Raw genomic sequence first — 57,671 nt, 5'->3', positions numbered from 1 at the left:
GCGCTCCACAAGTTGCGATTCCCATACATTGAATATATCTTATTCTACTTGTATTTTGTGTCCCACAAGAGGAATTGGTATTGATATGATATCTAACCACTCCTGAATAAGTACCCGACACCCAGTTGAGAGGGGTGGTACCTGATGCCAGAACCGTAGTTCCTAAAGCATTGGTTACTGTAATATAATCTGAGGAATTCGAACTAAAAAAAGTATACTGTGTATTCGCAGCTACATTTACGTTTGAATATTCACCAGCATAAGCATCGCTAACAATTTGTTGCGGACTACCGGTACAGGTTGGGGTAAAAGTAGCATTTGGATATAAACCATGCGTTGCACCATTACATGTTAAAGCAGCAAGTGTAGTAAAACTTCCACCATACACCCAGGCACTTTTGGCTCCATTACAATTAGATCTTATCCAATAATAATAGGTTGTCGCTGGTGAAATTCCATTCAATGCTCCCACACCTGCCGATGTAGTTGTTGCCGAAGCTGTTGTAGTACTTGTTGGTGCAGTATTAGTTGTAATAATATAAATATCGTAATTTGTTGGCGCAGTTGCTGGTGCCGTCCAGTTCAACCTGCAAGAATTTGACGTAATATTAGAAACCGACAATTGTGAAGGTAATCCACAATTTGCAGTGGTTGCACATTGAATATATTTCGTTCTGTTGGTGTTTTGTGATCCACAGTTAGCATTACTATGTAAATAATAACGTATCCCACCCGTATTTGTACCTGAAGACCAACTTAATGGTGTTTGACCACTTGCTAAAACTGAAGTCCCTGCGCTATTGGTAATCGTTATAAAATCGGTCCCCACAGAAGATGAGAACACATATTGTTGGTTGGCCGTAATATTTACATTAGAATATTGGCTTGCTAAGGCACTAGAAGTAATTGGCTCCGCACTCCCAGTACATGAAGGCGTAAAAGCGGCATCGGGATACAAACCATAAATAGCTCCATTACAAATTAATGATTGGTTCATTGTGAAAGAGCCGCCCGAAGCCCAGCTGCTTTTTTCTGTACCACAATTAGATCGAATCCAATAATAATAGGTAACCCCCGCTGTTAAACCAGTAATGTCTTTAGTGGTCGTAGTATTGGTATGGGTAGCGGTGCTATTTGCTGTCGGAGCAGTATTTGTAGTGACCATATAAATTTCATAACCACTACCTGGTACACTAGTTGGAGCAGCCCAAGACATTCTTATAGAATTGGAAGTAATGTTGGCTACTGACAAACCAGACGGAGGCATACAGGTAACAGAGGTTGTAATACAATTGACATATTTATTACGCGAACTTCCTGTAGAAACACCGTAACCACATTGTGCATTGTCATGAGAATAAAAACGAACCACTCCGGAAGTAGAACCCGAATTCCAATTTACAGGTGTTGTGCCACTTGCCAGAACAACGGTTCCTAAAGCGTTGGTAATGGTAATAAAATCAGTACCATAATTGGTTTTAAACTGATACTGAGTGTTTGGAACAACAGCTATATTGGAAAAACTACCATTTTTTACATCCGTAGCAAAAAAATCATCGCTTCCTGTACAGTTGGGTGTAACGGTAGCTGAAGGATAAATCCCATAATAGGCACTATTGCAAAGCAATGATGAAATCGTTGTAAAAGTTCCGCCATAAATCCAGCCCCCATATTGATAATCACATCTAGAACGAAGCCAATAATGATAGACCGTATCTGGGTTTAGATTGGTAACCAACATTGAGTTTGTGCTTGAAGAACTTGTTTGTACCGTTGCGCCAGGCGTGGCAGATGAAGTACTCACATACGCTTGGTAGCCAAAAGCAGGTGCAACGGAAGGCGTAGTATAATTAAGTGTGCATGATATAGGTGTAATATTCGAAACACCTGTTGGTGTCACATCCATACAGGCTTGAGCCGTAACCCAAGTTACCTTCCTTGTTCGTACAAACTGATTGGTCGTTTGACATTGTGCATTCTGATGAATATAATACCGAACAGACTGATTATAAGCTGAAACAAAACTTACAGGTGTTATCCCAGAAGCAAGTACTTGTGTGCCAGTATCATTTGTAATGGTCAAATAATCAGTGGATACAGACGAGGTAAAAGTATAATACCTTGATGGTTCAACATGCACATAGGCATATTCGCCGGTTCTAGCGTCAGTGTTGATCGTGCCTGTGCCGGCTGCACCTGTCGCTTGATAAATCCCACCAGGATACTGGGTCCCTGTGGTGCACTGGGCTGAAATCTTTGATGCTATGAGAAATAGCATCAAAAGTAAGGATAGGGTAATTTTCTTCCTCATTTTGATAAAAGTTTGTAATGATTATTAGTTTTATATTTTTATAGGGCGCAAATATAAAGTATATTTTTTTTAAAAATGTAAGATTTAGTAGAAAGATTTTCTACCTCAGTAGGTTAGAAGAATTATGAGGAAATACCTCTATTTCCAATCTGAATACTAAATCATAAATAAACTGTTCCAAAAAAAATCTACTGTTTGGAGAGCAGTTCAAAGTGAGGAGTTTTATTTTAAAGTAGGCTTTGTGTTTAAAAAGTCTTCTCAATAGATTTTAAATACATCACTATCAAAAATTTGTTATTTTTTTGGGCGGGTGGATGGTAATCCAAACCATATGAATTTTCAATTATACCCTTTCGAGGTTCGAATCAACTATTTTTCAAACCCTTCATTCCCTTTATGATGCCTTATAATGATATTTTGATCTATTAGAATAAATCAAATATAGAAATACAGTGTCTTTTTATCAGAATTTGATTTAGGAAAACCGTTTTTAAGTATTAAGACGTAAATTTTGAATAATTAGAATGAGATTTCTTTAAGAAAAAGCAGAAAAACCGGATGCTAATTTCCGCCGGAAATAGGACAAAATAAAAAAGTACACTTTAAAAAAGTGTACTTTCTTTGGGTGAATGAGGGGTCTCGAACCCCCGACCTTCGGAACCACAATCCGACGCTCTAACCAACTGAGCTACAATCACCGTTTTCTGAGTGCAAATATAGGACAATTTCTTCAACTACCAAACAATTCCGTCAAAATTTTTCAAAGAAATTAGCTTTTCAGACGTAAATCCCTCAGCATAAGTCACTCCCGACAATCTCCCCAAATCCTGTGCACGATAAGTTAAGCTTTCATAAAAGTCTTTTGTGGTAATTGGGGTCTCCGGTTCTTTAGAAGATGGATCATAAAATTGAGTTTTGTAAGCCATACAAGCCTCCAGTTTTTTATCAAGATGTTCCGAAATGTCAATTACAAATTCCGGTTTGATATCTTTCCACTGAATATAATGAAAAACATGCTTCGGTCTCCACACTTCCTGAATTTTTCCTTCTTCCACCGTTTCAATTTTTCTCAGTCCGGACAAAAAGCACGCATCCGACACTAATTTCGCTCCTTTTGCATGGTCTGGATGTCTATCATCAATAGCATTAGCTAAGACGATTTCTGGCCTGTATTTGCGAATCATTTTTACGATTCTCATTTGGTATTCTTCAGAATTGACAAGAAAGCCATCTTTCATTCCAAGGTTCTCTCTTGCGGAAAGCCCTAAAATCTTGGCAGCGTCACCTGCTTCTGCTTTTCTTGTCTCATCTGTACCTCTTGTCCCGAGCTCTCCTCTCGTGAGATCTACCACAACACATTTTTTTCCTTCAGAAACCATTTTAGCAATAGTTCCTCCACATCCCAGTTCTACATCATCAGGATGTGCTCCAAAAGCAAGTATATCTGTTTTCATATATTCAAATATAAGGTTTAAAATAAAAACTTCCCAAACATTACGAATGGGAAGTTTTAATATCTATAATTTAAAATTTAAATTATTTGTTGATCTCTGCATTTAATTTTACAGCATCCTGATAAGTAGGATCTAACTGTAAAGATTTTGCTACATAATCTTTTGCTTTTGCCGCATCTGAGTCTTTACTCATATAAGCTACTGCAAAATAAGCGTATGCAAGAGTTTGTTTGTTAGCCTCCTGATCAGCAGGTTTCACTGTACTGATGAATTTCTCATAAGCAATTTTTGCTGCATCATTGTTTCCTGCCTGTTGGTAAGAATATCCCTGGCTGTAATAAGCCGGAGCCCAGTCAGGAAGAAGAATTGACATTTTTTGCCATGTAAGAATTGCACCATTCCAGTTTTTAGCATCCTGATAAGCCGTTGCAAGCTTGAATAAAGCATCAGAATCCTGAGCATTTGCAGCTACTTGTTTTTTCAATGCTTCAATAGTAGGGTTAGTAGGTCCTTTGTCTGCTTCTGACTGAGAAACACCTCCTCCCCCTGCAATGTTTGCAAGTTCAAGATCCCACTTCATTGTTTCATCTTTTGCAGCTTTTGCAATAGCAACCTTCTGCTGAGATTCTGCCATTAAAGCAGCTTTTTTAGCGGCATCTTTTTCATCTTTTGCTAATCCGGCAGCAATAAGCCCCTGTAAACCTTGGTCAGCAGGCTGTATTCTTGTTTTCTCTGCCTGAGCAACAAAAGTATCCATGTTTTGTTTTGCATCTGCGTAATTCTTATCGGCATAAGACTGATAAGCTCTTAGTTTGAACTTGATAGGGTCTTCAATTTTATCAAAGATTTTATCAAGTACTACTTTAGAGTTCGCATAATCTTCGTTTGTGAAGTATAGTTTTGAAATCTCTAACTGAGTATATGGATCTTCATCAGCATATTTTGTATAGTTGATAAGATCTTGTGTCGCTTTTGCATTTTGCTGATATCTGATATCATAACCGGCTAATGCTTTATAAGCAGGAGCGTAAGTAGGGTCTACAGCAATAGCTTTATCAACACTTTCCTTAGCTTTCTGCCATACCTGAGCGGCCATCCATAAAGTTGCCATTCTTGTATAAACGGACGCTTTATTTTTAGCTAAAGGTAAAGCTTTATCATAAGCAGACATTGCCTCACCCGGAGCTCTTTTTAATCTGTAAGCATCTCCTAATGTATAATAGTAATGTGCAGGAACTCCTTTTTTCTCCGCTTTTTCAATAGCTTTATTCAAAAACTGAATAGCAAGATCAGGAGAGTTGTTCTTTTCAAATAAAGTCAAAGCTTCTGCTGCTCTAAACAATACTTCAGCATCTTTTTCTCTAGAATCACTTACTACTTTCTGAATTTCTGCAACAGCGCTTTTGTCACCCTTCCCTAATTTAACGGTAGCAAGACCGATCTTATTAAGATAACTTTTGCTGTCTGCAGCCAAACCTTTGTTAAAGCTTTCCGTTGCTTTCGCATAATCAGGTTCTCCTTGTTTTAAGAAAGTATTTCCTAAATAGAAGTAGTTTTCAGCAGTAGGCTCCTTAGCGATCATATCAGTGAAATTTGTTTTTGCCTGAGCAAACTTATCACTGTCTATACTGTTGATACCATCCTGCAATGTTTGTGCAGAGGCAAAACCGGTAAAAAATACCACGGCTGCTCCAAAAGCAATCTTCTTTACATTCATATTCATTATATCTTTCATTTTATATTTTCTAATAATTGAGTTATATTATACACAATTTTCAGACCAAAACACTATTTTCTGTAGGGGTAAATTGTGAATTTTAATGTTTTTTAACGCATTTGAACCTCTCTTTTATATACATTATAAGGTTGTAGCCCTTCTTTTTGTACAATTTTTTGTCCCAAATGAGTGCATGAAAATCTTATAAAGCCATTGGCAATATTAAAGTTACCTTCATTAATAAGGAAATAAAGTACTCTTGTAAATGGATACTCCATTGTACGAAGTCCTTCAAAATCGGCATTATATAACTTTCCTTTATATTTTACCGGGAGTACTTTAACCATTTCTCTAAGTTTTTCAGAAGTCTTATCATAAGGACGGCTAAATGTATTAAGCCCTATTACCCCAATTTTATCAGGATATTTTCCTAATTCTTCAATAATCTTCTGGTTCCCCGGAATAATGGAAAATTTGAGACTTTTAGGCTCTTTATTCAGCTTTTCTGCAACAAAGTTCAAATTACTGGAGTTTGTTCCGTCAAAAATAAATTCTTTATTGTCTGAAAGAAGTCCATCGCTAATCTCCTCCATAGAAATGCTTTCTTTTGGAGAGTCTTTAGGAACCACAAAAACCACTGCATCAGCAGCAAATTTGGAAGGAAGAAATTTTAAATCGGTTCTGTCTTCGTATGTTTTTATTTCCTCAGGTTTCAGGTTTCTGGACATTACCACCACCTTGGCATTACCGCTTAACAGTTCAAGAAGGCCTAAGTCTTCTTTTTTTGTTTCTACTTTAATACGGGTTTCCGGGTAATTGATCATATAGCCATCGGCTAATGCTTCAGTAACGCTTTGAAAAGATTCGTCTGTAAAAATGGTAAGATCACCTTTATGATAAGATGGGGATTTCTCCTCTTTTTTGCAGCCTGCAAGCATCATTCCTAGTACAAAAACGACTGCAATCTTAAAACTATTCTTCATGTCTCGATTTTTTAATTTTGGAGATAGCCCTGTAAATCCTAAATACACCATATAGGATCAGTACTCCACCTAATGCATAAGCAATAGCAGGTTCCAAAATAGTAAAAAAGAATTTGTAGACAATGACTACAATTCCTAAAACGATATAAAACAATCCCGTAAGGAGGGATAACCAATTGAACATCATGTAACAAAAATACAAAAAAAATAAAAAGAGAAGCATATGCTTCTCTTTTTATTTATATTCTGAATAAATAAGTTTAATTATTCAAAGTTCATAGTAAATGGTACGCTATAGTAAGATCTAACGCTCTCCCCGTTTCTTTTCGCAGGAGTCCATTTTTTAAGTTTCTTAACTACACGAGCTGCTTCATTGTTAAAGTCGCTATTTGGAGATTTCTCTTCAATAACAACATTGGAAACAGTTCCGTCTTTTTCTACAACGAACTTAAGCTTAGCTTTAAGTGTACCTTCACCTCCTTCCATTAGAGAAGTATCGAAGTTATCTCCTAAGAACTTTCTCAATGAGCCCATACCTCCAGGATATTCTGCAGACTGGTCTACATCTTTGTAGATCTCGTTAGGATTATTGGCTTTCACTTCCACAGTACTAGCTTTAGTACCTGTAGATGGCGGCGGTGGCGGTGGTGTATAAGCCGGAGCTTTTACCCCCTCCTGATTATTCAAACCAGTTGTTGTTTCCAACTGCTTAGAAATCGGTGGTGGTGGAGTTTCAATTTTCGGAGCTTTTACAGGCTCAGGAACTACGTTCTGAATTACCTCAATTTTCTCCTCTTCTTTTGGAGGTGGAGGTGGTGGAGGTGGTTCTGCTTCTTTAGGCTGCTCTATAATCGGTTCTTCTTCCAGAATGTCTACTAGATCTGCCTTCACTTCTTGCTTAGGCGGAGCAGTAAGATTCTTGATCGTAAGATAGATGAACGGAGATAAAGCTGCCAAAAGGAATAAAGCTGTTCCGATGATAAAAGACTTTGTTAAAAGTCTCGGATACTGATGTCTAATATCATAGGCACCATATTCCTTGTTTCTATTTTCAAATACGATTTCGTCTAAAGTAAGATTCTGACCGTATACATTTTCATCTGCCATAGATTAGATATAACAATTTTATGGTTAAATTACTTTGTAGCAGCAGCTGGTGCAGCAGCACCTCCTACTTTTTTCTCATAAACAGCTTTCTCCCAAGGCTTCACATCGGTAACACCGTACTGCTCACTTTTGGTAATTGCCATTTCGTCAAGAATATCAACAAAGTTCTTATATACAGCATCGTCAGTTGGCTTAATGATCACGGTAAATTTCGTTTGATCTGCAGCTCTAGATTTTGCCTGCTGGATTACTTTTCTAATTCCTTCTCTATCAAGAGTAGTTTCCATTAAAGTTTGGTCATTCAAGGAAGTTGCATCCTGCTGGTGCCAAAAAACTCTATTGTCTTTTCCTAATAAGATAGAAATTGAGTTAGAAAGTTTAATTTCTGTTGGTGGAGGTTTAGGAGCATCTGGTTTTGGTTTAGCCGGAAGACCTAAGTCCATCACATTCGGTTTACTGAATGTAGTTGTGAACATAAAGAAGGTAATCAATAGAAAACCCAAGTCCACCATCGGAGTCATATCGACCCTGGTATTCTGCTTCTTGGAACGGACCTTGCCTCCCTTGCCGCCTTTTTCTTGTACTTGTACTTCTGCCATTTCTATCGATATTATTCGTTAGGTTTACCTTCTTGTGATGTAATCAACCAAAATTTAAGAAAATCAATATCTCTTAAACCCTCAAACAGGCCTTTAACTTTAGGGTACTGAGTTGTAACGTCACCTTTAATAGCTAACTTGTAGTCAGGATTAACGCTTAAACTTTCTTTTACCCAGTCAATTAACTGCTTATTTGTACTGTCCATAGGAATTCCTGTAGGACTCTTATAATTTTTCTGCTCATCTGCAGGCATATCCAAATAACCTTTAAGCTGGTTCATTGGAACTCCAATTGCCTGAACTTTCTGGAAAGCAGCTTTTTGGTTGTTGTCAAAAGTAATACCATACTTTTGTCCCATTTTATCCAAAAGAGCAACTCTTTCTGATGCATTTTCTACTGGTTGGAAATAAAATTTTCCATCCGGAGTAGCGTTGATAGTCATTAAACTAGCATCAGGAAGTAATTTTTCCGAAATTGAAGATGGCGGTTTGATCTGCTCCACGTCAGGTTTCTTAAACTGAGTGGTCAAGATAAAGAACGTAAGAAGTAGGAACGCAACGTCACACATTGCGGTCATGTCCGTTACTACTCCATGTCTTTTAGGTTTGACTCTCGCCATTATTATAAAATATTTTTAATTAAACTTCTTTTAATTGCTAATGCAAATACCTTGCTAATTCTTAGTTGAATTCAGCGAAAGACTGCTGGATACTCATAGAGATCTCGTCGATCTTGTAAGTTAATCCGTCAATCTTAGAAGTAAAGAAGTTATAAAGAATAATAGCGATAGCTGAAGTACCAATACCTAATGCAGTGTTAATCAAAGCTTCAGAGATACCTGTAGATAGAGCTGCAGCATCTGGAGTACCACCTCCTGAACCTAATGCAAAGAACGCCTTAATCATCCCGATTACCGTTCCAAGTAGTGCGATCAATGTTGCAACAGTACCTAGAGTAGAAAGGATCATCATGTTTTTCTCAAGCATTGGCATCTCAAGAGTTGTAGCTTCTTCGATAGCTTTGTTAAGCGCTACCATTTTCTGCTCTTTATTTAATGTATTATCGTGAGAAAGTGCTTTGTAAGTAGTAAGACCTTCTTTTACTACGTTACCTACAGAACCTTGTTGTCTGTCACATTCTTCGATAGCTTCGTCAATTTTGTTTTGGTTTAGTAAGCTTCTTACTTGTACAACGAAGTTGTCTAAGTTTCCTTTTCCGGCAGCTTTACCAAGAACGAAATATCTTTCAAAAGAGAAAACAATTACAGTAATCATGAAAGTAATCAAGATTGGTACAATAACCCCTCCTTTGTAGATAATACCTAAAAACGATTCTGGATGAATGTCTTTTCCTTCAATGTCTGAAAAAGCTACAGACCCACTTCCTAGTTTATCTGCATCTTTAAAGTTTCCTGGGCTACCAAGAACGAATAAATAAATACATATCCCTATAGCAAATAGAATAGGAATAATAACAGCTGGATTTAAACCTCCTGCCTTTCTAGCAACTACTTGCTCATCATTTTTTGAAACATTCATTTCCATATTTAACTAAATTATATTGTTTTAAAATTTTACAGGGTGTAAATTAAAGGCAAAATTAATTAAAATGCAAGAGTCTTAATTAAACATTTTGCTTTTTTTTGATAAAGAAATTTTAATACGATTCCGATATAATAATTATTTTAAAATATTTTATTTATTTTTCCCAAATTTAACATTTGAGTTAAAAAATCAAAAAAATAAGACACCCATTTTTTTTAATTTCCCAATGTTAATTTTCTTTTAAATTACGATATTCACAATACGGTGAGGAACTACAATGATTTTTTTAGGGGTTTTACCCTCCAAAATCTGCTGCATTTTTTCACTTGAAATCACCAAATCCTCTACTTCCTTGGCTGAGAATTGAGCTGAAAGCGAAATTTTGAACTTCATTTTGCCATTTACGCTTACCGGATACTCAATTTCGTCTTCAATCAGATAATCTTCATTCAACACCGGAAATTTCTCAAACTCAATTGAGGTATCGTTCCCCAGCATACTCCAAAGCTCTTCACAAATATGAGGTGCATACGGAGAGATGATAACGGCTAGTGGTTCTAAAATATTGCGTTTGTTACATTTTAATTTCTGAAGCTCGTTCACAGCAATCATAAATGATGATACTGAGGTATTGAAAGAGAAATTTTCAATATCATAAACCACCTTCTTTATTAAGGTATGTAAAACTTTATATTCTGCTTTTGTAGGTTCTTCATCAGAAACTTCAAATACTTCTCCGTTGAAATACAGGTTCCAGAATTTTTTAAGGAAACCGTATACTCCACTTAATCCCTGAGTATTCCAAGGCTTGGATTGCTCCAATGGTCCCAGAAACATTTCATATAGTCTTAAACCGTCTGCTCCGTATTCTTCACAGATAACATCAGGATTGACTACATTATATTTGGACTTGGACATTTTCTCTACTTCACGGTCTGTGATGTATTTATCATCTTCTAAAATAAATTCTGCGTCAGCATAATCCGGTCTCCATGCTTTGAATGCTTCAGTATCCAATTCATCTGAGGTTCCTTTTAATAAGGATACATCTACATGAATCTGCTGAGTCTTGTATTCGCTTGCTAAGTTTTTAGACACATATTTATTGGTACCTTCAACTCTGTATACAAATGCACTCATTCCTAAAATCATCCCTTGGTTGATCAACTTCTGGAAAGGCTCGTCATGATTAATATAGCCACGGTCTTTCATAAACATATTCCAGAAACGGGAATATAACAGGTGGCCGGTTGCATGCTCGCTTCCCCCGATATAAAGATCTACCTGTCCCCAATAATCTGAAATGTTCTTTGCACAGAATTCTCCATTATTATGAGGGTCCATATATCTAAGGAAATACCATGAGCTTCCAGCCCATCCTGGCATTGTAGATAGTTCTAACGGGAAGACTGTTTGATCATCAATTAAATCTGTAGAAACCACTTTCTGATTAACCTCATCCCACGCAAATACTTTTGCATTTCCTAATGGTGGATCTCCGTCTTCTGTTGGTAAATATTTTTCAACTTCAGGAAGTTCTAATGGTAAAGCAGAAACTGGCAATGTGTAAGGCATCCCATCCTTATAATATATAGGAACGGGCTCTCCCCAATAACGCTGTCTTGAGAAAATAGCATCACGCTGTCTGTAATTTGTTGTTCCGTGACCGATTCCTTTAGTTTCAATTTCCGAAATCATTTTTGATTTCGCATCATTATAATTCAGTCCGTTTAGGAAATCTGAGTTTACACAAACTGAATCTTTAGAATCAAAAGCTTTTTCCTGAACGTCTTCTTCTGTTTCAACTACTTTTTTAATTTCTAAATTAAATTTCTTCGCAAATCTGTGATCACGTTCATCATGTGCAGGAACAGCCATTACAGCTCCTGTACCATACCCCATCAATACATAATCTGAAATATAGATCGGCATTTTTGCTCCACTGAAAGGATTAACTGCATAACTTCCGGTGAAAGCTCCGCTCACGTTTTTCACGTCAGACATTCTGTCTCTTTCTGTTTTCTTGGAAGTTTCTTCTATATAGGTATCTACTTCTGCTTTCTGAGCGTCTGTAGTAATGGTTTCCACTAAAGGATTTTCAGGAGCCAATACCATAAAGGTTGCTCCAAAGATGGTATCAGGTCTTGTAGTGAAGACTTCTACGATTTCGTCATGGCCATCTACCTGAAACTCAACCTGAGCTCCCTGAGATTTTCCGATCCAGTATTCCTGAGAATCTTTCAACGGCTGTGGCCAGTCTAATGCAGCAAGTCCCTGTAGCAGTCTTTCAGAGTATGCAGAGATTCTCATACTCCACTGCATCATTTTCTTCTGAAATACAGGAAACCCTCCTCTTTCGGATTTTCCGTCTTTTATTTCGTCGTTTGCCAATACAGTTCCCAACGCAGGACACCAGTTCACGGTGGTCTCTGCTCTGTAAGAAAGACGATAGTTTAACAGGATATCTTCTTTATCAAGATCTGAAGCACTTTTCCATTCTTCTGCAGTAAAGGTAAGTTCGTCATTCTGATTGGCATTTAAACCTTCTGTTCCTTTTTCTTCAAAATGCTGAATCAGGGTATCTATAGCTTCTGCCTTATCTGTATCTTTATTATACCAGGAATGGTACAGCTGGATAAAGATCCACTGTGTCCATTTATAGTAAGAGGCATCTGAAGTTCTCAATTCTCTGCTCCAGTCGAATGAGAATCCGATCTTTTTTAATTGCTCCTCGTATCTGTTGATATTCTGTTCTGTAGTGATTGCCGGATGCTGTCCTGTCTGGATCGCATACTGCTCAGCAGGAAGTCCGAAACTGTCATAACCAACCGGGTGAAGCACATTAAACCCCTGATGTCTTTTGTATCTCGCATAGATATCTGATGCAATATACCCGAGTGGGTGACCTACATGCAGCCCGGCTCCTGATGGATATGGAAACATATCGAGTACATAAAACTTGGGTTTATCTGTGTTATCGGAGGTTTTATAGGTTTGATTTTCCTCCCAGTACTTCTGCCACTTTTTTTCTATCTGCTGATGATCGTAAAACACTTTTGTATAGGTTATATGTTAGACTTTAAATATTCAATAATTCTTTTCTTTTTAACAAGATTCACAAAAATAATGATTTTAAAGCAAATAAAAATTTAATTTACAATGAATTGTAAATCTCTGCACAACAAAAAAATCTCATCCGGAGATGAGATCTGTTTTTTATCGTGAAGTATCCTGCTATTACTGAGTAATTCTCTGGAAAGTATAAGTTCTTGTCTGAAATATAGTAGGATCCTGAGTTTCTTCTCTTACAGCAAGGTTAAGAGTGGTATCATCTAACGTTACAACCTTTGCATTTACTGGCTCTACCACACCCTGAATTTTCATCTGAACGGTTTTTGCGTCCTTGTCATAAGTATAGTTGAATTTTATATCTGATAAAATAGCACACTGTCCAGGTGTAGCAGTATCTCCCCAGTTTGTTCTTGTCCCTTTGGATTCTACGCTGAACCACCATCTGGATTGCTTTTGGCAGTCTGTATACGTAATTGTATTAGAAACCGGATCTTCGCCAACCTCCACAGTAGTAACCACTTCTTTTAATGGTCGCCACGACCCAACTAACGGAGATTCTCTGACAGTATCACTCTCAACAGTACATCCTGTAGCTGCAAACAATGACAATCCTGCAAATAGTAATGCTAATTTCTTCATAGATCATTTTTTTCAAGCGCTAAAATTATAATTTTTTTGATTTATATTACTATTTTTTGTGAAAAATTATTTTATCAATCATTATTTATACATATTTTGAAACGTCAGGGCTTAATATTCCTCTTATTTAACAAATATTGAGCGCCCGGAATTATCTCTATTCTATTAAAAAAGCTATTTTTGTAAGAAAAATACAAATGCAGGATATAACGAAAAACAATTTTGATTTCATACGTGTTCTCCTTGCTTTCATTGTGTTTGTAGGACACCTGGGAGCTCTAAGTCAATCTGACCAGCTTCATATATTAACATACAGTCCGGTAGAGGTTGCTGTTTTTGCGTTTTTCATTGTAAGTGGTTTTTTAATTGCGAGAAGCTATGAAAGGTCTTCCAGTTTAAAGAGCTATGCTAAAAAAAGATTCAACAGGATTCTTCCTGCTTATTTATTGGTTGTATTTCTCTGCACTATACTGCTGAGCCTGGTCAGCACCCTCTCATTTTCAGAATATTTTGGCAACACTGAGGTTTATAAATATTGGTTCTGGAATTCAATTTTCATGAATTTCAAAGCTCCCTGGCTTCCTGGCGTATTTGGTAATCAGGCTGTAAACGGAGCTTTGTGGACACTAAAAATAGAAATGTGTTTTTACTTTGCTGTTCCTCTGATCTTTTTACTGTTTGGAAAAAACAATAAATACAGAAACATCAGTCTGATTGTACTGTACTTCCTTTCGCTGGTTTTCCTTAATTATTTTGAAATGACCGGCAGGGCTGCTATTTCAAGACAGTTACCCGGATCATTATGTTATTTCATTGGCGGAATGTTGCTTTACTTTAATTTTGATAAATTCATCAAGTACAAAAATCAGCTTTTCATTATCGCCATGATTACGGTATGGATAGATCTTTTTTTCAAAATAAAACTATTCTCCCCTATCATGATAAGCATCATCGTTTTATATATTGCTTATTCTTTTAAGTTTCTGAATAATTTTGGAAAATATGGAGATTTTACCTACGGAATTTATATATTCCATTTCCCTATCATCAGGGTATTTCAGACTTTAGGGCTGTTTGAAGATTACAATCCTTATGTGATGAGTCTGGTTTGTATGTTCGTAGTAATTGGGGTTGGAATTTCCTCATGGCATCTTTATGAAAAAAGATTTTTATAAATTTACAGATATTTATTACACAAATGAAAGATCTGGTCTCCATCATCACACCCTGCTATAATTCTGCAGAATTTATAGAGGAAACAATACAATCTGTTCTTAACCAAACCTACGAAAACTGGGAATGGCTGATCACTGACGACCTTTCTAAAGACAACACTGTAGAAATCATTAGAAAATATAGTGATCCGAGAATAAAATTACAGGTTCTGGAGAAAAACGGAGGCGCTGGAAATGCTAGAAACAACAGTCTTGAAAGAGCACAGGGAAGGTATATCGCTTTTCTTGACTCTGATGACTTTTGGTATCCCGAATATATTGAAACCATGACCGGTTATATGCAGGAGAATAATGCAGAGCTTGTTTACTGTAATTATTCAAGATGTAATGAGCAGCTTCAACCGATATTGAAAGACTTTTTGGCTGACAAGGTAGTTACCTTTTCCAATCTGTTAAAAACCTGCCGCCTGGCACCCGTATCTACAATGTATGATACTAAAAGAGCAGGTAAATTTCTATTTCCTGTAAAAAGCAAACGTGAAGATCATGTCATGTGGTTAAATCTTTTAAAAGTAATTCCTGAAGGAATACCTTTAAATAAGACCTTGGCAAAGTACAGAATGCGGGAAAACAGTGTTTCAAGAAACAAAAAAAATATCATCAAGGACCAGTATCTTGTGTATAAGGATTTCATGGGATTTTCAACAGTTACGTCACTGTATTACACAGCCAACTGGGCGTTAAACGGATTTCTGAAATATTCAAAAATTTTCAATTAATGGAGTATTCAAAAGAATTTAAAGCAGCCTTAAGCGCTTTTTCAAGTAATGATAAAGATAAGCTTATTTTCAGACTGCTTAGAAAAGACAAGTTATTGTCCAAAAAGCTGTATTTCGAACTTATCGATCCTGAAACAACCGATGATAAAAGAAATGCAATGGAAGAGCAGGTAGAGGAAAAAATTCTTTTAGCCTCAAAGTATATTGGAAATACCCAATATTTCCTTAGTACCATTAGGGGTATAAGTGCCGAAATTACAGAACATGTAAAAATAACTACGGATAAATTCGGGGAAGTATCACTGACACTTATTCTGATCAACAGGATTTTGGAGTACAACGATGACCTCAGCAGACAACGTTTTGATAATGTATACAAACTTTATATTTATATCATTAATAAAGTATTCAAATCTTTGATTTTAATTAAAAAACTGGATGAAGATTACTGGATAGAAATTGATGAATACCTACGGGACACTCAAAACAAAATCTTTGAAAATCATTATCTTCAAAAACTTTGCATCAATAACGGGCTTGACTTTAATTGGCTTGAATGTGAGAAAATTCCTGAAAATATCGATCAGGTTGTGAAAGAAATCAAAAGCCAGGGATTCCTAAGATAAAATTTTCTGCAAAATCATGGCTGTGGAGTCAGGCTTCTCATCAACGAATCGGTAAGCGTTTTGGGACATCTCTGTAAGTTCCTCCTGATTATCTTTATTCGCCAGAAACAGAATAAATTCTACAGCCTCAGATTCTTCACCGAAAGACTGTCCTCCTGCTGCTGCAATCAGATCATCCGCCTCCGGGTTTTTCTTGTACTGATTTCCAAAAATAACGGGAACACCAAAAGTTACAGCTTCAAGAATATTATGCAGTCCTGCGTCATGAAAACCTCCTCCTACTACTGCAATATCTGCATAAGAATAGAGTTTTGACAACAAGCCTATGCTATCTATGATTAAAAGTCTGGAATCAAAGTTTGTGTGCTGATCTTGTTCTATCTCACTATAAAGTAAAGCCTCAGGAAATATATTTTTTAAGTGCGCTATCCTTTTCAGGTCATGAGGAGCTATGATCAGTTTCAGAGTATTATTCTTTTGTGAAAGTCTTTCTGCTATTTTCTCTTCAGCCTGCCAGGAGCTTCCAAAAACAATGGCTTTATTTTCCCCAATAAAATCAGCAATATTAGCCACATAATTATCACGTTTCCGAAGCTGTTTTACTCTGTCAAACCTTGTATCTCCCGTTACAGAAGACTGCATAAGCCCTACACTTTTAGCTAAGGCAAGAGAAATTGGGGTCTGATGAAAGAACCAGTCGACATTTCTTTGAAGCTGTTTTACAAACCATTTCCCATATGATGTAAAAAAAGACTGCCTTTCGTAGAATAGTGCAGAAATTACATAGATCTTAGTATTTCTGTTTTTCAGTTCGTTCAGTAGATTATACCAATAATCATACTTAACCGTAAAAAATAGTTTAACATCAAAAGATGAGACAAAGTCTTCTACTGTATTTTTTTTATCAAAAGGAAGATAACAGATAACATCGGCTATATGCTTCTTTATAACAACATTTTCATAACCGGACGGCGAAAAGAAAGTCACAAGAATTTTATGATCAGGAAGATTTTCTTTAAGTTTTTCTAAAACAGGCAGTCCCTGCTCATATTCACCTAAGCTTGCCGCATGCATCCAGATCACTTTATCTGTTTTTGAAAATGCAGATCTTACTTTATGTAAAGATTCCTTTCTTCCTTCAACTCCTCTTTTAGTTTTATCATTGAACAAAGAAAAAACTTTCATCCCGAAAGTAAGAAGGCTGATAAATATGTTGTAAAGTAGTTTCAATTTTAATTTGATTTAATCGTCAGATTTCTTTATTATCCCTTCCTGGATAGATTTTACAAGTCCTACTCCTATCACAGCGAACATTAATGCCAAAATAAAGAAGATAGCACTGCTAAGTTCAGTTTGTTTGCCCTCTGCAATACGAACGCTCTCTACGATGATATCCAAAAACAAGAGCATCACAGGAAGCTGCAGTGAAAACATATATAACTCCAGTTTTTCTTTGTTGCGGAAACTTCTGGGTACATTCACTAAAGGAGAGTTTGGGTTTCTTGATATCCCGAAAAAGAGTAAGGAAATAAAAGCAGCTATACATGGAAGAATCCAAATCATTGCTTTTTCGGATTCACCGTCTACTTTTCCATAGAAATCAAAATGGCTGGGTATTATATGTGGTAGTTCTGCATATTTAATTCCTGTAAACCCCCAAATTACTATAAGCAAAAGAGTATTTACAATTAATAGTATGCCAGACAATTTCATGTTTTAAATAACGCTTTTAAGGACTCTCAGTTTGTGAGTATGTTTATTCAATTCTTTATTGAAAATTCCCGTAGAGTCCAGAGTGTCTATTCTCACTTTTCCTGACGCATGGATGATCTTCTGATTTTCAAGCATAATTCCTACGTGAATAATCTTCCCTTCTTCATTTTCAAAGAAAGCAAGATCTCCAGGCTGCGTTTCTTCTATAAAGGTAAGTGCTTCTCCCACCTCAGCCTGCTGGGAGGCATCTCTGGGAATCTTTATATCATGAACTTTATAGACCAATTGGGTAAAACCTGAACAGTCTACGGCAAAGAAACTTTTCCCTCCCCATAGGTAAGGTACATTAAGGAATTCTCTTGCCGTAAGCGCTATACTTTCCCGTACATCGTGGCTTCTTCTTGAGGCAACCACAGAAAATTCTACTTCGGAACCTATAGACAGTAACGTTTTCCCATCATTCATCAATACAGAAGAAAAATCTTCAGTTACGACCGTAACTTTTCTGTTAGCAAGTTCCTGATCGGTAACCGTTCTGATCTGTTTGGTATCTATCCACCCTTCATAGCCGTCATAGTGCATTTTTATTTTGGTCCAGTTTTTATTAACCTCCAAAATATCTGCACTTTCTCCAAACAATATTTCTGTAACAATTTCTGCCCTGTCAGAACCTTCTGCACGGACTGGCGCTACTGTAACAATACAAATTCCTTTATTCATTTTATTCTTTTAGAAATTAGGACATTTAGAGATTTAGAAATTATGCTGCCTTCTTCAATCTCTATATCTCTTAATTATTTTCTTCTCAGAAAATTCACCCCGTCACGCAAAGGTAAAATAAGATTTTCAAAATCTTCGTCTTTTGCGGCTAAATCGTTTAATTCTTTAATAGACTGTGTAGATTTCATTTTTGGTTCTTCTTCCAGTACTTTTCCATACCAAAGAACGTTGTCAAACATAACAACAGATCCTGATCTGGTGTGAGGTTTTATAAGTCGGAAATATTCTGCATAATTTTCTTTGTCAGCATCTACAAAAATAAGGTCGTAAACCTCATCTGTTTCCTTTAAAAATGTTTTAGCATCCTGAAGTTTGAAATCAATCTGATCAGCATACTCACTCGTATCAAAATATTTTTTTGGAAGATAAGCGAGATCTTCATTCACGTCCAATGTTGTAATTTTCCCTTCTTTACTTAATCCTGAAGCCAGACAGAGCGTGGCATATCCTGTAAAAGTTCCTATTTCAAGGACATTCTTTGGCTGCAGCATTTGAGAAATTATAGTGAGAAGCCTACCCTGCTGATACCCTGATATCATATGAGGCTGTGTTGTTTTCTGATAAGTCTCTCTTCTCAGTTTTTTCAGAATTTCCGATTCCGAAGAAGCGTGTGCTTCCAAATATCTGTCCATTTCAGGATTCTTTTCTTCAAAAAAACTCATAAAATTTTATTTAAACAAATTTAAGAATTTTAAAACTTTTTTTAAAACCCTTATTTCCGTTGAGTATAAGATAAAAAAAAAGAGAGAAATTAATCCCTCTTTGTCTTTATATCTTCTGTCTTCGATGTTGATGCAGAGAAAATATTTAATAGGCTATACAATACTGTCCTGGTGAACCACATACCCATCCCGGACAGCAATCACTGGTTCTCTGGCAAATTATCTGTGGATTACACCACACTTCTGCACCTTTTACATTTTTCATTTCTCCTCTTGAAAGTTTTTTAGAATTTTTCATAATTATTTTGGTTTAGTATTAATTTCCTACTCTTTAAGATTTTCGGACACCTCTTTAATTTATCTCTCTAAAAAGAGATTTAAATATACAATTATTTTTTTAACCCAAATAATAGAATTACCATAAGTTATTCATAATTTACTACTTACACATTGATAAAATGAACCAAACAAGCACCATTACGTTAATTTAATATCTCTGTACAACTATTAAAATCCTGAATATCCGAATGAATTTGATGATTTCTGAGTGTCATTTTTCGACCTAAAAAAAACCGTATAGTGATCAATCCTAGGGAAAAGCCCATATAAAATACCGGAAAAATACGGATACTATTTTCTAGAGATTAGTTATATGTTTGCAAAGAGAATAACGGGTAAAAACACTAAGAGAAAGTAAAATGATTACAGGAGAGACACAAACTAACCATGAGAATCAAAAAACCGTACTACCTAACAGTAAAACGGATTCTTCTGTAAAAAAATCTAAGGCTGAAATATCCAATTCATTTCTACAAAGAATTATTTCGCTCTTGAAAAAAGAAGAATTAATTTGATTAAAAAATAAGTCCCGGCCTCCTTCGGGATTTATTTTATTTTAATACCCATCAAGGGTAAACAATTTTTCTAAAAAATATTCTGGCGGGCAGTAAAGCTCAAATCCACACAAATTCTTCATTACTTATCTTGTTTCTGAAATAGGTAAAGCAATTTGATATATTCTTACATAATGGGGACATTGAATTGACCTTACTTTAGCCCTTAAAAAAATACAGCACGAAATATGCACATAAAACCTCCTGTCTTCACTGCCGGAAACAAAAAAACTGCCTCATCTCTGAGACAGTTTTTGTTATTTATATAATTCAGTGATTATTTTTTTGGAGCGATATCCATCAGTTTCATAAACTCATCCAGTTTAGGCATAATGATGATTTCTGTTCTTCTGTTTTCTGCTCTTCCTGAAACGCTCATATTAGTCGCTTTAGGGTTATATTCAGAACGTCCACCTGCTGTAATTCTTGCAGGGTCCACTCCAAACTGAGTCTGAAGAACTTTAGCTACCGAAGTTCCTCTTAATGCTGAAAGATCCCAGTTATCTCTTGGCAGATTAGGAGAACTTAATGGAGCATTATCTGTATTACCTTCGATCAATACTGAATACTTATCATAATCATTGATTACTTTAGCCACTTTACCAAGTACTTCCTGAGCAGCTGGCAAGATGTTGTAATCACCTGTTTTGTATAACATTTTATCAGAAAGAGAGATCATTACTACTCCTTTCAATACTTTTACCTGTACATCCTGATCTGACATATTGTCCAAAGATCTTTTCAGCTTATTGGATAATGCAAGGTTCAGACTGTCATTTTTAGCGTTGTTTGAAATCAACTGCTTAATATATGAGTTGGATGCATTGATCTCACCTACCAATTTATCAATATTAGAAGAGCTCTTACCTGTATTGGACAGACACGCATCAAGTGATGACTTCAAAGCATCATGCTGGCTTTTCAATAGATTGTTCTCACCTGTCAATGCAGAGTTTTGAGATTTTAAATCCTGAATTTCTCTTTGTCTTTCACCAATATTTTCAATACACTGCTTATAGTTTGTGCTTAAAGCATCGTACTGCTTCTTGCTGATACAAGACGTCATTCCCAGTGCCATTGCAGAAACTGCTAAAATTTTTAAAATCTTCATAAGTAAACTTTTTTAAAGAACTCAAAGTTAGGGAAATTCAATTGAATTATATCGGTTATCTTTGCATAAAAGAAATTCTCAACAAATATGTTGAAAAAATCAACCTTCATCTACCAATTAGAAAATCTCGTCTATCAGCCTGGCACTCACACTTATCTTTTGGCAGTGAGCGGAGGGGCAGACTCTATGGTCTTAGCCAGTTTATTCAGCGATTTAAGAGACTTTTCACAGGATTTGGAACCGGAATTCCAGATCGCTCACATTAACTACAAACTGCGAGGCAATGATTCAGATCTGGATCAGAAAGTCGTACAGGATTTTTGTGAGAAAAATCATATAAAATTCCACCTGTATGAAGTTTCGGAAAAAGATCAAAAACCTGAAAATTCTATTCAGCTTTGGGCAAGAGAGCTGCGTTATCGCTTCTTTAGAGAGATTCAGGAAAAAGAAAAACTTAAGTTTCTTGTTACTGCTCATCATCTGAATGATCAGTTGGAAACCTTTATCATTAATCTTTCTAAAGCAGCAGGCATCAATGGGCTAAGTGGCATTCCTTCCAATGATAATAACACCTTGCGTCCGCTTTTATCATTTTCAAAAAAAGAAATTTACCGGTTTGCTGAGGAAAACAATATTGAATTCCGGGAAGATCTTTCGAATAAAAAAAGCGACTATTTAAGAAATAAAATCAGAAATGAAATTGTTCCCACATTGATGGAAACCAATGACCATTTTCTCGAGAACTTCAAAAAGAGTTCTTTTTACCTGAATCAGGCTAAGGATTTTGTTCAACAACAGATTGAGAAAATAGAAAATACGCTTACACTATTTAACCCGGAGTATAAAATCTTATCAAAGGAAAAGCTGGATCAGGAAAGCGATTTTGTAAAGTTTGAAATTTTAAAAAAATACGGTTTCACCCAGGAAGAAGAGATCCCTAAAATTTTTAAAGCTGAGAATAACAGTTCTTTTTTTTCAAAAGAATACCAACTGACCGTTAATCGTGATGAGTTAATATTCATTGATAGAAGTAAAAAGCAGGCTATCGGCACCAAAGAGATCGTGATTGACCATTTTGATTTCAAACAAAACCGGATGAGTATCAATTTCGTAGATACTATTGGAAACATTGATGGAATCAATAAGGCTTTTGAATGGGAGTTTGATGCTGAAAAACTTCATTTCCCACTTAGTTTGAGAAAGCAAGAAGACGGTGATGAATTTTATCCGATGGGGTTTTCGGGGAAAAAGAAAGTTTCTAAGTTTTTTAGGGACGAAAAATTATCTATTTTAGCGAGGCAAAAAACTTGGATACTGACTGACAGTAACAATTCCGTACTTGGAATCATTCCTTTCAGACAAGACAGAAGATATGCAACAAATGAAAAGACCAAATGGAGTCTTAAAATTTTTAATAAAATGAACAATGAAATTTAGAAATTGGTTTTTATTAATTCTACTATTTTTAGCAACAGGAATTAATGCACAGATAAAAAATCCTGTAAAGTTTAAATTTACTGTCAACGATCTTGGTAACAACCAATACGAAGCGGTTTTGAATGCTACCATGGAAAGCGGCTGGCATATTTACTCTAAGGACTTACCGGAAGATACGGGAATTCCAACCGAATATAAGGTTTCAGGAAAAAATATTGAACTGATCGGAAAGTTTACGGAAACGGGTAAAAAGCATGAAGAGTTTTCCGAAGCTTTTGGAGGAACCATTGTTTTCTACTCCAATACAGCTGGGTTTAAGCAAAAATTCAAATTAAAAGATCCAACAAAACCTGCTGATGTTATTTCTGAAATTACCTATCAGACTTGCGACGACAGAGTTTGCCTTGCCCCAAATACTTTAGAGTTCAATCAAAAGGTGACTCCAAAAGGAGCAACAGAAGAAGAAGTTGCCCCTGAAAAAATGGCAAAAGATTCAGCAAAATCTGTAGAAATGGTTAGCGAAACGCCTTCTAAGAAAGAAATGACCATTGCCGAAACGTCAATGCTGGATCCTAAGCAGTTAAAAATTAAAACATTAGATTTCAAAAATCCATTAACAGACTGTGGAATTGCAACACCTAAAATGGATGAAAACTACTGGACGTATCTGTTTTTAGGATTTATTGGCGGCTTAATTGCTTTACTGACACCTTGTGTTTTTCCAATGATCCCTTTAACGGTTTCATTTTTCACAAAGGGTAACAAAAACAAAGCAAAAGGAAAGCGAGATGCTATTATATATGGATTTTTCATCCTTCTTATTTTCATCTTACTAAGTATTCCTTTCCATATTATTGACGGAATTGCAGGAAATATCTTCAACGAAATTTCTACAAGTGTATGGCTTAATATTGCATTCTTTATTATATTCATCTTCTTTGCAGGAAGCTTCTTTGGGTATTATGATATTACCTTACCAAGCTCTATTGCCAATAAGTCTTCAAGAGCTGAAGAAGCCGGTGGTATCATTGGTATATTCTTCATGGCACTTACTCTGGTAATTGTATCTTTCTCATGTACGGGTCCTATTTTAGGAAGTTTATTAGGAAGTGCAGTAACAGGATCATCCAATGTTCCTATGTTATTAACATTTGCACTGGCTGGGTTTGGATTGGCATGGGCTATTGTTTTCGGATTATTAGCTTTATTCCCTCAGGCATTACAAAGTCTTCCGAAATCCGGAGGCTGGATGAATACCGTGAAAGTAGTTTTAGGGTTCGTAGAATTGGCTTTAGCATTAAAATTCTTATCTAAGGCAGATCTTGTATCTAAGACATTCTTGTTAAAACGAGAGCTTTTCATTGCGATCTGGATTATTATCGCACTGGGATTAGCTTTATATCTATTAGGATTTATCAGATTCCCGCATGATGATAAGAAGCCTAAAATTTCTATGTCAAGAAAAATATTAGGGGTATTGGGAATCGGTTTTGTGGTGTATCTTATACAGGGTTTGATTCCATCTGAACGTCCGAAGCTTCAGCTTTTAAGTGGTATTTTACCTCCACTTAATGTAAGTTATTTTCACGATGAAAAAGACGGAATTTTGGGAATGCATCCTGAACATGATTTTTTCAAAGCCATAGAAATTGCGAAAAAGGAGAACAAACCTATCTTAATTGACTTTACAGGATACGGATGTGAAAACTGTAGAAAAATGGAAGAGTTCGTATGGAGTGAGCCGGATATTTTACCTATTCTCCAGAATGATGTTGTACTGGCATCTCTTTATGTAGATGATAAAGAAGAGCTTCCTGAGGATCAAAAAACTAAAATTGACCTTGGAGAAGGGCAGGTAAAAAAAGTAAAAACAATAGGTGACAGATGGAGCTTATTCCAGCAGGTTAACTTTAACAATAATTCGCAGCCTCATTATGTTTTAATAACTCCTGACGGTAAGGTAATCAACAACCCTGTTTCAGGCTATATGCCAAAAGAGGATTTTAAGAAATTCCTGGAATGCGGAGTTAATTACTTCAAGAATAATAAATAGATTGTAATCAATATAATTTCAGCCTTATCAGTAAATTGATAAGGCTTTTTTAATACATTGATTTTAACAGGATTTAAGTAAAATACAATAATTAAATTTGAAATTTATTATCAATTTCCATGTTTAGGTATAAACTTTGTATCAATTCATCAAAACACCGATCGGCTTTTTAAAGTTTTCATCAAATACCGTTTAACATTTTAAAGTATTAATTATGGCTGAAGTAATCGCACAAGAAAAACAGAGCGGCAAGCAAAAGAAAAAAATGATCAGAGTAGATATGACTCCTATGGTAGATTTAGGATTTCTGCTTATCACTTTCTTCATGTTCACGACCAATTTTACAAAACCTAATGTAATGGACCTTGGACTACCGGCAAAAGACCCTAATCCCAATCCCATAAAAACACCAGTGATTGGGGATAAAAATCAAGTTACCTTCATTCTTGGTAAAGACAACAGGGTGTTTTATCATCAAAGCAACCAGAAAGACCTGAACGCAGGCAACCTAAAAGAAACTGATTTTAGTGGAATAAAAATTTCAAAAATCATTTCTGAAGCTTATAAAAACGCTCCGAGTCCTGAAAACTTCACGGTGATCGTGAAGCCGACAGATGAAGCCAACTACAAAAACTTTGTAGATATGCTGGATAATCTCGCTATTGCTAAAAAAGAGCGCTATGGTGTTACTGACATCAAGCCCTGGGAAACAAAAATTTATAAAGAGTTAGTTCAATAAAGAGAAGGCTGTTTCAGTAATGAGACAGCCTTTTTGATGCAGTTTAAGATATTCATCGGGAATAATTCAACAGATAATTCTGATGCTGCTGATAGTCTTGAAGCTTTTGATAATCATAAAAAAGATTATCATTTCAAATAGATTACGGGTGGCCAAATATTCCTCTTTTTTGTTTAAATTTGAATAGGCAATCGATCAGGAATTAATTTCTTGATTATTGCTGCTTTATTTTAACCTTCTATAATTTGAAATCATGCTGAACTTTGAGAGAAAAGGAAATGGAAAAGAAACTCTGGTACTACTTCACGGTTTTATGGAAAACCTGTCTATCTGGAATGATATGGAGCCCCATCTTTCTAAAGATTTTTCATTGTTAAAAATTGATCTTCCAGGTCATGGGCAGTCCGAAACCCTAGGCGAAGTTCACACAATGGAACTTATGGCAGATGAAGTAAAAAAAGTTTTGGATAACCAGAATGTAAAGAATATACATCTTCTGGGACATTCCATGGGCGGCTATACTTCATTGGCATTTGCTGAAAAGTATCCTGATTCTTTAAAAAGTTTGACGTTATTTTTCTCTACTTATTTTGCAGATGATGAAGAGAAAAAACAACAGCGCGTTAAAAGCTACAGAATCATCAGGGATGCTTTTGCCCATTATGCCAGAGTGGGAGTACCTAATCTATTCAATCCTAATGAAAGAGATATTCTGGAAGGAAAAATTGAAACAGCGCTGGAAACAGCACTTTCCACTAATAATCTTGGGGCTCTGGCCTGTGTAAAAGGGATGGTGGAGAGAACGGACAAGAAGCATATTATTCAAAATCTGGAAGCCAAAATCTTAGTATTGGCAGGAAAACATGATAATGCTGTAAAAACAGATATCATGATCAAAAACCTTCCGGACAGAACCAATATAAAATCTTATATACTGGACTGCGGGCATAACGGACATTGGGAGAAACCAGTGATCTGTGCAGAAATAATCAACACCGAACTTCTTCATAATCTTCCGAAAAATCTTATTTTATAACATTCAAATATGAAAGAAGCTTAAGTCTGTAATTAAAAAAAAATCCTGTATCTTAGTAGAGGATAATTTTTATAATGGCGTTATTTTCGTTCAAAAAAAAGAAACCACCGATTATTGGACTTACACTTTCAGGCGGAGGAATGCGTGGAATTGCCCATATTGCCGTTCTGAAGGCTTTGGAAGAATACGATCTGAAACCCCACATTATTTCAGGGACAAGCGCAGGCTCCATCATTGGTGCTTTTTATTCTTTTGGAAAAACACCCGATGAGATGATGGAAATTGTAAGACAGACTTCTTTTTTCTCCAGATCTTCATTAAAACTATCAAAAAACGGGATTTTCAGCTCTAATTTCATTTTAAAACTTCTTACCGACTATTTCCCTGAAGATAATTTCAATATTCTGGAAATCCCGGTATATGTTGCTGCCACAGAAATGACACATGGCATTGTTGATTTCTTTTCTGAAGGACCGCTTTTTGGTCCATTACTGGCTTCATCAAGTGTTCCGTTCATTCTTCCTCCGGTAAGAATTGGGGACAAAATTTACGTAGATGGCGGTGTTTTAGACAACCTTCCAATCGAACCTATTATTGACAAGTGTGATTTCCTTATTGCCTCCCATGTTAATTCGCTCAGCTATGATGAATTGAACAAAATGAGCCTAATGAAAGAATTCGACAGAATCCTCCACCTGGCCATTGCCAAATCTGTATATTCTAAGGTGAAACACTGTGATATCTTCCTGGACCCTCCTAAAATGACTAAGTACAGTCTTTTTAGCAAGAAATATATGGATGAAATGTTTCAGCAGATGTATGAATACACTTGTCAGGAGCTTGAGGAAAAGGGATATAAAAAACTTGAATAAGTTTCTCTTATAGGTTTTCTTCTGCCAATCTGGTTTTGAAAGTTTCAATAGTACCAGGCAGCGAGTCATTAGATTTTCCACCTGCAGCATTAATATGCCCTCCTCCGTTGAAATATTTTCTGGAGAATTGGTTCACGTCTACGTCATCTTTACTTCTGAAAGAAATTTTCACAAAATCTTCGTAAAGGTCTTCCATGAAAAAGGCTGACATTTTTACTCCGGCAATACTTAAACCATAGTTTACAAAACCTTCGGTATCTCCTTTCTGGAAGCCAAACTCTTTAAGCTCATTTCTTGTAAGGCTCAAAACAGCTACTGTACCTTCATTTACCACTTCTATTCTTCCCAGCACCAAAGCCAGCAAATGAAGACGGGAAACCGTGTTGGTATCCCAGGTATTGGAAGTAATCATAGCAGGATCCGCTCCTTTTTCTATTAAGTTTGCAATGATTCTGTGCGTTGTAGCACTGGTTGAACGAAAACGAAAACCTCCGGTATCTGTCATAATCCCTGTATAAAGACATTCTGCCATATCCTGGTTCACCAACTTCTCATCTTCCATCACTTCTATAAAATGATAAATCATCTGTGAAGTTGCGGGAATCACTGTATCTGAGTACACAAAATCAAATGGTTCAGGCTGTTGGTGGTGGTCGATAAGAATTTTCTTGCCTTCGGCTTTTACCAACCAGTCTCCCAGTAATCCTATTCTTGACGGAGAATTAAAATCCAGACAGAAGATAACATCTGCTCCGGCAATCATATCAGAAGCCAGTTTTCTTTTATATTCTGCGATAATCACTTTTTTGGCTTCCGGCATCCATTTCAGAAATTTCGGAAAATCATTAGGTACAATAACCTCGGCATGGATTCCTTTTGCCTTTAAATAATGTTTCAATCCCAGGCTGGAACCAATAGCATCACCATCCGGATTGTAGTGCGTCAGGATAACTATTTTGTTTTCAGGTGTTAGTAATGTATTAATATCTAAAAGTTCTGCTGGTGTAAACATCTGGTGTTTATTTTCGTTAAAATTAAAGTTTTCAAAGATAGAGCTTTTATATAAATCATTTAAATATTATTTTTGCACCGGGAATTGGGTTTCTTATCGGGGTTTATAAAACTTTGATTGAAAAACATCTCATTTAATTTCAAAAAAAAATAATTAAAGTTTGTAACTTATAAAAATTTATATATCTTTGCAACCTGAAAATTAATAGATTAATTACGATTTAAACATATAGTAATGAGTAAAAGAACATTCCAGCCATCAGAAAGAAAAAAGAGAAACAAACACGGTTTCAGAGAAAGAATGTCTACGCCAAATGGAAGAAGAGTTTTGGCTGCGAGAAGAGCTAAAGGCAGAAAGAGTTTAACTGTAAGTGCTGCACGCGCTAAGAGATAATCTTTTTATTATCATATACAAATCATGCTTGAGAAGTTGCTTTTCAGGCATTTTTTGTTGTTAAAATTTACTAAAATTTAGTCGATATTAACTTCTTTTTTCTATTTTTAAAAGTTGAAAATTTTTTATCAGAAACAGCCTTTAAAATTTAATTATGCCACATACTAATATCTCCGGAGACAACATCATAAGTTTACAACACGCAAAGATTGCCCAAAAAAACTTCACTGTTCTTTCTGATGTAAATCTTAACATTAAAAAAGGCAGATTCTGCTATCTTATCGGAAAAACAGGTTCCGGAAAAAGCTCACTTTTAAAGACGCTTTACGGACATATTCCTTTAGCATCAGGACACGGAGCTGTAGTAGGATTTGATCTGGCAAAGTTAAAACCTTCTGATATTCCTAATCTAAGAAGAAAACTGGGTATTGTATTTCAGGATTTCCAATTGCTTTCTGACAGAACCGTTGAGAAAAACTTAAAATTCGTCCTTGAAGCAACCGGATGGAATGATAAAGTAAAAATGGAAGACCGAATCAATGAGGTACTGGGAAGCGTGAACATGAAAAGCAAAAAGCACAAAATGCCACACGAACTTTCCGGAGGTGAGCAGCAGCGTATTGCCATCGCAAGAGCCCTTCTTAACCACCCGGATCTTATTTTAGCGGATGAGCCGACTGGTAATCTAGACCCTGAAACATCTAACGAAATCATGACCCTATTGAAGCAGGTAGCCCTTGAAAACGGTGCGGCAGTAGTAATGGCAACCCATGATTATCATATGATTCAAAACTTCCCGGGAGAAGCTATCAGATGTGAAGACGGAAAAGTTTCTGTACTAGATACTGCAGAATTATTTGAATAAGAATTAAAAGATCTAGAAACTTCTAATTTTTATCTTTAAAAATATGAAACTCACTGGTGAGTTCAAGATATTGGTCCGAGTACATTCTCGGACTTTTTTCTATAATAAATTCAGATTCAGTCATTTCTTTTTTCTCTAAAGAAAACTCAAGAATCAGTCTTTTTGTTTTTGAATTCTCAATACCTTTAATATTCAGTCTATTGCTCAGAAACAAGTTATTTTCTTCTGCAATTGAAATGAAAACATCTCCAGCTTCAACTGGAATAATAACAGACAGAAGTCCGTTTTCAGATAGAATATGAGCAGCATTGGTGATCAGCTGCCTGAAATTTAATTCAACTGTCTGACGGGCAATTTTATCTTTCTCAGATCCGGATTCTTCAAAATAAGGAGGATTTGAAACAATAAGATCAAATTTCTCCTGGGTTTCAAAAGTTTTAAAATCCTGATGTTTATTTTTCAATCTTGACCGAAAAGGAGAATTTTCGAAATTGAGTGTTGTAAGTGCGGCAGCCGCTTCATTAATATCTAATCCTAAAAAAGAAGCCTGATTATTTCTTTGAGCCAGCATTAATGAAATAAGGCCGGTTCCTGTTCCTATTTCCAAAACACAAAACCTGGTCTCAACCTTTGCCAAAGCTCCAAGAAGAACCCCGTCTGTTCCCACACGGAAGACGTCTTTAGATTGCTGAATTTCAAATTGTTTAAACTTAAAAGGCTTCACTATAAATTGGTAGGCAGTGTAATAATGAAAGTCGACCCCTTTCCTACTTCTGATTTCACAGAGATCTCCCCTTTATAATCCTCAATCATTTTTCTTACCATGGATAATCCAAGCCCCATTCCACTACTTTTGGAGGTAAAATTAGGTTCAAAAATCCTTTCGTACATATTTTCAGGAATTCCGATTCCATTATCCTGAACGGACACGATCACTCTCCTTTGATGCTGCTCTACATCTACATTGATGATAAGTTTCCTTTCATCACTTTCGGCCTGTTTAGCATTAGTGACAAGGTTTGTTATAATCCTGGATAAATAAATTCTATCCATATTGATCATAATATTACTTTTGTTGGCATGCATAAAGATGCTGTCATCATTGAATACACGAAGAATATCTTCCACTTCTGTATTCAGATTGATAACTTCATTATTTTTTTCAGGGAGTTTTGCAAATTCTGAAAAAGCCGATGCTACAGTGGCAATCAGGTCTATCTGATCTACCATCGTCTTGCTCATCTGCTTTACTCTTTCTTTGATATTAGGATCTGCCGGATCAAATTTTCTTTCGAAATTCTGAATAGTAAGCTTCATGGGAGTCAAAGGGTTTTTAACCTCATGAGCAACCTGCTTTGCCATTTCCCTCCAAGCTTCTTCAGAAGCTTTAAAACGCAATCTCTCTTTTTGATCCTGAATTTGCAGAATCATTCTGTTATACGCTCTAGCCAAAGCATTAAGCTCATCGTTCTTATAGTACCTGATAGGACGCATTTCATTTTCAAACAATGTAATACGTGTAATCATATCAGAGAATTTTGTAATGGTTTTCGCAAGACTGTTAGACGTTACCCAGCTGATCCATATACTGAATAGAATAAGGAATATATCAACTAAAAGAATATATTTAACATACTGATGAAGTACATCAAGATATGCAGATTCGTTATGATATAAAGGAATATAAACAACACCTATCGGCTCCAGCTCATTATTTTTCAAAAGAAGATAGGAAGAAGTAAGCTTGGCATCTTTGGCGGCATCATATCTTGTCAGATCCACTCTTGCATCTGTGGATAAAATCTTGTTAATAATATCTATGGGAAGGGTTTTCTGCTCTATCAGACTTTCATCTTTATTTGAAAGCAAATAATTTCCTTTGAGATCATAAATAACAATATCGTGCTGGTTGATATCTGCTATTTCAAAGATCTTATTCCCCAGAACCTTCGGAAGGTCTTTTGTTTCTACCAATGTACGGCTTACTGCATAATCCAGATACCTCATTACAGCATTGGTTTTCTCCTGCATATCAATATTACTCTGCTGCAGGGAATTGTTCCTTAGAACAAAATAAGGAACCAGTGAAGTTGCCACAACGCTTAAAAAACATACCAGTAAGAAACCGAAAAAAACACGGTTTCTTAAGCTATATCCTTTATATTTATTAATCGACATCTTACCTTTTAATTAACCTAGCAATATACTTACCAATGATGTCAAATTCCAGATTTACTTTATCACCAATTTTCAGATGCTGCATATTTGTAAATTCCCATGTGTAAGGAATAATAGCTACAGAGAACTGTGCGTCTTCACTTTTTGCAACGGTAAGACTGATTCCGTTAACAGTAATTGAGCCCTGAGGAACCGTCACAAAGTTTCCGTCTTCTTCATATTTCATGGTAATAAAGTAGCTTCCGTCTTTATTTTCAATCCCTACAACCTCACCGGTTTTGTCAACGTGCCCCTGAACGATATGGCCGTCTAATCTTCCGTCCATCTTCATGCATCGCTCCAGATTCACAACAGTTCCTAATTCCCATTTTCCAAGATTCGTCTTTTCTAATGTTTCATTGATGGCTGTTACTACATATTGGCTATCTTTAATCTCAACCACAGTAAGGCAGCAACCGTTGTGTGCCAGACTTTGATCAATTTTAAGCTCGCTTGTAAAAGGGCATGTCAGGGTGAAATCTATGTTACTTCCTTTTTCTTCAATCTTTTCAATAACACCAACTGCTTCAATAATTCCTGTGAACATATTATTTTTTGCTAAATTTGTAAATTATAATCTTCAAAGATAATCAAAATGAGCCCAAAAAACCATAAAGTACGAGTAGGAATTTCAATCGGTGATTTCAATGGCATCGGTCCGGAGATCATTATGAAGTCGCTGAAAGACAAAACCATTACAGATTTTTTCACTCCTGTAATTTTTGGGTCGGGAAAATTATTCACTTATCAGAAAAATATTTTTAAGCTGAATCTTAATTTCAATTACGTTAATGAAGCTTCACAGGCCCAGGCAGGAAAACTTAATATGGTAAACCTTACCAAAGAAAATGTGAATGTAGAATTAGGAGTTCCCACTGAAGAATCTACCAGAATGGCTATTGATTCTTTGGAAGCAGCAACTGAAGCTTTAATAAAAGGTGACATTGATGTTCTTGTAACAGCTCCTATCAATAAGGATGAAATGGTAAAAATGGGCTTTAAACATGCCGGGCACACCGGCTATTTTGAAGAGAAATTCAATAAAAAAGGATTAATGTTCCTGGTTACTGAAGATCTTAAAGTAGCTGTATCTACTCACCATATTCCTATTGCGCAGATTGCAGAGAATATTTCTAAAGAAAAAATAAAGAAACAGATCAGAGTATTAAACCAGACCCTGATTGAGGATTTCTGTATCCAAAAGCCTAAAATTGCCGTATTAGGATTAAATCCTCATGCCGGAGATGGCGGCGTGATTGGCACAGAAGAAATTGAAATCATTGCTCCAGCTATTAAAGAACTTTCTGATAATGGAATACTGACATTCGGGCCTTTCCCGGCAGACAGCTTCTTCCAACCCAATAAATATAAAAATTTTGATGCGGTTTTAGCCATGTATCATGATCAGGGGCTTGCTCCCTTTAAGACACTAGCATATGAAGAAGGAGTGAATTATACAGCAGGGCTTCCTTTTATCAGGACTTCTCCGGACCATGGAGTTGCCTATGATATTGCAGGAAAGAACGTTGCCGATGAGCAGAGTTTTACAGAAGCTATTTTTACTGCGATCAAAATTTTCAAGAACAGATGTGAATACGGTGAACTGATGGAAAATCGTCTACAGCCTAGAAAAATGGTTGTTGACAATGGAATAGACGAGGATCTTCCTGAGGAAACTGAAGGATAAATCATTAAAACAAATTTTAAATTAATTTGTTTTGAATTTTATTTGTTATTATAAAAAAAATGCATATTTTTGCACACTCATTTTATGGACAAGTTAAGAAACTATGACGTAAGCTTTTCCGGACTTAAAAACGGAAGCCACGAGTTCAAGTTTGAGATCGATAAAACGTTCTTTCAATTATTTGACACTGAACAGGAATTTACAACTCCTAGAATAGAAGTAATTGCTTTATTAGATAAGCACACTACTTTTTTAGAGTTTGTGATTAAGATAAAAGGTTTAGTAGAGTTGGTTTGTGATATCACAAATGAAGATTTCGACTATCCTATCGAGAATGAAATCAAAATTCTGGTGAATTTCGGAGAAGAATATGATGACAGCAATGAAGATGTCATTACCATTCCTACCGGCGAGCATGCTTTCAATGTAGCACATTTGATTTATGAAAATGTAATGCTTTCCATCCCCATGAAAAAGATTTCACCGAATATCAATGATGAAGATCTGGAGATTCTTGATCAGTTCGGTCCGAAAGACGTTGAAGAAGCTGAAGAGGAGGAACATGAAAATGATCCGAGATGGGACGCTTTAAGAAAATTAAGAGACAATAATTAAATAGAATAATTTAAATATGATGAGATGATGAATCTCATCGCTCATCAATTAAAAAAGTTATTAGAAAATGGCACATCCAAAGAGAAGACAGTCGTCTACAAGAAGAGATAAGAGAAGAACTCACTACAAAGCTGTAGTTCCTCAATTAGCTAAAGATGCAACAACAGGAGAGCTTCACCTATACCACAGAGCTCACTGGCATGAAGGAAAACTTTACTACAGAGGTAAAGTAGTATTGGAAAAAGAAGTAGCTACTACTGAAGAAAACTAAGAGTCGCTTTTCACTGAAAAAGCCTCATTTTAATACAAAAACCGCCCAATTTTGATAAAATTTGGCGGTTTTTTGTTGTTTTTTACGTTTTTTTGGTATCTTTGACCCAAAATCAAATATCAAATTTATGGACATTAAAGACATACAAAATCTTATTAAGTTTGTATCTAAAGCTGAAGTTTCTGAAGTAAAGTACAAGACTAAAGATTTCGAAATCACTATTAAAACTCCATTAGCTGGAAGCGATGCTGTATATGCACAACCTGCAGTATACCATACAGCTCCTCAAGCGGTAGCTGCTCCGGCACCTGCTGCAGCTCCAGTTGCTCCTGCTGCTGAGAAAGCTGAAGCCGCTTCTGATGACAGCAAATATGTAACTATCAAATCTCCAATGATCGGAACATTCTATAGAAAACCATCTCCGGACAAAGATGTATTTGCAAATGTAGGTGATGATGTTTCTGTAGGTAAAGTTGTTTGTGTAATTGAAGCAATGAAATTATTCAACCAGATTGAATCTGAGATCAGCGGAAAAATCGTTAAGATCCTAGTGGATGATGCTACTCCTGTAGAATACGACCAACCATTATTCTTAGTAGATCCATCTTAATTTAGATGTTAGATGTTAGACGTTAGGTGTTAGATTAAATTCTACATTGAAATAACATTATCTGATTTTCAAATTATCTAATTTTCAAATTGAAGAAGATGTTCAAAAAAATATTAATAGCCAATCGTGGCGAAATTGCAATGCGTATTTTACGTACTTGTAAAGAAATGGGGATCAAAACCGTTGCAGTATACTCTACTGCTGATAAAGACAGTCTTCACGTAAGATTTGCGGATGAAGCAGTTTGTATTGGCCCTGCTATGAGCAAAGACTCATACCTTAAAATACCTAACATTATTGCCGCTGCAGAAATTACCAATGCTGATGCAATTCACCCAGGTTATGGATTCTTATCTGAAAATGCTAACTTCTCAAGAATCTGCCAGAAGAACGGTATCAAATTTATTGGTGCTTCTCCTGAACAGATTGAGAAAATGGGAGACAAAGCGAACGCTAAGGCTACCATGAAAGCAGCAGGTGTACCTTGTGTACCAGGTTCTGACGGTTTGATTGAATCTTACGAGCATGCTGTAAAGGTTGCTGAAGAAACTGGATACCCGGTAATGATCAAAGCGACTGCAGGTGGCGGAGGTAAAGGGATGAGAGCTGTTTGGAAAGCGGAAGACCTTAAAGAGCACTGGGAATCTGCAATTCAGGAAGCGGTAGCTGCCTTCGGAAACGGAGGTATGTATATGGAAAAACTGATTGAAGAGCCTAGACACATCGAAATTCAGGTTGCCGGAGACCAATATGGTAAAGCTTGCCACCTTTCTGAAAGAGACTGTTCTGTACAGAGAAGAAATCAGAAATTAACTGAAGAAACTCCTTCTCCTTTCATGACAGATGAACTTCGTGAAAAAATGGGTGATGCTGCTGTAAAAGCTGCTGAATTCATTGGATATGAAGGTGTGGGAACTATCGAATTCCTTGTAGACAAACACAGAAATTTCTATTTCATGGAAATGAATACAAGAATCCAGGTAGAACACCCTATCACTGAACAGGTAATTGATTATGACCTGATCAGAGAACAAATTCTTCTTGCTGCGGGAACTCCTATTTCAGGAATCAACTATTACCCGAAACTGCACTCTATTGAATGTAGAATCAATGCGGAAGATCCTTATGCAGACTTCAGACCGTCTCCAGGGAAAATCACAGGATTAAATATCCCGGGCGGACACGGAATAAGAGTAGATACTCACGTGTATTCAGGATATACAATCCCTTCCAACTATGACTCTATGATTGCTAAGATCATCACTACGGCACAAACCCGTGAGGAAGCTATTGCAAAAATGAGACGTGCCCTTGAGGAATTCTATATTGAAGGAGTAAAAACTACTATTCCTTTCCACAGACAGCTGATGGATAATGAGGATTATCTTGCAGGAAACTATACTACAAAATTCATGGAAGATTTTGTAATGGATAAAAAATATGATAATCATTAAGATTACATCATCCAGATAACAACAGGCGGTTCATTGAACCGCCTGTTTGCTTTATAAATCATAAAATTATTCATTATCTTCACTTAGACAGCCCATTTTCATCTTCAAAATGAAGAAAACACTATATAAGATATTCATTTTCTGCACTTTATTTGTACCTGGCTGAGAAAGACAGACCCTGATTAATATTGTAGGTGAAATTTCTGTTATAAAAATCATAAGTGAATAATCTTATTCAAAATTTAAAAGCGATATGTCTGATATAAAAGCCAAAATACCATTATATGAAACCTCAACTTTTCATGCTCTAAAATTTAAATAATCCTTATAATAAAAATAAAACTCTCTGCTTTCTCCTGAAACAAAGATGAAAAGGGAATCTATTTACATTCTTTTGTTTTTTCTTTTTGAAACAATGAAAGTAAATTATAAACCACTTTCAATAATATAATGTAAATGATTTAAAAGCACTTGATTCTCGCCCATAATATTGTAAATTCGTTGGTATAGAAAGAGAAAAATGGAACGTGAGTAAACGAATCAAACTCTGCTTTTAAAAACAATATGATAAAAAGAAACCGTATTAAAAAAACTATTGTATTATTAATGATGACCCCAATTTTAGGCTGCAACAAAACAGTAAAAACAGAATCCATGCATACCCTCAGTGCAGGAGCTAATCTTAATATCCCGTCTATCCCTAATCTCAGAGATTTAGGTGGCTACGATACAGCAGACGGCAAAAAAATAAAAACTGGCCTGTTATACCGTTCCAACCAGCTGAATCCGATTTCAACAGAAGATGAATCGAAAATAGATGCCCTGCATTTAAAAACCGTTTACGATTTAAGGACGGCTGCAGAAAGATCAGAATCTCCGGATCAAATTCCCGGAAGTGTAAAAGAAGTCTGGCTGGATGTTCTGGCAGATGCCAGTACTGTAGGTGCTGCCACATTAGGAAAAACATTACAAAATCCTGTAGAAGTTAATAAGGCTCTGGGTAACGGCAAGGCCGTTGAGTTATTTAAACAGATTTATTCTGACCTTATAGTGCTGCCAAGTGCTAAAAAAGCCTATCATGATTTTTTCCTTTCCCTAGCCGATGGAAAAAATCTACCTGCTCTTTTTCACTGCACGGCTGGAAAAGACAGAACAGGTTGGGCTGCAGCCTCTCTTTTGAGCCTCCTAGGAACTCCCAAAGATCAGATTTACAGCAATTATTTAGATTCAAATACCTACTTAGTTCCTGCATACAAGAAAGAAATCGAAGATTTTGTATCCGCTGGCGGAGAAGAAAATATTATCCTTGATGTTTTGGGCGTGAAAAAAGAATATCTTGATGCTGCTTTTACAGCTGTTCAGAACAATTATGGTTCAATAGAAAATTATTTTGAAAAAGGGCTGAATATTGACAGGGCTACTCAGGAGAAAATTAAAAAGAATCTTCTTTCCCAATAAAATTTATAATTAAAAACAAAAAATTAAGTTGTAAAGATATAAAACCTACATCCCTGAGATGCTCAAGGAATATTTTCTACAACGGTATAGCACAACCTTAAAATACACTTTAATGACACCCGTCTACTGCATTACGTTTTTGTTCAGGCATCTAATTAATATTGCGTAAATTTGTAAAAAACCAAAGTATATGTCAACAGCAGAAAAAACAAAAAACTCACAGTATTTTATTGACCTTGAAGACAAACATGGAGCGCACAATTATCACCCTCTTCCAGTAGTTCTGGATCGTGGAGAAGGTGTTTTCGTTTGGGATGTAGAAGGCAAAAAGTATTATGATTTTCTTTCAGCATATTCTGCTGTGAATCAGGGACACTCACACCCTAAAATTGTAGAAGCATTAGTGGAGCAGGCTAAAAAACTGGCGCTAACATCAAGAGCTTTCTACAACTCAAAACTGGGAGAATACGAAGAAAAGATTACAACTCTTTTTGGGTTTGATAAAGTTTTACCCATGAATTCCGGAGCGGAAGCTGTGGAAACGGCAGTAAAATTAGCCAGAAAATGGAGCTACGAAGTAAAAGGAATTTCAGAGAACGCAGCAAAAATTATCGTTTGTGAAAATAACTTCCACGGAAGAACAACTACAATCGTTTCTTTCTCCAACGATCCTGACGCTAACCAAAACTATGGACCTTTTACACCAGGATTTATTAAGATTCCTTATAATGATGTTGCAGCATTGGAAGAAGTGCTGAACAGAGAAGCAGGAAATATTGCGGCATTTTTAGTAGAACCTATCCAGGGAGAAGCCGGAGTATATGTACCGGATGAGAACTTCCTTAAAAACGCTTCTGAACTTTGCAAAAAACATAATGTGCTTTTCATTGCTGATGAAGTACAAACAGGTATTGCAAGAACCGGTAGATTAATTGCCTGCCACCATGAAGATGTTCAGCCGGATATTTTAATTCTCGGAAAAGCACTTTCCGGAGGGATGTATCCTGTATCTGCAGTATTAGCCAATGACAACATCATGAATGTGATCAAGCCGGGACAACATGGTTCTACCTTCGGAGGAAACCCAATTGCCTGTGCAGTAGCAGTAGCTGCCCTGGATGTTGTAGCTGAAGAAAAATTGTCTGAAAGAGCAGAAGAGCTTGGACAGCTGTTCAGAGCGGAAATCGAAAAATTAATGGATAAAACAGCCCTTATCACTAAAGTAAGAGGAAAAGGTCTTTTAAATGCAATTCTTATCAATGATACTCCTGACAGTTCTACTGCATGGAATCTTTGTCTACAGCTGAAAGAGCATGGTCTACTGGCAAAACCAACCCATGGTAATATTATCAGGCTGGCACCACCATTGGTAATCACTGAAGAACAACTTCTTGATTGTGTAAAAATTATTGAGAAAACATTCGTGGAATATAAAAATTAATTTCTTCCAAGAACTTTTTCATAAAACTTAAGATAATTATTGGACATTTCGGTATAACTATACTGTTTTGTCCAATTTTTTATTTCCAGACTCATTTCTTCCTGATGGTTATTGTACAGAAGCATTTTCTCTTTAAATAAATCAGCCATTTCTTTTGGCTCAAAACTGTCAAAATAGAATGCATGATCTCCTCCAATCTCCGGAAGGCTTGTGTACTTTGAAAGAAAAACAGGTTTTCCAAAAGCCATTGCCTCAATAGGTGGAATCCCAAAACCTTCTGCAATAGAAGGATGACACATGGCATCCGCATGCTGGATAACTGCATATTTTTCTTCTTCAGAAAGATCTTTCATGAAATGAACTCTCTTCTCAAGTCCTAATTCCCGAATTCTTCCGTGAACTTCATCTGCATAAGGTTGTTTTTCGTCAGAAGCTATAAGAACCAGATCATCTTCAATATAAGGCAGCATTTCAACCAGCGTCAGCTGATTCTTCTTATTGAAAAGCACCCCTATATTCAGAATATATTTTTTATCTTTTAAAAAGCTGTATTTGCCTAAATGGTATTCTCTGTTTTCCGGAAGGTCAATTCCGTTATGGATCACGACTATATCTTTAAGCTTAGTGAAGGTAAAAAGGTCTTTATTCTGAATTAAATTCTGCTTCGCATACTCTGAGATACAAACAATATAGTCTGCGTTTTTCACATTGTTTTTAACCTTTCCAAGCATTTTTTTCTTTTTCAGATCGGTTAGGTTTTCATGTAAAAAGTTAAGGTCATGAAGTGTCACAACTTTTATAGTTCTCTTATAATTCCTGTGGAAATAAGAAGAAAGCTGATGACTTACATGGATCAGATCAAACCCTCCACTGAAACGTTCAAAGAAACGGTGTGTTTTACTCCAGAAAACATAATTATTTTTAGATTTGAACCTCTCAAGCTGCTCCTTTTCTCCGAAGTAAGATATTTCAAATTTAGAATTATTTTCTTGTAAGCCTTTGGCCAGATTTCGAAATACATTTGCAATCCCTGAGTTGGGATATCTAAGACGTTCAAGATCAATTAAGATTTTTGCCATATAATAATAACGGAGAAAGTTTAGGAAAATTTGTTTTTAAAGAAAACGATTTCTTTTTCAAGACTGTGGTTATTCTTAATAAACTCATGTGCTTTATACCTTAAAGCATCATATAATTCATCATTCGCCAAAAGCTTTTCAATATATTCAGCGAATTCTTTGGCATCGTCTGTTACCAGACAGCCATTATCATTTTTCTGTGAAAGACCATCCACTCCGCGGGTATTGGTCACAACAGGTAAATTATTGCTCAAAGATTCCAGCACTTTAATTTTAACGCCTGTTCCACTCAGCATTGGACAGATTGTTATTCTTGCATTCTCATAAAATTCCTGCAAGTCATCAACCATTCCATAGATAACTACATTAGGGTATTCTTTCTTAATTTCCTTTCCTACTTTTCCAATAATATGAATTTTAATATTGTCTTTTAAATAGTGCAAAACATTTTCTAAAAACCAATGAATGCTATTAACATTATGTGGATTGTTACTCGCTACATACACAACGTCATATTTGTAATCCTGCTTTAAAGGAGTAAGTGGTTTTTGAGGAAAAGGAATTGGTAAATATTCTACCTTTTTATTGGTAAATTGTCCGAATATATATTCTTCTTCTTTAGAATAGGTCCAGATCTCATCATACTTCTTTAAAATATTAATTTCATACTGAAATAATTTCCCAATTTTATTACATTTATTACTATTTTGAGCAGTAATAAAGTCATGGGTATCAATAATAAAGTTTGATTCGGGCTGTACATTACTGATAATCTCTCCCCAAGTGGCATAGCTGATGATTATATTATCATAATGACGGGGATTAACAATTTCTGCGAATTCTTTCCTCAAAATCCAACTTGTCAAATCAATTGGATTTTTCTTGAAAAAATAAGGTAATTTGTAAAGGAAAAAATATTTAAAAAATTCGTGTTTATACTTTTTATCTAAAAGGATTAATTCAACATTAGGGTATTTTTCAGAAAAAATTTTCACTTCTTCTTTTTTCCACATCCCCCAGTCTCTTAATGATACAAATGTTACTGCAACACTCTCAAAATTATTAAAATAAGAAAGCATCTGATTGAGTCTAGTCGTATTTCCTGCTTTTCCGGATATTGGATTATCAGGCATAAAATACAAAAGTTTCTTTTTCAATATCTTCTTAATTTTCTATTGCAATATCTCATTATAAATATTAATATGCTCTTCCACTGCTTTTTCCCAGGAAAACTCTTTAGCCCTCAAAATAGCTTTCCGTGCATATTCTACCCTGTATTCATCATTGTTGTATAATGTCCAGATCACTTCCGATAAAGCATCTCCATCTTTTGGATCAAGTAGTATGCCAGCTTCTCCTACCACTTCAGGAAGAGAAGAAGTATTGGAGGTAACTGTTGCTATACCACACTGCATTGCTTCAAGCGGAGGAAGCCCAAATCCTTCGTAAAGCGACATATAATAAAAGGAATTAGCCTGGCTGTATACCGCGGCCAAATCTTCATCAGGAATTCTTCCTGTAATGATAATTCGTTCTTTTAGTTCTTTGGCATTTTCATATTCTTCAAAGATTTTATCATACTGCCAGCCTTTCGAACCTACTAATACCAGACACAAGTCTTTGACATCATACTTGGTAATCATCTTAACAAATGATCTGATTAAATGATCTATATTCTTACGCGGTTCTAATGTACTTAAACTTAATATATATTTTTCAGGAAGATTATATTTTTCCTTTATTAAAGTATTATTTTCTTTATCTAGAGATGGATAAAATATATCTGGAGAAGCAGCAAGCCTACTCACAAAAACTTTTTTAGGGTCTAAATAGGGAGCAAACTCCAGTAAATCTTTTCTTGTATTTTCAGAAACGCATATGGCATAATTATTTCTTCCGATACTTTCAATCGTATTTTTCAAAAGCTGTGTGTTGTCATTATACTCAGGAAATAAAATCGGAATCAAATCATGAATTGTAACAATTTTTCTAAGGTGAGGAAATTCTTCTAAGCTCTTATGAATAGGATAATATAAAGAATGATAAATCTGAGCTTCGTGAATGTCTTGATTATAACTTATTTTATAATCAAATATTCCTAATTTATTGTATAATTTTCTGAAAGGTTTTTCTTTTCTAAAGGGTATAAACTTAATTCTTTCACAATTATTGGCTTTCTTAAGCACCAGCTGATGATCAGAAAGAAAACGATCAATTTTAGAGTGAGTTTCTTTATGATTATTAAAGTTAAAATTGGAATAAAAAAGTTCTATTTCTTTCTGGGAAACAAAGCGCCTAAACAATTCATAAGCTACTCTGAATATTCCGGTTTGATTAATCTTATAGGCATTCCCAATAACTTCAACGTCAAAAATAAGTTTTATCTTCATGAAATATTATATATTTCTCTAGTGTTATAATTATAAAGTATCATAAAAAGCATTTTGCTTTTTTTGTCTTTCCATTTCTTTGATATGAACCAGACAATAATCATCATTTTCGGTTGGCAGTTCTTTCTTTCTGGTATAGTTAATCAATACTTCATGAATTTTATTCTGCCAACAGATATTTTTATTTAGTTTAAACAGTCTGGTTTGAAAGTCCGGAAAGTTAATATAATTATTCTTATCTTTTTTCCAGTTCCATTTTTCAAGATATTCATTGGTAATACCATTGACAATATTTACCCTTGGAATAAGAAAACAATCCGCCTTTCTGTTTCTAAATAAAAACCATTTGAGATCTTTAATCAGTTTTTCTTTCGGGTATTCATCAGCGTCTATCTGAAAAAGATACCGGGACTTTGCATTTTTAATAAGCGTATTTTTAAAGGTTGCAAAATCACCATTTAGCTTAGCTTCTATAACATTTACTTTGGAGCGATAAGCTTCCAGCAGCTCCCCGACTTTCTGATCTGGATTAGTTACATCCCGTAAGATAAGAATCTCGTCATTTTTATCAATTAGTGGAAACAGCACATCTAAAAGCAGCTTTAGCTCTTGGTATTCATTACAAACTGTAATTCCGTAAGTAATCGTTATCGGTTTAAAAAAATCAAACATTTTTTCTGATTATAAGTTGTTGTTCATAAGACTTATGCTGCTTTAACTCTACCCTAAGATTATTAATTTTAAAACAATTTGGTTTTCCAAAAAACTTCTGAAAAATATTCTTTTCCGAATTCTTTTTGTCTTCAATACAATCTGCAAGATTCCTGAAGGTAGATCGGTTTTTATCAGAAAGTTTTTTAGCATCGAATTTTATGATAATATCATCAGTAACTGGAGTGTTTTTACCTTTAAATTTGCCATTTAAATCAAATTTGGTATTATTTTGTTCATTTTCTATATACTTCGAAGCGCTATAGTCCGAATAAATATGATCAACAAATATCTCCAGTTCTCTGACTGTTTCATCAGTAGGGTTATCCAAAATCAAACCATACTGCAGTTTCTTTTTAGTTTTAGACTGATTAGTAAATCCCCATTTCCGTATAAAATTACGTAAAGAGTTTTCTTCGATCTTTTTGGTTTTGTTCTGAAATTCCTCAGAAAACCGAGAGGTCTTACTTACAAAATGATAAACAATAGCATCTGGACATACAAAGGTTTTTTCTCCTGACATCTTCAGCCTCAGAATTAAATCATCATCTTCACAAAACATGGGTTTAAAAAGAGGATCTAGTCCATTTATTTTTACCAGAACATCTTTTTTTGCTGCCAGAAAGAAGCTTACATCATTAGTATATTCTCCTTTTTGTTTTATCCTATTATTTTCAAATTGAAAAAAACGATCAAACTGAAAGGTTTCAAAGTCGCTTCCAAAATCCTTAATTTCTTTCCACAGCCTTTTATCTGAAGCAAAAACAGGCGGTTCAATTACTTTGTAATATACCACTTTATTTTTTGATAAAGCTTTCTCAAGCGAGGACAAAAAATCTCGGCCAATAACCATATCATTATGTAAAAAACAAATATAATCTTTGGTAGAAATTTCTATTGCTTTGTTATAAGTATCTGAAAGTGTTTTTTCTTCTTCACTAAAAAAACAGACAAGATTTTCATCTTGTAAAGAATCAAGCCATATGTGAGTTCCGTCTGAACTTCCATAGCTTACAAGAACAATTTCAGTATCAGGATAATTTTCTCTTATTGAATAATAACAACTCTTTGAATATTCAAGATTATTTTTCAGTCCGATTAAAAGCGAAATATTATTATTCATCCATTTTTTTTTAATGTGTAGATAGATTCATCTGCCAATATAAAATATTTCCTCAATATCTATTCCTAATTTCCAGTATATTATTATCTGTCTTAACGGGTACAAATTTAGAAATTAAGTTCAAAAAAGCCAACATCTGGTTATAAATCATTTTTAAGATCCTCATTTACCTGAAAAAAGCAGGACTTTTTAATACCTCCCCATTACAAAAGTTTCTCACCAATATTTAAACACTATTCTCATAATTTCACCTGTTTAAAAAATAATAATCAGAATTAAAAAGATAATACCCAATCACAAATCGTCACTTAACCGCATAATTTTAAGTAAATTTGCACCAAAATTTTAATTGAAATGGAGAAAGTAAGAGTACGTTTTGCTCCAAGTCCTACCGGACCTTTACATTTGGGAGGCGTAAGAACCGCATTATATGATTATCTTTTTGCGAAAAATCAAGGCGGAGAATTTGTATTAAGAATTGAAGATACAGATACTGCAAGATATGTGGAAGGAGCTGAAGAATATATTGAAGAAGCATTGGAATGGTGCGGAATCATCCCTGATGAAAGTCCTAAAAAAGGAGGGAAATTTGCTCCTTACAGACAATCTGAAAGAAGAGACATCTATGACAGATATGTAGAGCAGATCCTGAAAACAGATTATGCTTACCTGGCATTTGATACGCCTGAAGAGCTGGATGCTATGCGTGCAGAGTTTGAAGCTAAAGGTGATGTTTTCTCATATGATAATAAAACCAGAAACAGACTCAGAAACAGCCTTGCTCTTTCTGAGGAAGAAGTTCAGAAGTTACTGGATGAAAAAACACCCTATGTTATACGTTTCAAAATGCCTGTAGACAGAGTATTGAACCTTGAAGATATTATCCGCGGTAAATTCTCTGTCAATACAAATACATTAGATGATAAGGTTTTGGTAAAAAATGACGGAATGCCGACTTATCATTTTGCCAACATCGTTGATGACCACGAAATGGAAATATCTCACGTTATCCGTGGTGAAGAATGGCTTCCATCTTTAGGTTTACACACTTTATTATATGAAGCAATGAAGTGGGAAGCACCACAATTTGCACACCTTTCTTTAATTTTAAAACCTGAAGGAAAAGGAAAATTGAGCAAAAGAGACGGTGATAAGTTCGGGTTCCCAGTATTCCCTCTTGATTTTAAAGATCCTGTGACAGGAATCATTTCTAAAGGATATAGAGAAAACGGATATCTTCCTGATGCTTTTATCAATATGGTTGCCCTATTAGGATGGTCTCCTGCTGATGATAAAGAAATTCTTCCTTTAGAAGAGATGATCAAAGAATTTGATCTTCATAAAGTACACAAGGCAGGAGCAAGATTCAGTAAAGAGAAATCTGAATGGTTTAACCATCAATATATTCAGTTGAAATCTGATGAGGAAATTCTTCAGATCATGAGAAATACCGATGTTGATCTTTCCAATGCTTCAGACGAAAAGCTTTTAAAGGTAATTCACCTGATGAAAGAAAGAGCAACTTTCCCAAAAGATATCTATGAAAACGGAAAATTTTTCTTTGAAGCGCCAATTTCTTATGATGAAAAAGCATCAAAAAAAGCTTGGAATAATGAAACCTCCGCTATCTTGGGTGAGCTAGCTTCAATTTTTGAGTCTACAGACTTCGCTGCTGAGACATTGAAGCAGGCTATGCATGATTTTGCTGAAAAGAAAGGTTTAGGAATGGGGAAAGTAATGATGCCTCTGCGATTATCTTTAGTAGGAGAACTAAAGGGACCAGACGTTCCGGATATCATGGAAACCATTGGTAAAGAGGAAACTACCTCCAGAATAAACAATGCAATAAATAATTTTAAATAAAATTACCATATTTTTCATACATTTGAAAGATTTAATTTACTTCAAGAAATGGAATATTTAAGTTTCGAACTTCCTATCAAAGAATTGATGGATCAATACCAGACGTGTTCTTTAGTAGGAGAGGAAAGTGGTGTTGATGTAAAATTAGCATGCAGCCAGATTGAGGACAAGATTTTAGAAAAGAAAAAAGAAATCTATGGAAATCTTACACCTTGGCAAAGAGTACAACTGTCCCGCCATCCGGATCGTCCTTATACACTGGACTACATTAAAGGAATGGCAGACAAGGGCAGTTTCTTAGAACTTCACGGAGACAGAAATTTCGCTGATGATCCGGCAATGATTGGAGGATTGATTACCCTTGATGGTCAGAAAGTAATGATCATAGGTACTCAAAAAGGAAGAACAACTAAAGAGAGACAGTACAGAAGATTTGGAATGCCAAATCCTGAAGGATACAGAAAAGCGTTACGACTAATGAAGCTTGCTGAAAAATTCAATATCCCTGTAGTAACTTTAGTAGATACCCCGGGGGCTTATCCAGGATTGGAAGCTGAAGAGAGAGGACAGGGAGAAGCTATTGCAAGAAACATTTTTGAAATGGTTCAGCTAAAAACTCCGATCTTCACTTATATCATTGGAGAAGGAGCCAGTGGTGGAGCATTAGGAATAGGGGTAGGAAATAAAGTATATATGTTGGAAAATACATGGTATACGGTAATCGCACCAGAAAGCTGCTCTTCTATCTTATGGAGAAACTGGGATCACAAGGAGGATGCAGCCAATGCACTTAACCTTACTCCACAGGATGCTTTAAGAGAAAAGTTTATCGACGGAATCATAGAAGAACCACTTGGAGGTGCTCAGTATGATCAGGAGACAACTTACTTAAACCTGAAAAATTCTATTTTACAAAATATCAAAGCTTTCTCCAAATTTACAGGACATGAGCTTGAAACCCAAAGGCAGGATAAATTCATTGCGATGGGTCAGTATAAAGGATAAAAATAAAAAAGGTTAAGAATTTCTTCTTAACCTTTTTTTATTTTAGTAATCTTCTTTCCTAATCAGCTACATTAAGTGCAATCTCAATATCCTGATCAATTCTTTTTACAGAAGAATATTTTGCATCACATACCATCGTTGTCATTACATATTCTCCTTTATCTATCAATATAAAGTTTTGTCCTTTCGCGGGTACACTCAGATTATAATATTTTTTACCGCTTATTTTTACAACCAGATTACAGGAAGAACGGTTTTTAATATTAATATAGGCTTCATTCTTATTAGCATCATTATTAAACATATGCGTAAGCATAGCCGCTGTTCTTTTGGCTTCTTCACTCGGCTCAGATTTACTAACCCCAGCGCTTTTTGCAGATCCTACCGCAGCATAGCTTGTTCTTCTTTCTTCTTTTAAAGCTTCTATAGCTGCTGCTGTGTTATTATTAACGGCAGCTTTACCGTTGGTAGCAGCCGGTTTATTTACAGCAACTGTTCTCCCGCTGTTCAGTTCATTATTTTTAACAATATTTTCTATTTTATCTTTACTGATGGGCTTAATCGTAGGTTTTGCTTCAGGAGAATTATTGGCCATAATCATATCGATCAGCTTTCTTTTAAAATAATCAGCCTTAGCATGTCCCGGATTCTGTTTCAGGAAACCGGCAATAACCCGGGCTTCTTTTGAGGACTCTGCATCCTGCTCGGTATAAATGATCACTGTTTCTTTTTCAACAACAGCTTTAGATTTTGTTTTTTTCTTTTTTTGGGAAAAACCAAGAGAGAAAATGCATATAAACAGGAGAAAGAAGATTTTTTTCATTAATCAAATCTTTAAAATAGTATTAAATATATTAATAACGTGAAAAGTCATTTTTTAGTTTATCATTAAAATCATTATCTTTGCACTGCTCTAAATTTAAGCTAAAAATTAATACTAATCTTAAATAAAAAATAATAGATATTATGTCTTATACACCAGTTGCTGCAGACGTAGCGAAATTAAGAAACCAAACAGGTGCAGGTATGATGGACTGCAAGAAAGCTCTAGTTGAAGCTGAAGGAGACTTCGAAAAAGCAGTAGATATCCTTAGAAAGAAAGGACAAAAAGTTGCGGCTAACAGAGCGGACAGAGAGTCTAGTGAAGGAGCTGTAATCGCAAGAGTAAACGAAGACAATACTTTAGGTGTTGTAATCTCTCTAAACTGCGAAACTGACTTTGTTGCTAAAAACGAAGCGTTCATCGAGTTAGCTTACGAATTAGCTGAAATGGCAATTTTCGCTGCAACTAAAGAAGAACTTTTAGCTACTGATTTCCACGGGTTAACTGTTGCTGAAAAATTAATTGAGCAAACAGGAGTTATCGGTGAAAAAATCGAGATCGGTTCTTTCGAAAGAATCCAGGGGAATTTCTTAGGAGCTTACATCCACGCTGGAAACAAAATTGCTGCTATCACTTCTCTTTCTGCTAAAGTAGACGGAGCTGACGAAGCTGCTAAAGCTGTTTCTATGCAGGTTGCTGCTATGAATCCAATCGCTTTGGATGAAACTCAGGTTTCTCAGGAAACTATTGATAAAGAATTAGAGATCGAAAGAGAACTACTTATCAAAGAAGGTAAGCCAGAAAACATTATCGACAATATCCTTAAGGGTAAAATGCAGAGATTCTACAAAGACAACACATTGGTACACCAGTCTTTCATTAAAGACGGAAGTATCTCAGTTGCTGATTATGTAAAATCTGTAAACGGAGACCTAAAGGTAACAGGATTTGTAAGAGTAAGCTTAGCTTAATCAATCTTTCAAAAAATATTGAATCCCGGTGAATTTTCACCGGGATTTTTTCATGAATAAAAGTTGCAATTATTAACAGAATATGACGTGTATTTTAAATATTCAACATTTACATAATAATCACATTTTCAAAGTTTTTTTTGTATAAAAAATAGATTATTAATGCTTAAATTTGCGGCCCCTTATAATAACGCATGAAAAAATTTCTACTAGCTATTTGTGCTTTTCTTTGTTTATTAGTTAATGCACAATTGGATACTGAGCACTGGTTTGCTCCTATGTCGGCAAGCAATCTTCAGGGAACGCCAAAAGGTTACCTGTATCTTTCGACTAACGAAATCACCCCTTTCCCTGTACAGGTTTACAACAATAACAATGTCATCACTACTGTTCAGGTAAGTAAAGGAAACCCCGCACAGGTCACCATCGCCAATAACATGATGATCGCCTCTATTCCATCCGGACTTTTCAATCAAACTTCAATGGGACTGTATGTAAAAGGAAATAAAAAATTCTTTGCCAGCTACAGATTTACAGTTTCAGATCAGGCTGAATTTATTACTTCCAAAGGATCTGCAGGACTAGGCAAAACATTTTTTGTAGGTATGGCTCCTAATACCACTGCCAAGCCCTATGTAAACTCAACAATTGGCGTTACTGCTACAGAAGACAATACCACAGTAACCATATCAGGCTATAACCCTGCTGTTGTTTTCTCTGATGGTATTTCAGCTCCGTCAAGAACTTTTACCATTAATAAAGGTAAGTCATATATTCTTGAAGCACAGAGTAATCTTAATCCCAACAACTTAACAGGATTGGTAGGAGCAAAAATAACGGCCACTAAACCAATATCTGTAACTAACGGAAATTTCAACAGTATTTATACTACTCAAAACAATACTAACGTAGATGTGCTGATGGACCAGTCAGTTCCTGTTGAAAGATTAGGAAAAGATTTTATAATGGTAAAAGGAAATGGACCGGCCAATTCAGGAATGGAAGCTGCTGTAGTAGTTGCCACAGTGAACAACACCAAGCTTACTGTAAATGGAACTCTCTTAAATGCTGTAACTCTAAATGCCGGACAATACTATGTTGTTCAGGGTACAAATTACATCAATCAGGGAACCGGAAACTTCAACATGAGTATTTCCGCCAACAATAATGTATATGTATACCAGTTACTTGCAGGAACTGCCACAGGTAATATTTATGCTACAGGAGGAATGAATTTTATTCCCCCTTTAAGCTGTTTTTTACCTAAAGAGATTAATGAGATTGGCTCCATTAATAAAATAGGAAATGATACGTTTAATACAAGACTTAATATCATTACTCAGGCAGGTGCTGCTGTGACAGTGAATGGTGCACCAATTGCCGCGGGTAATGGTCCTGCCCCGGTAGCAGGAAATTCTAACTGGGTTACTTACTCTATTCCAAGTGTGACAGGAAATATTACCGTGAACTCTACAAAACCTGTTACCGCAGGAATTGCGGCAGGAAACGGAGCAGTAGGATATGGAGGCTATTTTGCGGGATTCTCTTCTGTACCGGTAATTACCAAAACAGGAGACTGCTATAATGGAGTGCTTCTTTCAGTAGAGACAGGTTTTGATGCCTACCAATGGTACCTGAACGGAACTCTTATTACTGGAGCAACCTCTCCTTCTATCAACCCGGATTTGTATGGGACCGGAATATACACCTGTTATATTACTAAAAACAACTGTGAATCAAGGTTTACTGCAGATTTTGACTATACAGCATGTCCTCCTATTACAACTACAACTTATGATATTGGATCATGTAATACGAAAGTAATTACTCCTGTATTTACTAATTCTCCTCAGGCTGTTGATCCTTCCAATACAAGTATTATTGTACACCCTACCAACGGAACAGTCTTTGTAAACCCTACAACAGGGCAAATTACTTACACTCCGAATGCAGGGATTACTACTGATATTACAGATACATTTACCTATTATATTCAGGGAACTGGAAATCCGGCTTCATTTGAATATTTTAAGATTATCGTGAATACGCATATTCTTCAAACGACTAACGCTTCTTTAACTACTTGCTCTACTACTAATGGCAATGGGACTTTCAACCTGACAACAGCCAATGTAACTTCGACTCCAAATACTAGTGTAACCTATTTCACCAATGCTAACTTAACAGGGCCAATAGCAACACCAGCTTCTTATACAGGACCTGCAGGAACAGTGTATGCGAATGTAACAGCATATGGATGCTCTAAAGTTGCTACGATAACATTAACTACTTATCCTACTCCAAATATCAATACCAATAACTTCAATGCGAATATATGTGATGATAATTTTGATGGAATTGTAAGTGTTAATTTTGCCAACGTTACTCCGCAGATAGTAACCAATCCCGCCAACTTCCTTGTCAGATATTATCTTACTCAGGCTGATGCCAATGCAGGAAATAACAATACTCTTCCTGCTAACTGGACATTTACAGCTAACACTACAGTATATATAAATGTAACTGGCCTTGTCGGAGAATGTCCAGCAGCTTTTGGACAGATCAATTTTACCATAGGAAATAAAGTTTCTTTGATTACAGGTACCGCAAAAGTTGATATCTGTGACAATGACCTGAATGGTTCAGAAGTAGTAAACCTTAATGATTATAAAGGCTTATTTACCACAGACCCAACTGTTATTTTATCATTTTACACTTCACTGGCTAATGCGCAGGCTGGAATAAATCCCATTTCAGCATCACAAACACTTACTTCAGCAGGTACTTTTTACGTTAGATTCCAGAGCAGTACAGCTTGTCCTAATACAGCCGCTTTAACCCTTGCTCTAAAATCTCCGAAGAAATCTGAGAGACTTCACGATCAGGTTATCTGTTCAAATGATAAAATAGTCTTAGATGCAGGGCCAGGTTTTTCATCTTATTTATGGAGCACCGGGGCTACCAGCCAATCAATATCTGCAGGAGCAGGAAATTATTACGTAGATCTTGGGTTCAACGGGTGTGTGTACCGTCAATATGTGAATGTAACCACATCACAGGCTCCTATTATTGCCAAAATAGATGTTATAGGAACTACAGCAACAGTTTCGGTGACTGGTGGAACTCCTCCTTATAAGTACTCATTAAATGGTTTTGATTACCAGGCTTCGAATGTTTTCACCGGATTATCAAGAGGACTTCACACAATGTATGTATTAGGTTCAGACGGATGCCATCATGTAACAAAAGAATTTTTGGTCATCAATCTTATTAATACTATTACTCCAAACGGCGATGGGATTAATGATGTTCTTAACTATTCTGAGTTAAGAATAAAGAAGAATGTCAGCATAGAAGTGGCGGACCGATATGGAGCTTCGGTATATAAATCATCTGAGAAAAACTATATGTGGGACGGAAAATCTAATGGCAGAAACCTGCCTACCGGAACATACTGGTATGTAATCAAATGGACTGAGCCAGACACTCAATTACCAGTTTCATATTCAGGATGGCTTTTAATTAAAAATAGAGAGTAATATTTAACATTTATTTACATTTTATTAAAAGTATTTGAATTTTTATTTTAATTTTGTGCAAATCCTAATTCCATACACATGAAAAGATTTCTACTCAGTTTGGTATTAATTTTTTTTACAATTAATACTCTCTTTGCGCAAAGGGATACCGAGCATTGGATTGCTCCTTACTACGACAGTTACGGAGGTTATGCCAATATGATATACCTGTCCACTGATTCGGCAACCCCTTTTGACGTTACCATTTACAACAATGGTAATATAATTACAACCGTTACCATCAGTAAGGGTAGCCCACAAACCTACAAAGTAGCTAATAACCTGATCTCTACAGGTACCACAACAGATGCCTTTGTTATTGGTAATAAAGGACTTTACTTAAAAGGGGCTAAACCTTTTTACTGCAGTCTGAGGCTTGCTCAGGATATCCATGGAGAGGTTATTACCAGTAAAGGGAAAGCTGGAATCGGGAAAATGTTTTATGTTGCTACCAGCCCAAATACAGATACCAATAGTGTTTATAACTTCACAGCAGGTATTCTTGCTACTGAAGATAATACCAACGTAACTGTATCATGGAATGCTACTGCCGGGGTCACCTTTATCAATGGAAACCCTACCGGTAATACCCATTCTTTTACTTTACAAAAGGGACAATCTTTTCTATTTGCAGGATTAGGGTCTGTATCAGCTAATAAATCCGGATTTATTGGTGCGAAGGTAGTTGCCGATAAACCAGTAACCCTTACCAATGGTAGCTGTAACGGTAATTTTTCAGCAACAACATCAGGAACAGATCCAATTCTTGACCAGTCCGTTCCGGTTGACAGGCTTGGGAACACCTTTGCAATGGTTAAAACCAGATCTACTCAGCCTACTTTAAATATGGAAGGAGGTCTTATTATTGCTACAGAGGACAATACAGAAATCTATTTAAACGGTGGAACAACGCCGGTTCAAACCCTGAATGCTGGCCAATGGTACAGAATTAATGAAACAAGCTATGTAACTCAGGCCGGTACCGGAAACCATTCTAATATGTTTATCTCAACAACCAAGAATGTGTATCTGTATCAATTTATCGGAATATTAAGTAATGCAGCAACCAACGGATTTAACTATATTCCGCCTTTAAACTGTTTTCTTCCCAGAAAAATTGATGAAATCGGAAAGATCAACGAAATGCCTCTCGGTACCAATGGGGCAAGTATTACACAAAGTGATTTAATTATAAAATTAAATATTCTAACCGAAGCAGGTGCTACTGTATTGGTAAATAATACCCCTCCTACAGCTGATCAGGGACCTTATCCCCTGACAGGAAATACCAACTGGGTAACTTATGCATTAACCGGAGTTACCGGAAACCTTACCATTACTTCTACAAAAGCTGTAACAGCAGGTATTAATGGAGGGTATAGTTCAGCAGGATACGGAGGGTACTTTGCAGGATTTTCATCAATTCCTGTAATTTCTAAAAAAACAGGAGAATGTGTTCCTGGTATTATTCTGGAAGTAGATGACAGCTACGAAACATACCAGTGGTATCGTAACGGAGTTGCTATTCCGGGAGCTACTTCTTACACTTACACTCCAACCCAATCTGGAAATTATACGGTAAAAGTAACAATGGGATCATGTCCTCCTGTTACTACGCCAATCTATAATGTACAAACTTGTTTAAAAGAAACAACGCAAGCACTTAATGCCTGCTCTACAAAAATTATTACACCGGCGTTTACTTCATCTACTCAGACTCCGGTAGCAACTACTGTAGTGATTGTAACCCCTCCCACTAAAGGTACAGCTGTAGTGAATCCAAATGGTACAATCACTTACAATCCAAATGCAGGATACCTGGGATCAGATAAGATTGTTTATAAATTCTGTGGAAATGATCCTTTATTCACAGATTGCGAACAGGTAACTTTAACCCTTACTGTAGTACCATTTATTGTACAGGATGTGACGATTAAAGCCTGCTGGTATGATGTAGCTCCTTATGCTTATTTCGATCTTACCAAAGCTAAGGTTACTGACTATAATGCAGTGGTAAAAAAATACTACCGTACATTAAATGACCTAACTGCCGGGATAAATGAAATAACAACACCTGACAACTTCCCTGCAACGGGCGGAGTAGTATATGTGAAAGTTACCACTGCCGAAGGATGTACTGCAAATGCAAAAATTACTTTAGTTCCACTTCCAATCAAAAAATCACCAATTCTGGTAGATCAGTATATCTGTATGGATGCTAAGACTGATCTGGATGCCGGTTCTGGGTATGATTCATATGAATGGAGCACAGGTGCAACCACGCAGGGCATCAGAAATATCGGAGTTGGAGAATACTCTGTAATTCTTGGTAAAAACGGATGTTTCCTTACGCAGGTAGTAAAAGTTAAGAAAGTTGAAGATCCGGTAATTCAAACAATCGAGATCAACAATAATAGTGCAACAGTAATTGTAAGCGGAGGTAAGCCACCTTACAAGTATGCAGTAGATGGAACAGCTAACTGGCAAGATTCAAATACTTTTACAGGATTATCAAGAGGACAACATACCTTCTATGTGAAAGATGTTTACAACTGTAATCCTACTTCTGTAGAAATTACAATTCCTAATCTTGTAAATGCAATCACTCCTAACGGAGATAATGTAAATGACTTTATAGATTACAGCGAGTTGGCTTATAAAGAAAATCTTTCGTTTGTAGTATATGACAGATATGGAAATATGGTATTTACCGGAAATAAATTCAACAACTACAGATGGGATGGAAAACATTTCGACAAAAAACTTGTAACAGGAACTTATTGGTATCATATCAACTGGAATGAGTCCAATAAAGACAAAACTCCAATAAAATATACAGGCTGGATTCTCGTAAAAAACAGAGACTAATATTTTAAACATACATTTTAAAAACCACGATTTTGAAATCGTGGTTTTTTTATTATATTTTCAAGTATTTAATACTTTTTATTATTAAATTTGTGACAAATACTAATACTGAATGAAGAAAACTCTATCTTTTTTATTTATATTTTATATTTTCTCTTCTCTTTTCGCCCAATTAGACAGAGAACATTGGTTTGCACCGATGGTAGACAGGAGCGGTGCCCCCAGCCCCTTCCAGAAGCTGTATTTATCAACAAGCAGAACAACCCCCTTCCCTGTAAGTATATATAACAACAATGTTTTAATCGGAACTGTGAATATCAGCAAAAATAATCCACAGAAATTCGATGTACTAAGAAATTATATCATTACTACCCAGCAGGCAGACTTATTTACTCCTACTACAAAAGGGTTATATCTGAAGGCAGAATTCCCATTTTATGCCAATTTTAGATTTTCAGTATACAACCACGCAGAAATTATTACTTCCAAAGGAATTCCTTCTACCGGAAAAAATTTCTATGCTGCATCCGCACCCATCACGGTAAGTAATACTATTCTGGACTTTATGACCAGTGTTTTGGCCACAGAAGATAATACTACAGTTACTATTTCCGGATATAGCCCCAACGTTCAGTTTTCCAACGGGACTACCGGAACTACAAATCCGACTATGACTTTTACTTTGAATAAAGGACAGTCTTATATCATTGATGGAATAGGAAATATTACAGGAAATTTTGACGGATTCATTGGTGCAAAAATTACAGCAACCAAACCGGTGAATGTCACCAACGGAAATTTTAACGGACAATATGCGGGCAACTATAGCTCGAGCTCTGATATTTTGATGGATCAGGCGGTTCCCGTCAACCGGCTCGGAAATGAATTTGCATTGGTAAAAGGGAACGGCAGTATTGGCTCCAATATGGAAGGAGCCGTCGTAATTGCTACGGAAGATAATACTCAAATTTATGTCAATAACGAGCCACTGCCTGTAGCGACTATCAACACTGGAAAATACTTTGTAATTCCTGATATCAAATACAGTCTACACGGAACATCACATTACAATCTATATATTAAAACATCTAAAAATGCTTATGTTTATCAGATTTTAGCAGGAGACTCAAATACAGGAAATGAGGTAGCCACCGGAGGATTCAATTTTATTCCAGCTCTGAACTGCTACCTTCCAAAACAAATTAACGAGCTTGGATTCATCGATGAAAACTTTGTTCTTTCAAATGGAAACCCTACCGGAATTCTCAATATTCCGACAAAACTTAATCTTATTACACAAAGAGGAGCGAATGTTACTGTAAACGGTTCAACGCCGCTTGCAGCATATGGACCTTATGATATGACAGGAACCAATAACTGGGTTACCTATGGAATCCCCAATGTTACCGGAACAATCACTATCGTATCAGATAAAGCTATTACTGCCGGAATCACTGCCGGAAGTGATGCTGTGGGATACGGAGGCTTTTTCGCCGGATTTCCTACACAACCTGTGATTTTAAAATCAGGTGGAGACTGTATTCCGGGAATAGTTCTCACAGTAGACCCTATTATTTATGATACCTATCAATGGTACAGAAACGGAATCCTTGTCAATGGGGCCACATCTTCTTCTTTAACACCAACTCAATCCGGCTATTATACTTGCTCAGTTACAATGGGAACCTGTGCACCTTTAGTAACTGATCAATTCAAGGTACTGAATTGTACAAAGCTAACCACAGCCGCTTATAATGTTTGTAATACACAGGTTATAACTCCTGCATTCAGCAGTTCATCCCAGACCCCGCTTCCCGCTACTGTGGCCATTTCTACTCCCCCTGCACTGGGGACAGCAGTTATCAACCCTGCGACAGGAATTATTACTTATACTGTTACCAATCCCGGTACATCCGGAAATGATACATTCACTT

Annotated in this window: 50 protein-coding genes and 1 tRNA gene (2 of these 51 cut by a window edge); 23 read left to right on the top strand and 28 right to left on the bottom strand. The window is 35.9% G+C overall.

All coding sequences use genetic code 11. The annotated features are described in order from the left end of the window. From AC27VX_RS19680 to AC27VX_RS19625, 12 genes are all read right to left on the bottom strand, one after another. Positions 1 to 2,140 carry the 5' portion of an RCC1 domain-containing protein gene (locus AC27VX_RS19680; protein ID WP_488697448.1) on the bottom strand. Its footprint begins 1,583 nt before the window's first position, so only the first 2,140 of its 3,723 coding nucleotides appear in the window; its start codon is at positions 2,138 to 2,140; its stop codon lies off the left edge, out of view. A gap of 794 nt (positions 2,141 to 2,934) precedes the next feature. Continuing rightward, positions 2,935 to 3,010: transfer RNA gene (locus tag AC27VX_RS19675), tRNA-His, on the bottom strand. A 35-nt stretch (positions 3,011 to 3,045) separates the two neighbouring features. Beyond that, on the bottom strand, positions 3,046 to 3,765 hold the full coding sequence (bshB1, locus tag AC27VX_RS19670; protein WP_236856253.1) for a bacillithiol biosynthesis deacetylase BshB1: 720 nt from the start codon (positions 3,763 to 3,765) through the stop codon (positions 3,046 to 3,048). A gap of 82 nt (positions 3,766 to 3,847) precedes the next feature. Beyond that, entirely contained in the window at positions 3,848 to 5,500 is a 1,653-nt protein-coding gene (locus AC27VX_RS19665; RefSeq protein WP_236856254.1) for a tetratricopeptide repeat protein, read from the bottom strand. A 92-nt stretch (positions 5,501 to 5,592) separates the two neighbouring features. Then, positions 5,593 to 6,465: a PstS family phosphate ABC transporter substrate-binding protein gene (locus AC27VX_RS19660; protein WP_488697446.1), complete on the bottom strand. Its 873-nt coding sequence runs from the start codon at positions 6,463 to 6,465 to the stop codon at positions 5,593 to 5,595. Beyond that, entirely contained in the window at positions 6,455 to 6,652 is a 198-nt protein-coding gene (locus tag AC27VX_RS19655) for a DUF308 domain-containing protein (protein ID WP_300687628.1), read from the bottom strand. Before AC27VX_RS19655 ends, AC27VX_RS19660 begins: the two co-directional genes overlap by 11 nt. 77 nt (positions 6,653 to 6,729) lie before the next feature. Further along, positions 6,730 to 7,572 (bottom strand): energy transducer TonB, encoded by an 843-nt coding sequence (locus AC27VX_RS19650; RefSeq protein ID WP_236856255.1) that lies wholly within the window; start codon positions 7,570 to 7,572, stop codon positions 6,730 to 6,732. 29 nt (positions 7,573 to 7,601) lie between these two features. Continuing rightward, complete coding sequence (locus AC27VX_RS19645; RefSeq protein WP_236856256.1) at positions 7,602 to 8,171, bottom strand: ExbD/TolR family protein; 570 nt, start codon at positions 8,169 to 8,171, stop codon at positions 7,602 to 7,604. Positions 8,172 to 8,182: 11 nt separating this feature from the next. Then, positions 8,183 to 8,791 carry an ExbD/TolR family protein gene (locus AC27VX_RS19640; RefSeq protein ID WP_047098809.1) on the bottom strand — a complete coding sequence of 203 codons (609 nt, stop codon included), beginning with the start codon at positions 8,789 to 8,791 and terminating at the stop codon, positions 8,183 to 8,185. 61 nt (positions 8,792 to 8,852) lie between these two features. Beyond that, positions 8,853 to 9,716 (bottom strand): MotA/TolQ/ExbB proton channel family protein, encoded by an 864-nt coding sequence (locus tag AC27VX_RS19635; protein WP_236856257.1) that lies wholly within the window; start codon positions 9,714 to 9,716, stop codon positions 8,853 to 8,855. 240 nt (positions 9,717 to 9,956) lie between these two features. Then, entirely contained in the window at positions 9,957 to 12,770 is a 2,814-nt protein-coding gene (leuS, locus tag AC27VX_RS19630) for a leucine--tRNA ligase (RefSeq protein ID WP_236856258.1), read from the bottom strand. Between the two features lie 183 nt (positions 12,771 to 12,953). Further along, entirely contained in the window at positions 12,954 to 13,427 is a 474-nt protein-coding gene (locus tag AC27VX_RS19625) for a lipocalin-like domain-containing protein (RefSeq protein ID WP_236856259.1), read from the bottom strand. 197 nt (positions 13,428 to 13,624) lie between these two features. On the opposite strand from AC27VX_RS19625, the gene AC27VX_RS19620 reads away from it, so the two are divergent. Genes AC27VX_RS19620 through AC27VX_RS19610 form a run of 3 tightly spaced genes read left to right on the top strand, consistent with a single transcriptional unit; the run spans position 13,625 to position 16,007 of the window. Further along, positions 13,625 to 14,602 (top strand): acyltransferase family protein, encoded by a 978-nt coding sequence (locus tag AC27VX_RS19620; protein WP_236856260.1) that lies wholly within the window; start codon positions 13,625 to 13,627, stop codon positions 14,600 to 14,602. A gap of 23 nt (positions 14,603 to 14,625) precedes the next feature. Next, positions 14,626 to 15,381: a glycosyltransferase family 2 protein gene (locus tag AC27VX_RS19615; protein ID WP_300690272.1), complete on the top strand. Its 756-nt coding sequence runs from the start codon at positions 14,626 to 14,628 to the stop codon at positions 15,379 to 15,381. Continuing rightward, positions 15,381 to 16,007, top strand: a complete 627-nt coding sequence (locus tag AC27VX_RS19610; RefSeq protein ID WP_236856262.1) for a deoxyuridine 5'-triphosphate nucleotidohydrolase — start codon at positions 15,381 to 15,383, stop codon at positions 16,005 to 16,007. Before AC27VX_RS19615 ends, AC27VX_RS19610 begins: the two co-directional genes overlap by 1 nt. Here AC27VX_RS19610 and AC27VX_RS19605 read toward each other — a convergent pair. From AC27VX_RS19605 to AC27VX_RS19580, 6 genes are all read right to left on the bottom strand, one after another. Continuing rightward, positions 15,999 to 17,237: a 3-deoxy-D-manno-octulosonic acid transferase gene (locus tag AC27VX_RS19605; protein WP_488697440.1), complete on the bottom strand. Its 1,239-nt coding sequence runs from the start codon at positions 17,235 to 17,237 to the stop codon at positions 15,999 to 16,001. The genes AC27VX_RS19610 and AC27VX_RS19605 overlap by 9 nt on opposite strands. Before the next feature lie 12 nt (positions 17,238 to 17,249). Beyond that, positions 17,250 to 17,681, bottom strand: coding sequence for a DUF1648 domain-containing protein (locus AC27VX_RS19600; RefSeq protein WP_488697438.1), 432 nt, complete (start codon positions 17,679 to 17,681; stop codon positions 17,250 to 17,252). A gap of 42 nt (positions 17,682 to 17,723) precedes the next feature. Continuing rightward, positions 17,724 to 18,440 (bottom strand): C40 family peptidase, encoded by a 717-nt coding sequence (locus AC27VX_RS19595; RefSeq protein WP_236856265.1) that lies wholly within the window; start codon positions 18,438 to 18,440, stop codon positions 17,724 to 17,726. 74 nt (positions 18,441 to 18,514) lie between these two features. Beyond that, entirely contained in the window at positions 18,515 to 19,162 is a 648-nt protein-coding gene (locus tag AC27VX_RS19590) for an O-methyltransferase (RefSeq protein WP_236856266.1), read from the bottom strand. 145 nt (positions 19,163 to 19,307) lie between these two features. Continuing rightward, positions 19,308 to 19,460, bottom strand: a complete 153-nt coding sequence (locus AC27VX_RS19585) for a CCPGW family putative bacteriocin (protein ID WP_236856267.1) — start codon at positions 19,458 to 19,460, stop codon at positions 19,308 to 19,310. Between the two features lie 872 nt (positions 19,461 to 20,332). After that, positions 20,333 to 21,166: an OmpA family protein gene (locus AC27VX_RS19580; RefSeq protein ID WP_236856268.1), complete on the bottom strand. Its 834-nt coding sequence runs from the start codon at positions 21,164 to 21,166 to the stop codon at positions 20,333 to 20,335. 87 nt (positions 21,167 to 21,253) lie between these two features. Between AC27VX_RS19580 and tilS the strand changes: the two genes are divergently transcribed. The 5 genes from tilS to AC27VX_RS19555 all read left to right on the top strand — a co-directional run bounded on the left by tilS (position 21,254) and on the right by AC27VX_RS19555 (position 27,303). Next, positions 21,254 to 22,603 (top strand): tRNA lysidine(34) synthetase TilS, encoded by a 1,350-nt coding sequence (gene tilS / locus AC27VX_RS19575; protein ID WP_236856269.1) that lies wholly within the window; start codon positions 21,254 to 21,256, stop codon positions 22,601 to 22,603. Continuing rightward, entirely contained in the window at positions 22,593 to 24,656 is a 2,064-nt protein-coding gene (locus AC27VX_RS19570; protein WP_236856270.1) for a protein-disulfide reductase DsbD family protein, read from the top strand. The genes tilS and AC27VX_RS19570 overlap by 11 nt, the downstream gene beginning before the upstream one ends. A 214-nt stretch (positions 24,657 to 24,870) precedes the next feature. After that, positions 24,871 to 25,395, top strand: a complete 525-nt coding sequence (locus AC27VX_RS19565; protein WP_488697434.1) for a biopolymer transporter ExbD — start codon at positions 24,871 to 24,873, stop codon at positions 25,393 to 25,395. Between the two features lie 253 nt (positions 25,396 to 25,648). Further along, positions 25,649 to 26,431, top strand: coding sequence for an alpha/beta fold hydrolase (locus AC27VX_RS19560; RefSeq protein ID WP_488697432.1), 783 nt, complete (start codon positions 25,649 to 25,651; stop codon positions 26,429 to 26,431). Positions 26,432 to 26,505: 74 nt separating this feature from the next. After that, on the top strand, positions 26,506 to 27,303 hold the full coding sequence (locus AC27VX_RS19555) for a patatin-like phospholipase family protein (protein WP_300690258.1): 798 nt from the start codon (positions 26,506 to 26,508) through the stop codon (positions 27,301 to 27,303). A gap of 7 nt (positions 27,304 to 27,310) precedes the next feature. On the opposite strand, the gene AC27VX_RS19550 is transcribed toward AC27VX_RS19555, so the two are convergent. After that, positions 27,311 to 28,315: a DHH family phosphoesterase gene (locus AC27VX_RS19550; protein ID WP_236856274.1), complete on the bottom strand. Its 1,005-nt coding sequence runs from the start codon at positions 28,313 to 28,315 to the stop codon at positions 27,311 to 27,313. 234 nt (positions 28,316 to 28,549) lie between these two features. Between AC27VX_RS19550 and rpmH the strand changes: the two genes are divergently transcribed. Beyond that, positions 28,550 to 28,708, top strand: coding sequence for a 50S ribosomal protein L34 (rpmH, locus tag AC27VX_RS19545; RefSeq protein WP_034701860.1), 159 nt, complete (start codon positions 28,550 to 28,552; stop codon positions 28,706 to 28,708). Positions 28,709 to 28,862: 154 nt separating this feature from the next. After that, a complete protein-coding gene (locus AC27VX_RS19540; protein WP_101239222.1) occupies positions 28,863 to 29,573 on the top strand; it encodes a cell division ATP-binding protein FtsE in 711 nt (236 codons plus the stop codon). A 22-nt stretch (positions 29,574 to 29,595) separates the two neighbouring features. On the opposite strand, the gene AC27VX_RS19535 is transcribed toward AC27VX_RS19540, so the two are convergent. From AC27VX_RS19535 to AC27VX_RS19525, 3 genes are read right to left on the bottom strand one after another with little or no spacing between them, the layout of a single operon-like run. After that, positions 29,596 to 30,297: a tRNA1(Val) (adenine(37)-N6)-methyltransferase gene (locus AC27VX_RS19535; RefSeq protein ID WP_488697428.1), complete on the bottom strand. Its 702-nt coding sequence runs from the start codon at positions 30,295 to 30,297 to the stop codon at positions 29,596 to 29,598. Then, positions 30,297 to 31,751, bottom strand: coding sequence for a sensor histidine kinase (locus AC27VX_RS19530; RefSeq protein ID WP_236856276.1), 1,455 nt, complete (start codon positions 31,749 to 31,751; stop codon positions 30,297 to 30,299). Before AC27VX_RS19530 ends, AC27VX_RS19535 begins: the two co-directional genes overlap by 1 nt. Before the next feature lies 1 nt (position 31,752). Next, positions 31,753 to 32,337 (bottom strand): riboflavin synthase, encoded by a 585-nt coding sequence (locus AC27VX_RS19525; protein ID WP_236856277.1) that lies wholly within the window; start codon positions 32,335 to 32,337, stop codon positions 31,753 to 31,755. Between the two features lie 48 nt (positions 32,338 to 32,385). On the opposite strand from AC27VX_RS19525, the gene pdxA reads away from it, so the two are divergent. The 7 genes from pdxA to rocD all read left to right on the top strand — a co-directional run bounded on the left by pdxA (position 32,386) and on the right by rocD (position 39,326). After that, positions 32,386 to 33,477, top strand: a complete 1,092-nt coding sequence (gene pdxA, locus AC27VX_RS19520; RefSeq protein WP_236856278.1) for a 4-hydroxythreonine-4-phosphate dehydrogenase PdxA — start codon at positions 32,386 to 32,388, stop codon at positions 33,475 to 33,477. Between the two features lie 84 nt (positions 33,478 to 33,561). Beyond that, positions 33,562 to 34,092: a YceD family protein gene (locus AC27VX_RS19515; protein WP_236856279.1), complete on the top strand. Its 531-nt coding sequence runs from the start codon at positions 33,562 to 33,564 to the stop codon at positions 34,090 to 34,092. 67 nt (positions 34,093 to 34,159) lie between these two features. Beyond that, entirely contained in the window at positions 34,160 to 34,363 is a 204-nt protein-coding gene (gene rpmF, locus AC27VX_RS19510; RefSeq protein ID WP_007843326.1) for a 50S ribosomal protein L32, read from the top strand. Positions 34,364 to 34,490: 127 nt separating this feature from the next. Then, positions 34,491 to 34,973: an acetyl-CoA carboxylase biotin carboxyl carrier protein gene (gene accB, locus AC27VX_RS19505; RefSeq protein ID WP_236856280.1), complete on the top strand. Its 483-nt coding sequence runs from the start codon at positions 34,491 to 34,493 to the stop codon at positions 34,971 to 34,973. 98 nt (positions 34,974 to 35,071) lie between these two features. After that, positions 35,072 to 36,427, top strand: a complete 1,356-nt coding sequence (gene accC / locus AC27VX_RS19500; RefSeq protein WP_236856281.1) for an acetyl-CoA carboxylase biotin carboxylase subunit — start codon at positions 35,072 to 35,074, stop codon at positions 36,425 to 36,427. 564 nt (positions 36,428 to 36,991) lie between these two features. After that, positions 36,992 to 37,885 carry a tyrosine-protein phosphatase gene (locus AC27VX_RS19495; protein WP_488697423.1) on the top strand — a complete coding sequence of 298 codons (894 nt, stop codon included), beginning with the start codon at positions 36,992 to 36,994 and terminating at the stop codon, positions 37,883 to 37,885. Between the two features lie 190 nt (positions 37,886 to 38,075). Beyond that, a complete protein-coding gene (gene rocD, locus AC27VX_RS19490) occupies positions 38,076 to 39,326 on the top strand; it encodes an ornithine--oxo-acid transaminase (RefSeq protein ID WP_236856283.1) in 1,251 nt (416 codons plus the stop codon). On the opposite strand, the gene AC27VX_RS19485 is transcribed toward rocD, so the two are convergent. Genes AC27VX_RS19485 through AC27VX_RS19465 form a run of 5 tightly spaced genes read right to left on the bottom strand, consistent with a single transcriptional unit; the run spans position 39,323 to position 44,629 of the window. Beyond that, complete coding sequence (locus AC27VX_RS19485; RefSeq protein WP_236856284.1) at positions 39,323 to 40,405, bottom strand: glycosyltransferase family 4 protein; 1,083 nt, start codon at positions 40,403 to 40,405, stop codon at positions 39,323 to 39,325. The genes rocD and AC27VX_RS19485 overlap by 4 nt on opposite strands. 20 nt (positions 40,406 to 40,425) lie before the next feature. After that, positions 40,426 to 41,562 (bottom strand): glycosyltransferase, encoded by a 1,137-nt coding sequence (locus tag AC27VX_RS19480; protein WP_488697420.1) that lies wholly within the window; start codon positions 41,560 to 41,562, stop codon positions 40,426 to 40,428. 15 nt (positions 41,563 to 41,577) lie between these two features. Next, a complete protein-coding gene (locus AC27VX_RS19475) occupies positions 41,578 to 42,795 on the bottom strand; it encodes a glycosyltransferase family 4 protein (protein WP_488697418.1) in 1,218 nt (405 codons plus the stop codon). A 30-nt stretch (positions 42,796 to 42,825) separates the two neighbouring features. Beyond that, entirely contained in the window at positions 42,826 to 43,467 is a 642-nt protein-coding gene (locus AC27VX_RS19470) for a glycosyltransferase (protein WP_236856287.1), read from the bottom strand. Beyond that, positions 43,460 to 44,629, bottom strand: coding sequence for a glycosyltransferase family 2 protein (locus AC27VX_RS19465; protein ID WP_488697416.1), 1,170 nt, complete (start codon positions 44,627 to 44,629; stop codon positions 43,460 to 43,462). The genes AC27VX_RS19470 and AC27VX_RS19465 overlap by 8 nt, the downstream gene beginning before the upstream one ends. A gap of 354 nt (positions 44,630 to 44,983) precedes the next feature. On the opposite strand from AC27VX_RS19465, the gene gltX reads away from it, so the two are divergent. Then, on the top strand, positions 44,984 to 46,492 hold the full coding sequence (gltX, locus tag AC27VX_RS19460) for a glutamate--tRNA ligase (RefSeq protein ID WP_236856289.1): 1,509 nt from the start codon (positions 44,984 to 44,986) through the stop codon (positions 46,490 to 46,492). A 48-nt stretch (positions 46,493 to 46,540) separates the two neighbouring features. Further along, the gene (locus AC27VX_RS19455) at positions 46,541 to 47,497 is read left to right on the top strand and encodes an acetyl-CoA carboxylase carboxyltransferase subunit alpha (protein ID WP_300685018.1); all 957 of its coding nucleotides are present in this window, start codon (positions 46,541 to 46,543) and stop codon (positions 47,495 to 47,497) included. A gap of 58 nt (positions 47,498 to 47,555) precedes the next feature. On the opposite strand, the gene AC27VX_RS19450 is transcribed toward AC27VX_RS19455, so the two are convergent. Beyond that, complete coding sequence (locus AC27VX_RS19450; RefSeq protein ID WP_236856291.1) at positions 47,556 to 48,320, bottom strand: DUF6759 domain-containing protein; 765 nt, start codon at positions 48,318 to 48,320, stop codon at positions 47,556 to 47,558. A 143-nt stretch (positions 48,321 to 48,463) separates the two neighbouring features. Between AC27VX_RS19450 and tsf the strand changes: the two genes are divergently transcribed. The 4 genes from tsf to AC27VX_RS19430 form a co-directional block, all read left to right on the top strand. Continuing rightward, the gene (gene tsf / locus AC27VX_RS19445) at positions 48,464 to 49,291 is read left to right on the top strand and encodes a translation elongation factor Ts (protein ID WP_236856292.1); all 828 of its coding nucleotides are present in this window, start codon (positions 48,464 to 48,466) and stop codon (positions 49,289 to 49,291) included. Positions 49,292 to 49,485: 194 nt separating this feature from the next. Next, a complete protein-coding gene (locus tag AC27VX_RS19440; RefSeq protein WP_488697413.1) occupies positions 49,486 to 52,830 on the top strand; it encodes a T9SS type B sorting domain-containing protein in 3,345 nt (1,114 codons plus the stop codon). 78 nt (positions 52,831 to 52,908) lie between these two features. Then, positions 52,909 to 55,737, top strand: coding sequence for a T9SS type B sorting domain-containing protein (locus tag AC27VX_RS19435; protein WP_488697411.1), 2,829 nt, complete (start codon positions 52,909 to 52,911; stop codon positions 55,735 to 55,737). Positions 55,738 to 55,849: 112 nt separating this feature from the next. Next, positions 55,850 to 57,671: the 5' portion of a T9SS type B sorting domain-containing protein gene (locus AC27VX_RS19430; RefSeq protein ID WP_488697409.1), read on the top strand. 1,577 nt of this gene lie beyond the right edge of the window; 1,822 of the gene's 3,399 nt are visible here — the first part of the coding sequence; it begins with the start codon at positions 55,850 to 55,852; its stop codon lies beyond the right edge, outside the window.

The organism is Chryseobacterium sp. 14P4.3.2, assembly GCF_057799275.1.
This window is presented reverse-complemented; position numbering and strand designations above follow the sequence as displayed.

Excerpts from the sequence above, each read along its gene's own strand:
- bshB1 (WP_236856253.1), bottom strand. The coding sequence starts at position 3,765 with ATGAAAACAGATATACTTGCTTTTGGAGCACATCCTGATGATGTAGAA.
- AC27VX_RS19665 (WP_236856254.1), bottom strand. The coding sequence starts at position 5,500 with ATGAAAGATATAATGAATATGAATGTAAAGAAGATTGCTTTTGGAGCA.
- AC27VX_RS19660 (WP_488697446.1), bottom strand. The coding sequence starts at position 6,465 with ATGAAGAATAGTTTTAAGATTGCAGTCGTTTTTGTACTAGGAATGATG.
- AC27VX_RS19655 (WP_300687628.1), bottom strand. The coding sequence starts at position 6,652 with ATGATGTTCAATTGGTTATCCCTCCTTACGGGATTGTTTTATATCGTT.
- AC27VX_RS19650 (WP_236856255.1), bottom strand. The coding sequence starts at position 7,572 with ATGGCAGATGAAAATGTATACGGTCAGAATCTTACTTTAGACGAAATC.
- AC27VX_RS19645 (WP_236856256.1), bottom strand. The coding sequence starts at position 8,171 with ATGGCAGAAGTACAAGTACAAGAAAAAGGCGGCAAGGGAGGCAAGGTC.
- AC27VX_RS19640 (WP_047098809.1), bottom strand. The coding sequence starts at position 8,791 with ATGGCGAGAGTCAAACCTAAAAGACATGGAGTAGTAACGGACATGACC.
- AC27VX_RS19635 (WP_236856257.1), bottom strand. The coding sequence starts at position 9,716 with ATGGAAATGAATGTTTCAAAAAATGATGAGCAAGTAGTTGCTAGAAAG.
- AC27VX_RS19625 (WP_236856259.1), bottom strand. The coding sequence starts at position 13,427 with ATGAAGAAATTAGCATTACTATTTGCAGGATTGTCATTGTTTGCAGCT.
- AC27VX_RS19620 (WP_236856260.1), top strand. The coding sequence starts at position 13,625 with ATGCAGGATATAACGAAAAACAATTTTGATTTCATACGTGTTCTCCTT.
- AC27VX_RS19615 (WP_300690272.1), top strand. The coding sequence starts at position 14,626 with ATGAAAGATCTGGTCTCCATCATCACACCCTGCTATAATTCTGCAGAA.
- AC27VX_RS19610 (WP_236856262.1), top strand. The coding sequence starts at position 15,381 with ATGGAGTATTCAAAAGAATTTAAAGCAGCCTTAAGCGCTTTTTCAAGT.
- AC27VX_RS19595 (WP_236856265.1), bottom strand. The coding sequence starts at position 18,440 with ATGAATAAAGGAATTTGTATTGTTACAGTAGCGCCAGTCCGTGCAGAA.
- AC27VX_RS19590 (WP_236856266.1), bottom strand. The coding sequence starts at position 19,162 with ATGAGTTTTTTTGAAGAAAAGAATCCTGAAATGGACAGATATTTGGAA.
- AC27VX_RS19585 (WP_236856267.1), bottom strand. The coding sequence starts at position 19,460 with ATGAAAAATTCTAAAAAACTTTCAAGAGGAGAAATGAAAAATGTAAAA.
- AC27VX_RS19580 (WP_236856268.1), bottom strand. The coding sequence starts at position 21,166 with ATGAAGATTTTAAAAATTTTAGCAGTTTCTGCAATGGCACTGGGAATG.
- tilS (WP_236856269.1), top strand. The coding sequence starts at position 21,254 with ATGTTGAAAAAATCAACCTTCATCTACCAATTAGAAAATCTCGTCTAT.
- AC27VX_RS19570 (WP_236856270.1), top strand. The coding sequence starts at position 22,593 with ATGAAATTTAGAAATTGGTTTTTATTAATTCTACTATTTTTAGCAACA.
- AC27VX_RS19565 (WP_488697434.1), top strand. The coding sequence starts at position 24,871 with ATGGCTGAAGTAATCGCACAAGAAAAACAGAGCGGCAAGCAAAAGAAA.
- AC27VX_RS19560 (WP_488697432.1), top strand. The coding sequence starts at position 25,649 with ATGCTGAACTTTGAGAGAAAAGGAAATGGAAAAGAAACTCTGGTACTA.
- AC27VX_RS19555 (WP_300690258.1), top strand. The coding sequence starts at position 26,506 with ATGGCGTTATTTTCGTTCAAAAAAAAGAAACCACCGATTATTGGACTT.
- AC27VX_RS19550 (WP_236856274.1), bottom strand. The coding sequence starts at position 28,315 with ATGTTTACACCAGCAGAACTTTTAGATATTAATACATTACTAACACCT.
- rpmH (WP_034701860.1), top strand. The coding sequence starts at position 28,550 with ATGAGTAAAAGAACATTCCAGCCATCAGAAAGAAAAAAGAGAAACAAA.
- AC27VX_RS19540 (WP_101239222.1), top strand. The coding sequence starts at position 28,863 with ATGCCACATACTAATATCTCCGGAGACAACATCATAAGTTTACAACAC.
- AC27VX_RS19530 (WP_236856276.1), bottom strand. The coding sequence starts at position 31,751 with ATGTCGATTAATAAATATAAAGGATATAGCTTAAGAAACCGTGTTTTT.
- AC27VX_RS19525 (WP_236856277.1), bottom strand. The coding sequence starts at position 32,337 with ATGTTCACAGGAATTATTGAAGCAGTTGGTGTTATTGAAAAGATTGAA.
- pdxA (WP_236856278.1), top strand. The coding sequence starts at position 32,386 with ATGAGCCCAAAAAACCATAAAGTACGAGTAGGAATTTCAATCGGTGAT.
- AC27VX_RS19515 (WP_236856279.1), top strand. The coding sequence starts at position 33,562 with ATGGACAAGTTAAGAAACTATGACGTAAGCTTTTCCGGACTTAAAAAC.
- rpmF (WP_007843326.1), top strand. The coding sequence starts at position 34,160 with ATGGCACATCCAAAGAGAAGACAGTCGTCTACAAGAAGAGATAAGAGA.
- accB (WP_236856280.1), top strand. The coding sequence starts at position 34,491 with ATGGACATTAAAGACATACAAAATCTTATTAAGTTTGTATCTAAAGCT.
- accC (WP_236856281.1), top strand. The coding sequence starts at position 35,072 with ATGTTCAAAAAAATATTAATAGCCAATCGTGGCGAAATTGCAATGCGT.
- AC27VX_RS19495 (WP_488697423.1), top strand. The coding sequence starts at position 36,992 with ATGATAAAAAGAAACCGTATTAAAAAAACTATTGTATTATTAATGATG.
- rocD (WP_236856283.1), top strand. The coding sequence starts at position 38,076 with ATGTCAACAGCAGAAAAAACAAAAAACTCACAGTATTTTATTGACCTT.
- AC27VX_RS19485 (WP_236856284.1), bottom strand. The coding sequence starts at position 40,405 with ATGGCAAAAATCTTAATTGATCTTGAACGTCTTAGATATCCCAACTCA.
- AC27VX_RS19475 (WP_488697418.1), bottom strand. The coding sequence starts at position 42,795 with ATGAAGATAAAACTTATTTTTGACGTTGAAGTTATTGGGAATGCCTAT.
- AC27VX_RS19470 (WP_236856287.1), bottom strand. The coding sequence starts at position 43,467 with ATGTTTGATTTTTTTAAACCGATAACGATTACTTACGGAATTACAGTT.
- AC27VX_RS19465 (WP_488697416.1), bottom strand. The coding sequence starts at position 44,629 with ATGAATAATAATATTTCGCTTTTAATCGGACTGAAAAATAATCTTGAA.
- gltX (WP_236856289.1), top strand. The coding sequence starts at position 44,984 with ATGGAGAAAGTAAGAGTACGTTTTGCTCCAAGTCCTACCGGACCTTTA.
- AC27VX_RS19455 (WP_300685018.1), top strand. The coding sequence starts at position 46,541 with ATGGAATATTTAAGTTTCGAACTTCCTATCAAAGAATTGATGGATCAA.
- AC27VX_RS19450 (WP_236856291.1), bottom strand. The coding sequence starts at position 48,320 with ATGAAAAAAATCTTCTTTCTCCTGTTTATATGCATTTTCTCTCTTGGT.
- tsf (WP_236856292.1), top strand. The coding sequence starts at position 48,464 with ATGTCTTATACACCAGTTGCTGCAGACGTAGCGAAATTAAGAAACCAA.
- AC27VX_RS19440 (WP_488697413.1), top strand. The coding sequence starts at position 49,486 with ATGAAAAAATTTCTACTAGCTATTTGTGCTTTTCTTTGTTTATTAGTT.
- AC27VX_RS19435 (WP_488697411.1), top strand. The coding sequence starts at position 52,909 with ATGAAAAGATTTCTACTCAGTTTGGTATTAATTTTTTTTACAATTAAT.